Source organism: Bradyrhizobium sp. 23AC (assembly GCF_054863025.1).
Genome location: NZ_JAVAYN010000017.1, coordinates 1 through 54,148 on the forward strand (window position 1 = coordinate 1; position 54,148 = coordinate 54,148).

At 65.1% G+C, this 54,148-nt stretch carries 61 protein-coding genes and 2 tRNA genes (1 of these 63 cut by a window edge); 27 read left to right on the plus strand and 36 right to left on the minus strand.

Annotated features, from left to right (window positions below; all coding sequences use genetic code 11):
• A partial coding sequence (locus RAD10_RS30230; RefSeq protein WP_461620357.1) for a TCP-1/cpn60 chaperonin family protein occupies positions 1–333 on the plus strand: 333 nt, incomplete at its 5' end.
• Positions 334–463: 130 nt separating this feature from the next.
• Here the strand turns inward: RAD10_RS30230 and lepB are convergent.
• From lepB to RAD10_RS30255, 5 genes are all read right to left on the minus strand, one after another.
• Entirely contained in the window at positions 464–1,213 is a 750-nt protein-coding gene (gene lepB / locus RAD10_RS30235) for a signal peptidase I (protein ID WP_461620358.1), read from the minus strand.
• Between the two features lie 157 nt (positions 1,214–1,370).
• Positions 1,371–2,534 (minus strand): slipin family protein, encoded by a 1,164-nt coding sequence (locus RAD10_RS30240; protein WP_461620359.1) that lies wholly within the window; start codon positions 2,532–2,534, stop codon positions 1,371–1,373.
• A 333-nt stretch (positions 2,535–2,867) separates the two neighbouring features.
• Positions 2,868–2,934 (minus strand) — tRNA-OTHER (locus tag RAD10_RS30245).
• 7 nt (positions 2,935–2,941) lie between these two features.
• Positions 2,942–3,013, minus strand: a tRNA-Leu gene (locus RAD10_RS30250).
• 188 nt (positions 3,014–3,201) lie between these two features.
• Positions 3,202–4,041 carry a LysR family transcriptional regulator gene (locus tag RAD10_RS30255; RefSeq protein ID WP_461620503.1) on the minus strand — a complete coding sequence of 280 codons (840 nt, stop codon included), beginning with the start codon at positions 4,039–4,041 and terminating at the stop codon, positions 3,202–3,204.
• Between the two features lie 130 nt (positions 4,042–4,171).
• Between RAD10_RS30255 and RAD10_RS30260 the strand changes: the two genes are divergently transcribed.
• The 3 genes from RAD10_RS30260 (at position 4,172) to RAD10_RS30270 (ending at position 6,867) form a co-directional block, all read left to right on the plus strand.
• Positions 4,172–4,765, plus strand: a complete 594-nt coding sequence (locus tag RAD10_RS30260; RefSeq protein ID WP_461620360.1) for a cysteine hydrolase family protein — start codon at positions 4,172–4,174, stop codon at positions 4,763–4,765.
• 11 nt (positions 4,766–4,776) lie between these two features.
• The gene (locus RAD10_RS30265) at positions 4,777–5,406 is read left to right on the plus strand and encodes a glutathione binding-like protein (protein WP_461620361.1); all 630 of its coding nucleotides are present in this window, start codon (positions 4,777–4,779) and stop codon (positions 5,404–5,406) included.
• Positions 5,407–5,517: 111 nt separating this feature from the next.
• Positions 5,518–6,867: a caspase family protein gene (locus RAD10_RS30270; RefSeq protein WP_461620362.1), complete on the plus strand. Its 1,350-nt coding sequence runs from the start codon at positions 5,518–5,520 to the stop codon at positions 6,865–6,867.
• Positions 6,868–6,898: 31 nt separating this feature from the next.
• Here the strand turns inward: RAD10_RS30270 and RAD10_RS30275 are convergent, their stop codons facing one another.
• On the minus strand, positions 6,899–7,990 hold the full coding sequence (locus RAD10_RS30275) for a DUF2778 domain-containing protein (protein ID WP_461620363.1): 1,092 nt from the start codon (positions 7,988–7,990) through the stop codon (positions 6,899–6,901).
• A gap of 660 nt (positions 7,991–8,650) precedes the next feature.
• Between RAD10_RS30275 and RAD10_RS30280 the strand changes: the two genes are divergently transcribed.
• Positions 8,651–9,169 (plus strand): FecR domain-containing protein, encoded by a 519-nt coding sequence (locus RAD10_RS30280; RefSeq protein WP_461620364.1) that lies wholly within the window; start codon positions 8,651–8,653, stop codon positions 9,167–9,169.
• A 62-nt stretch (positions 9,170–9,231) separates the two neighbouring features.
• Positions 9,232–11,118, plus strand: a complete 1,887-nt coding sequence (locus RAD10_RS30285; protein ID WP_461620365.1) for a CHASE2 domain-containing protein — start codon at positions 9,232–9,234, stop codon at positions 11,116–11,118.
• Positions 11,119–11,274: 156 nt separating this feature from the next.
• On the opposite strand, the gene RAD10_RS30290 is transcribed toward RAD10_RS30285, so the two are convergent.
• From RAD10_RS30290 to RAD10_RS30305, 4 genes are all read right to left on the minus strand, one after another.
• Entirely contained in the window at positions 11,275–12,777 is a 1,503-nt protein-coding gene (locus tag RAD10_RS30290; RefSeq protein WP_461620366.1) for a glycosyltransferase family 39 protein, read from the minus strand.
• A 6-nt stretch (positions 12,778–12,783) separates the two neighbouring features.
• Positions 12,784–13,917 (minus strand): glycosyltransferase family 2 protein, encoded by a 1,134-nt coding sequence (locus RAD10_RS30295; RefSeq protein WP_461620367.1) that lies wholly within the window; start codon positions 13,915–13,917, stop codon positions 12,784–12,786.
• A gap of 271 nt (positions 13,918–14,188) precedes the next feature.
• Entirely contained in the window at positions 14,189–14,392 is a 204-nt protein-coding gene (locus RAD10_RS30300; protein WP_028142922.1) for a hypothetical protein, read from the minus strand.
• A gap of 135 nt (positions 14,393–14,527) precedes the next feature.
• Positions 14,528–14,908: a hypothetical protein gene (locus RAD10_RS30305; RefSeq protein WP_092259166.1), complete on the minus strand. Its 381-nt coding sequence runs from the start codon at positions 14,906–14,908 to the stop codon at positions 14,528–14,530.
• Between RAD10_RS30305 and RAD10_RS30310 the strand changes: the two genes are divergently transcribed.
• The 3 genes from RAD10_RS30310 to RAD10_RS30320 are packed head-to-tail and all read left to right on the plus strand — an operon-like array spanning position 14,856 to position 16,318.
• Positions 14,856–14,987: a hypothetical protein gene (locus RAD10_RS30310; RefSeq protein ID WP_256375077.1), complete on the plus strand. Its 132-nt coding sequence runs from the start codon at positions 14,856–14,858 to the stop codon at positions 14,985–14,987. The two genes, RAD10_RS30305 and RAD10_RS30310, sit on opposite strands and share 53 nt — an antisense overlap.
• Positions 14,988–15,011: 24 nt before the next feature.
• On the plus strand, positions 15,012–15,848 hold the full coding sequence (locus tag RAD10_RS30315; protein ID WP_461620368.1) for a DUF72 domain-containing protein: 837 nt from the start codon (positions 15,012–15,014) through the stop codon (positions 15,846–15,848).
• 8 nt (positions 15,849–15,856) lie between these two features.
• Complete coding sequence (locus RAD10_RS30320) at positions 15,857–16,318, plus strand: DUF488 domain-containing protein (protein ID WP_461620369.1); 462 nt, start codon at positions 15,857–15,859, stop codon at positions 16,316–16,318.
• A 42-nt stretch (positions 16,319–16,360) separates the two neighbouring features.
• Here the strand turns inward: RAD10_RS30320 and RAD10_RS30325 are convergent, their stop codons facing one another.
• The 6 genes from RAD10_RS30325 to RAD10_RS30350 all read right to left on the minus strand — a co-directional run bounded on the left by RAD10_RS30325 (position 16,361) and on the right by RAD10_RS30350 (position 22,354).
• Positions 16,361–17,275: a PhzF family phenazine biosynthesis protein gene (locus tag RAD10_RS30325; RefSeq protein ID WP_461620370.1), complete on the minus strand. Its 915-nt coding sequence runs from the start codon at positions 17,273–17,275 to the stop codon at positions 16,361–16,363.
• A 183-nt stretch (positions 17,276–17,458) separates the two neighbouring features.
• The gene (locus tag RAD10_RS30330) at positions 17,459–18,766 is read right to left on the minus strand and encodes an adenylate/guanylate cyclase domain-containing protein (RefSeq protein WP_461620371.1); all 1,308 of its coding nucleotides are present in this window, start codon (positions 18,764–18,766) and stop codon (positions 17,459–17,461) included.
• A gap of 30 nt (positions 18,767–18,796) precedes the next feature.
• Positions 18,797–19,960 carry an ABC transporter permease gene (locus RAD10_RS30335; RefSeq protein WP_461620372.1) on the minus strand — a complete coding sequence of 388 codons (1,164 nt, stop codon included), beginning with the start codon at positions 19,958–19,960 and terminating at the stop codon, positions 18,797–18,799.
• Complete coding sequence (locus RAD10_RS30340; protein WP_461620373.1) at positions 19,957–20,889, minus strand: ABC transporter ATP-binding protein; 933 nt, start codon at positions 20,887–20,889, stop codon at positions 19,957–19,959. Before RAD10_RS30340 ends, RAD10_RS30335 begins: the two co-directional genes overlap by 4 nt.
• The gene (locus RAD10_RS30345; RefSeq protein WP_461620374.1) at positions 20,886–21,674 is read right to left on the minus strand and encodes an HlyD family secretion protein; all 789 of its coding nucleotides are present in this window, start codon (positions 21,672–21,674) and stop codon (positions 20,886–20,888) included. Before RAD10_RS30345 ends, RAD10_RS30340 begins: the two co-directional genes overlap by 4 nt.
• Positions 21,671–22,354: a TetR/AcrR family transcriptional regulator gene (locus RAD10_RS30350; RefSeq protein ID WP_461620375.1), complete on the minus strand. Its 684-nt coding sequence runs from the start codon at positions 22,352–22,354 to the stop codon at positions 21,671–21,673. The genes RAD10_RS30345 and RAD10_RS30350 overlap by 4 nt, the downstream gene beginning before the upstream one ends.
• 108 nt (positions 22,355–22,462) lie before the next feature.
• On the opposite strand from RAD10_RS30350, the gene RAD10_RS30355 reads away from it, so the two are divergent.
• Genes RAD10_RS30355 through RAD10_RS30365 form a run of 3 tightly spaced genes read left to right on the plus strand, consistent with a single transcriptional unit; the run spans position 22,463 to position 23,694 of the window.
• Positions 22,463–22,798 (plus strand): ArsR/SmtB family transcription factor, encoded by a 336-nt coding sequence (locus RAD10_RS30355; protein WP_461620376.1) that lies wholly within the window; start codon positions 22,463–22,465, stop codon positions 22,796–22,798.
• Positions 22,795–23,268, plus strand: coding sequence for an SRPBCC family protein (locus tag RAD10_RS30360; RefSeq protein ID WP_461620377.1), 474 nt, complete (start codon positions 22,795–22,797; stop codon positions 23,266–23,268). The genes RAD10_RS30355 and RAD10_RS30360 overlap by 4 nt, the downstream gene beginning before the upstream one ends.
• Before the next feature lie 12 nt (positions 23,269–23,280).
• Entirely contained in the window at positions 23,281–23,694 is a 414-nt protein-coding gene (locus RAD10_RS30365; protein ID WP_461620378.1) for a GFA family protein, read from the plus strand.
• Positions 23,695–23,698: 4 nt separating this feature from the next.
• On the opposite strand, the gene adhP is transcribed toward RAD10_RS30365, so the two are convergent.
• The 11 genes from adhP to RAD10_RS30420 all read right to left on the minus strand — a co-directional run bounded on the left by adhP (position 23,699) and on the right by RAD10_RS30420 (position 32,806).
• Entirely contained in the window at positions 23,699–24,724 is a 1,026-nt protein-coding gene (adhP, locus tag RAD10_RS30370) for an alcohol dehydrogenase AdhP (protein WP_028142909.1), read from the minus strand.
• A gap of 136 nt (positions 24,725–24,860) precedes the next feature.
• Positions 24,861–25,271 carry a DUF2000 family protein gene (locus tag RAD10_RS30375; protein WP_461620379.1) on the minus strand — a complete coding sequence of 137 codons (411 nt, stop codon included), beginning with the start codon at positions 25,269–25,271 and terminating at the stop codon, positions 24,861–24,863.
• A 71-nt stretch (positions 25,272–25,342) separates the two neighbouring features.
• Entirely contained in the window at positions 25,343–25,732 is a 390-nt protein-coding gene (locus RAD10_RS30380; protein WP_461620380.1) for a DUF4189 domain-containing protein, read from the minus strand.
• Between the two features lie 198 nt (positions 25,733–25,930).
• Positions 25,931–27,535, minus strand: a complete 1,605-nt coding sequence (locus tag RAD10_RS30385) for an NTP transferase domain-containing protein (protein ID WP_461620381.1) — start codon at positions 27,533–27,535, stop codon at positions 25,931–25,933.
• A complete protein-coding gene (locus tag RAD10_RS30390; RefSeq protein WP_461620382.1) occupies positions 27,532–28,233 on the minus strand; it encodes an XdhC family protein in 702 nt (233 codons plus the stop codon). The genes RAD10_RS30385 and RAD10_RS30390 overlap by 4 nt, the downstream gene beginning before the upstream one ends.
• Before the next feature lie 2 nt (positions 28,234–28,235).
• Positions 28,236–28,559, minus strand: a complete 324-nt coding sequence (locus tag RAD10_RS30395) for an XdhC family protein (protein WP_007602422.1) — start codon at positions 28,557–28,559, stop codon at positions 28,236–28,238.
• A 10-nt stretch (positions 28,560–28,569) separates the two neighbouring features.
• Positions 28,570–29,772 (minus strand): vWA domain-containing protein, encoded by a 1,203-nt coding sequence (locus RAD10_RS30400; RefSeq protein ID WP_461620383.1) that lies wholly within the window; start codon positions 29,770–29,772, stop codon positions 28,570–28,572.
• A 147-nt stretch (positions 29,773–29,919) separates the two neighbouring features.
• Complete coding sequence (locus tag RAD10_RS30405) at positions 29,920–30,843, minus strand: AAA family ATPase (RefSeq protein WP_461620384.1); 924 nt, start codon at positions 30,841–30,843, stop codon at positions 29,920–29,922.
• 62 nt (positions 30,844–30,905) lie between these two features.
• A complete protein-coding gene (locus tag RAD10_RS30410) occupies positions 30,906–31,712 on the minus strand; it encodes an FAD binding domain-containing protein (protein ID WP_028142902.1) in 807 nt (268 codons plus the stop codon).
• A 27-nt stretch (positions 31,713–31,739) separates the two neighbouring features.
• Complete coding sequence (locus tag RAD10_RS30415) at positions 31,740–32,225, minus strand: (2Fe-2S)-binding protein (RefSeq protein ID WP_026201687.1); 486 nt, start codon at positions 32,223–32,225, stop codon at positions 31,740–31,742.
• 134 nt (positions 32,226–32,359) lie between these two features.
• Positions 32,360–32,806 (minus strand): SRPBCC family protein, encoded by a 447-nt coding sequence (locus tag RAD10_RS30420; RefSeq protein WP_461620385.1) that lies wholly within the window; start codon positions 32,804–32,806, stop codon positions 32,360–32,362.
• 171 nt (positions 32,807–32,977) lie between these two features.
• Between RAD10_RS30420 and RAD10_RS30425 the strand changes: the two genes are divergently transcribed.
• From RAD10_RS30425 to RAD10_RS30435, 3 genes are all read left to right on the plus strand, one after another.
• On the plus strand, positions 32,978–34,333 hold the full coding sequence (locus tag RAD10_RS30425) for a 3-carboxy-cis,cis-muconate cycloisomerase (RefSeq protein WP_461620386.1): 1,356 nt from the start codon (positions 32,978–32,980) through the stop codon (positions 34,331–34,333).
• A gap of 28 nt (positions 34,334–34,361) precedes the next feature.
• Positions 34,362–35,144, plus strand: a complete 783-nt coding sequence (pcaD, locus tag RAD10_RS30430; RefSeq protein WP_461620387.1) for a 3-oxoadipate enol-lactonase — start codon at positions 34,362–34,364, stop codon at positions 35,142–35,144.
• Positions 35,145–35,253: 109 nt separating this feature from the next.
• Positions 35,254–35,646 carry a carboxymuconolactone decarboxylase family protein gene (locus RAD10_RS30435; protein ID WP_028142897.1) on the plus strand — a complete coding sequence of 131 codons (393 nt, stop codon included), beginning with the start codon at positions 35,254–35,256 and terminating at the stop codon, positions 35,644–35,646.
• Here RAD10_RS30435 and RAD10_RS30440 read toward each other — a convergent pair.
• Both RAD10_RS30440 and RAD10_RS30445 read right to left on the minus strand, forming a co-directional pair.
• Positions 35,608–36,144 carry a hypothetical protein gene (locus RAD10_RS30440; protein ID WP_026201688.1) on the minus strand — a complete coding sequence of 179 codons (537 nt, stop codon included), beginning with the start codon at positions 36,142–36,144 and terminating at the stop codon, positions 35,608–35,610. The two genes, RAD10_RS30435 and RAD10_RS30440, sit on opposite strands and share 39 nt — an antisense overlap.
• Positions 36,145–36,441: 297 nt before the next feature.
• Positions 36,442–36,621, minus strand: coding sequence for a hypothetical protein (locus RAD10_RS30445; protein ID WP_461620388.1), 180 nt, complete (start codon positions 36,619–36,621; stop codon positions 36,442–36,444).
• Positions 36,622–36,896: 275 nt separating this feature from the next.
• On the opposite strand from RAD10_RS30445, the gene RAD10_RS30450 reads away from it, so the two are divergent.
• The 5 genes from RAD10_RS30450 to RAD10_RS30470 all read left to right on the plus strand — a co-directional run bounded on the left by RAD10_RS30450 (position 36,897) and on the right by RAD10_RS30470 (position 41,996).
• The gene (locus tag RAD10_RS30450) at positions 36,897–37,814 is read left to right on the plus strand and encodes an ABC transporter permease subunit (RefSeq protein WP_028142895.1); all 918 of its coding nucleotides are present in this window, start codon (positions 36,897–36,899) and stop codon (positions 37,812–37,814) included.
• 11 nt (positions 37,815–37,825) lie between these two features.
• Positions 37,826–39,145: a high-affinity branched-chain amino acid ABC transporter permease LivM gene (livM, locus tag RAD10_RS30455; protein ID WP_461620389.1), complete on the plus strand. Its 1,320-nt coding sequence runs from the start codon at positions 37,826–37,828 to the stop codon at positions 39,143–39,145.
• Entirely contained in the window at positions 39,142–39,975 is an 834-nt protein-coding gene (locus RAD10_RS30460; RefSeq protein ID WP_461620390.1) for an ABC transporter ATP-binding protein, read from the plus strand. Before livM ends, RAD10_RS30460 begins: the two co-directional genes overlap by 4 nt.
• The gene (locus RAD10_RS30465; RefSeq protein ID WP_026201689.1) at positions 39,972–40,715 is read left to right on the plus strand and encodes an ABC transporter ATP-binding protein; all 744 of its coding nucleotides are present in this window, start codon (positions 39,972–39,974) and stop codon (positions 40,713–40,715) included. The genes RAD10_RS30460 and RAD10_RS30465 overlap by 4 nt, the downstream gene beginning before the upstream one ends.
• Before the next feature lie 162 nt (positions 40,716–40,877).
• Entirely contained in the window at positions 40,878–41,996 is a 1,119-nt protein-coding gene (locus RAD10_RS30470) for a branched-chain amino acid ABC transporter substrate-binding protein (RefSeq protein ID WP_461620391.1), read from the plus strand.
• Between the two features lie 81 nt (positions 41,997–42,077).
• Here RAD10_RS30470 and RAD10_RS30475 read toward each other — a convergent pair whose 3' ends face one another.
• Positions 42,078–42,464: a response regulator gene (locus RAD10_RS30475; protein ID WP_461620392.1), complete on the minus strand. Its 387-nt coding sequence runs from the start codon at positions 42,462–42,464 to the stop codon at positions 42,078–42,080.
• 244 nt (positions 42,465–42,708) lie between these two features.
• Here RAD10_RS30475 and RAD10_RS30480 point away from each other — a divergent pair, with 244 nt between their 5' ends.
• Genes RAD10_RS30480 through RAD10_RS30490 form a run of 3 tightly spaced genes read left to right on the plus strand, consistent with a single transcriptional unit; the run spans position 42,709 to position 46,833 of the window.
• Positions 42,709–45,516: a PAS domain S-box protein gene (locus RAD10_RS30480; protein ID WP_461620393.1), complete on the plus strand. Its 2,808-nt coding sequence runs from the start codon at positions 42,709–42,711 to the stop codon at positions 45,514–45,516.
• 58 nt (positions 45,517–45,574) lie between these two features.
• Positions 45,575–46,570, plus strand: a complete 996-nt coding sequence (locus tag RAD10_RS30485) for a P1 family peptidase (RefSeq protein ID WP_461620394.1) — start codon at positions 45,575–45,577, stop codon at positions 46,568–46,570.
• 50 nt (positions 46,571–46,620) lie between these two features.
• Positions 46,621–46,833: a KTSC domain-containing protein gene (locus RAD10_RS30490; protein WP_461620395.1), complete on the plus strand. Its 213-nt coding sequence runs from the start codon at positions 46,621–46,623 to the stop codon at positions 46,831–46,833.
• Between the two features lie 13 nt (positions 46,834–46,846).
• Here the strand turns inward: RAD10_RS30490 and RAD10_RS30495 are convergent, their stop codons facing one another.
• Positions 46,847–47,638 carry an EF-hand domain-containing protein gene (locus tag RAD10_RS30495; protein ID WP_461620396.1) on the minus strand — a complete coding sequence of 264 codons (792 nt, stop codon included), beginning with the start codon at positions 47,636–47,638 and terminating at the stop codon, positions 46,847–46,849.
• A 255-nt stretch (positions 47,639–47,893) separates the two neighbouring features.
• Here RAD10_RS30495 and rpe point away from each other — a divergent pair, with 255 nt between their 5' ends.
• The 3 genes from rpe (at position 47,894) to RAD10_RS30510 (ending at position 49,301) form a co-directional block, all read left to right on the plus strand.
• Positions 47,894–48,595 carry a ribulose-phosphate 3-epimerase gene (gene rpe / locus RAD10_RS30500; RefSeq protein ID WP_461620397.1) on the plus strand — a complete coding sequence of 234 codons (702 nt, stop codon included), beginning with the start codon at positions 47,894–47,896 and terminating at the stop codon, positions 48,593–48,595.
• Positions 48,596–48,760: 165 nt separating this feature from the next.
• Positions 48,761–48,901, plus strand: coding sequence for a hypothetical protein (locus tag RAD10_RS30505; protein WP_162832251.1), 141 nt, complete (start codon positions 48,761–48,763; stop codon positions 48,899–48,901).
• A gap of 43 nt (positions 48,902–48,944) precedes the next feature.
• Entirely contained in the window at positions 48,945–49,301 is a 357-nt protein-coding gene (locus RAD10_RS30510) for a hypothetical protein (RefSeq protein WP_461620398.1), read from the plus strand.
• 7 nt (positions 49,302–49,308) lie between these two features.
• Here the strand turns inward: RAD10_RS30510 and RAD10_RS30515 are convergent, their stop codons facing one another.
• From RAD10_RS30515 to RAD10_RS30535, 5 genes are all read right to left on the minus strand, one after another.
• Positions 49,309–50,763, minus strand: coding sequence for a serine/threonine protein kinase (locus RAD10_RS30515; protein ID WP_461620399.1), 1,455 nt, complete (start codon positions 50,761–50,763; stop codon positions 49,309–49,311).
• A 5-nt stretch (positions 50,764–50,768) separates the two neighbouring features.
• Positions 50,769–51,509 (minus strand): metallophosphoesterase family protein, encoded by a 741-nt coding sequence (locus RAD10_RS30520; RefSeq protein WP_461620400.1) that lies wholly within the window; start codon positions 51,507–51,509, stop codon positions 50,769–50,771.
• Between the two features lie 131 nt (positions 51,510–51,640).
• Positions 51,641–52,246 (minus strand): hypothetical protein, encoded by a 606-nt coding sequence (locus RAD10_RS30525; protein ID WP_461620401.1) that lies wholly within the window; start codon positions 52,244–52,246, stop codon positions 51,641–51,643.
• On the minus strand, positions 52,239–52,925 hold the full coding sequence (locus tag RAD10_RS30530; RefSeq protein ID WP_461620402.1) for a hypothetical protein: 687 nt from the start codon (positions 52,923–52,925) through the stop codon (positions 52,239–52,241). Before RAD10_RS30530 ends, RAD10_RS30525 begins: the two co-directional genes overlap by 8 nt.
• Positions 52,922–53,719: a MotA/TolQ/ExbB proton channel family protein gene (locus RAD10_RS30535; protein ID WP_091965918.1), complete on the minus strand. Its 798-nt coding sequence runs from the start codon at positions 53,717–53,719 to the stop codon at positions 52,922–52,924. The genes RAD10_RS30530 and RAD10_RS30535 overlap by 4 nt, the downstream gene beginning before the upstream one ends.
• A gap of 199 nt (positions 53,720–53,918) precedes the next feature.
• On the opposite strand from RAD10_RS30535, the gene RAD10_RS30540 reads away from it, so the two are divergent.
• Positions 53,919–54,148, plus strand: partial view of a sensor histidine kinase gene (locus tag RAD10_RS30540; RefSeq protein ID WP_461620403.1) — the 5' portion only. The gene runs 1,141 nt beyond the window's last position; the window shows 230 of its 1,371 coding nt (coding positions 1–230); its start codon is at positions 53,919–53,921; the stop codon falls past the right edge of the window.

Sequence of the window (54,148 nt, forward strand, 5' to 3'; positions counted from 1 at the left end):
AAGACCGGCGTCGAGATCGTGCGCAAGGCGCTGTCGGCTCCCGCTCGCCAGATCGCGATCAACGCCGGTGAAGACGGCTCGGTGATCGTCGGCAAGATCCTGGAGAACAAGACCTACAATTACGGCTTCGACTCCCAGACCGGCGAATATGCCGACCTCGTCAAGAAGGGCATCATCGACCCGACCAAGGTGGTCCGTACCGCGATCCAGAACGCTGCCTCGGTGGCCGCGCTCCTGATCACCACGGAAGCCATGGTCGCCGAGCTGCCCAAGAAGGGCGGCGCCGGTCCCGCGATGCCCCCGGGCGGCGGCATGGGCGGCATGGACTTCTAAAGTCCAACCACCTCAAGAACTACGAAACCCCGGCAGCGATGCCGGGGTTTTTGTTTTTGGGAGCAACTCTCTCCCCTCGTCATTCCGGGGCGCGCCCTCTTGGGCGCGAGCCCGGAATGACGGGCACGCCTCACTCCACCTTGCCCAGCCGCTCGATGTGCGGCTCGCCATCTTCGTCGAGCGACCAGAAGATGCGCGTCACCTTGCCGACGAGATTGTCCATCGGCACGAAACCGAACGTCGACATCATGCGGCTGTCGGTGGAATTGTCGCGGTTGTCGCCGAGCACGAAGAAATGGCCCGGCGGCACCGTGAAGACGTTGGTGTTGTCCAGGAAACCGTTGTCGAGGCAGTCGTTGGTGACATAGGACGCGCCGCTGGGCAGCGTCTCGCGCCAACGCTTGACCCTGACGCCGCCATCCCCACCGCAGGCGTTGTCGGCGAGCCCGTCCTCGAGCGCGACGCGCGTCACCGGCCGGTCGTTGAGGATGAGCTGGCCCTGCCGCACCTGGATGCGGTCGCCGGGCAGCCCGACCACGCGTTTGACGTAGTCGACCGAGCTGTCCTTTGCCGTCCGGAACACGACGATGTCGCCGTATTCCGGGTCGGCAGCAAAGACGCGGCCCGAGATCCAGGACGACGCGAACGGCAATGAATACCGGCCGTAGCCATAGGCATATTTCGCGGCGAAGACGTAGTCACCGACCATCAGCGTCGGCGCCATCGAATTGGAGGGGATGCTGAACGGCTGATAGAGGACGAAGCGAAACAGGATCAGCGGGGACCACAGCACCGGGACCAGCAGGATCAGGATGACGATCACCTTCCATTCCCGCGATTGCGCTCGCGACGGCCGAATCGTTTCCGAAACAGTGGTCATGCACTTGCCCTGATCAAGACTCGTCGCGAGATTACGCAACCTTTGCGCGCGTGCAATCCCGGGCTCCGTGATTTTGGTCGCACAAGCACTGTCGCACGTTCACGGCAACGCGGCGACAACGGACATGTGAAGGGCCGCCCGTGGGCGGCCCTTCGTTTCATGCGCTCTCGGGCGCCTTCAGGCGCACGAGCCGGGTCAGAAGGGCATCGAGACCCTCGCCGTTCCCGGCGTGGAGGTCGATGCGGCCGACCTTCTCGACCAGCCGCTCCAGCGACTCCAGCTCCTTGAGCCGCAGCAGCAGGGGGTTCTCCTCCATCAGGCGGGCGGTGTTCAGAAGCGAACGCGTCGCCGCGGTCTCCTCCTGCCGGCGGATCAGGTTCGCCTTGGCGACCCGCTCCGCCTCCACCACCTTGTTCACCAGCTCCCGGATCTCGCCGGGCAGGATCACGTCCTTGACGCCGAGCTCGGTGACCTCGACACCGGACTCCGCGACGCGTGCGCGCACATAGTCGCGCAGCTCCGCATCCAGCGCCGCCTTCGCAGACAGCACCTCGTCCAGCGTCCGGCCCGCAACCGCCTCCCGGATCGCGAACTGCACCAGGCGGTACAGCCACGCATCCACGTCGGGCACGGTCGCAACCGTCCGCTCGGGATCGACCACCTTACGGAACGCCGTCAGCGTCACCCGCAGCGCGATGCGGTCCTTGGTCAGCATCTCCTGCGCGGTGATCTCGACCGCCTGGGGCCGCAGGTCGAGGCGCTTCACCTCGATCTTGCGGCCGACGGTCCAGAAGGCGTGCCGACCGGGCATGAGCCGCTCGACGAGCCGGCCCTCGACATAGAGCAGGCCCGCCTCGTGGTTCTCGACCACCGTCTCTGACGTCACGGCCGAGCGGTTACGCTCGATCATGGCCAGATGCCGCGCGCCGACCCTGACATCGCTGGACACATCGATGCGCTCGACATCGACGCTCGTTGCGACCTTCCAGTAGACGCGCACCTGCCAGGGCGTCATCAGATGCACGGGCCGGCCGTCGAGGCTGACGATGGCGATCTCGTCCGCCTTGGTCTCGACCGCCTCGAACAGCTCGGCGGCCAGATCAGGCCGTGCGGCCTTCAGCACCGCATAGCGATCCGCAGAGAACTCGCTGCGGACCACGTCGAGCACCTCGGCCTTCAGCTCGTGCAGGGGATCGAACAGCCGGTGCCTGCCGGGCGCGAGCACGCGCACGAGCTGCCCGTTGCGCGTGAGCAGCGCACGCTCGCCATCCTTGACCGTCACGTTCAGCATCAGCAAATGCCAGCTCTTGTTCGAAGTCATGGCACGCCTCCATCGGTTTGCGTCCGGCCGGATGCCGGACAACAGGTTTCGTTTGCAAAGGATTTGAGGACGCGGACGACGCTTCCTGAGAGATCAACGGACCGAGGCTTGAGCTCGCATGACGACGGGCGCACGCGCGCGATCGCGCGACGGGTGTCGCGCGGCCGAGCGGAGCCACCCGGCATCAACGCAAGCGGTATCTACCCGCGGCGCAAAGCCGGTCTCACAGTGTCTAGGTTCGGACGGAAAGCCTTGCGGCAAAACGGCCGGACTGCGACTGAAGCGCGCGTCCGGTCCTCGTCAGAGGTGTCAGCTTTTCAGGCTGCCCCGTAGCGCTGGAGCGGGATTCGAACCCGCGACCCGATGATTAACGTCACCTGCTCTACCCAACTGAGCTATCCTTTGGTTGGTACAAGAAATCGGAATCGAACCGATGCCTCCAGATTTTACTCCGGCGCTCTCCATGAGCTACATCCTGCGTCTTCATTCGGCGGAACACGAGACCGGAGACCGGATCGCGCCAGCCGGGATCTCAGAGAGCCCGGACACATGGCCTAGCGAAGGAGCGGGCTAATAGACGAAGCACGTTCGGGTTGCAAGGGGGAGCTCGAAATTTTTTCGACACAGCTTGCGCAGTGTGACGCGATGATCACAGCGTCATATGACGTCAAGCGCGCGAAGTTTCCTGGAAACACGCCCTCACCCAGTCGATCGTCACGCGTGTCGCGGGATCGCGCTTGAGGTGGTTCTGCACCAAGAGCCAGACGTCGCGCCGCCTCGGCAGCAGCGTCGCGCGCAGGCTGCGGTCGGCGAACAGGCCTTCGCAGCTGTGCTCGGGCAGCACGCCGACGGCCTGATGCGACCGGATCATGGTCCTGATGATGCGGACGTTGTCGGTGATGCAGCGAACGTTCGTCAGCCGCTTCGCGCGCAAGAACTGCTGTTCGGGAATGGTGTCGAGCTCATCGGGATAGATGCAGGCGACCGGCTCGCCGCCGGTGCGGTCGGCGGGCTCGAAGAAATACAGCCTGACATCGCCGAGCCTGGAGATGGTGAAGTCACCCTTCTCCGGCTTGCGCAGGCGAATGGCGAGGTCGGCCTGCCAGCGCGAGAATTTGACGTTGCCGCTGGACGTTAGGAATTGCAGGGTCAGGCCGGGATGATCGCGCAGGAAGCTGCTCGCGTGCGGCGCCAACAGCTCTTCGGCGACCGCGTTGGTCGAGGCGATGCGCAGGCGGCCGACCGGGCCGGGCTGGCTCTCCTTGATGCGGTCGATCGCCGCGACATGGCCGGCCATCGCGCCGACATGCTCGAGCACCGCCTCGCAATGGCGCGTCGGACGGCGCTGGCCGTCCACGGCATCGAACAGCAGCACGCCGAGATCGCGCTGAATGCGTGCGAGCCGGCGGCCGACGGTGGTCTCGTCGATGCGCAGCCGCGCGCTGGCGCCGGCATAGGTGCCCTCGTCCCTCACCGCGGCAATGATGCGCAGATCGTCCCAGTTCATCCGGGCGAGCCTAGCAGGCGATGCCGTGTCCTGCAAATCTGCAGCCATAAGCTGCAATAGTCCTGCACAATGGCAGGCCCATGCTGCGCTAGTGTGAGGCCATCCGATCTCCCTGGAAGGCCTGACCAGCATGACCGCTCCCAAGACCCTGCTCGAACTCGCCGGCGCCGATCTCGATCCGCCGAAGCTCAACGAGGCCTGCCTCGTGCTGATCGACATCCAGAACGAATATTGCGCCGGCCCGTTGGCCCTTCCCGATGCACAGCCGGCGATCGCCGCGGCGGCGCGCCTGCTGGCGCGGGCACGGGAGAGCGGCGCTGCGATCATCCATGTCGCGCACAAGGGCCGCGCCGGCGGCCTGTTCGACCGCGAGGCGGCGCGCGGCGCGATCGTTGATCGCCTGACGCCGCAAGCAGGCGAGCCCGTGATCGAGAAAGCGCTGCCGAACTCATTCGCCGGCACCGATCTGCAAGCCCGGCTTGCCGCGACCGGATGCAAGAACATCGTGCTGGCCGGCTTCATGACCCACATGTGCATCTCCTCGACCGCCCGCGCCGCGCTCGACCTCGGCCTGCGGACGACGATCGCGGCCGATGCCTGCGCCACCCGTGACCTGCCGGATGGCCGCGGCGGCACACTGGATGCCCGGACGATTCACGCGGTCGCGCTGGCCGAGCTCTCGGACCGCTTCGCGATCATCGCGCGCAGCGATGCGCTGATTTGACGGAGCATCCGATGCTGCAACTCTATTTCTTTCCGATGGCCTGCTCGCTCTCGAGTCGCATCGCGCTGATGGAGGCCGGTATCGAGGCGCAGTATCACCTCGCCCATATCTGGACCAAGCAGGTCGTGGACGACGGCAGCGATTTCCTCGGCGTGTCGCCGAAGGGCGCGGTGCCGGTCCTGGTGCTGGAGAACGGCGAACGGCTGACCGAGAGCGCGGCGGTGCTGCAATACATCGCAGACGTGAAGCCGAAGGCTGGCCTTGCGCCGGCGTTCGGCGATCCCGATCGCTATCGCCTGCAGGAATGGCTGAGCTTCATCGGCGCCGAGATCCACAAGGCGTTTCTGTTTCCGACCTTCTGGTACAAGGACGATGGCTCGCTCGCCAAGCCACGCGCCAGAATCACGCAGACATTGTCGGTGCCGTCGGCGCATCTGGCGGAGCGCGAATTCCTCGTCGGCGACAGCTTCACCGTCGCGGATGCCCACCTCACCTGGGCCTTGCTGCTGCTCCGTCCCACAGGCGTCGACATCGCGCAATGGCCGCCCCTGTCAGCCTATCTCGGGCGCATGCAGGCGCGGCCGGCCGTGCGGGAAGCGATTGCGACCGAGATGGCCCTGCGCAAGACGATGGCAGCGTGACCGGACGTCACGGTCGCGAAATCTGAGCGTTTTCCCGGCGAAGGCATTGAAGTCGGCGCGGCATGCGCTAATCTGGAGGGATATTTTTCGATATTTTCTTGGAAGGCATTCATGCGTGCTCTTTCCAGATTGTGCTCATCTTTATTTTGCCTGGCCCTCCTCGCCGGCTGGCTGTCTCCCGACACTGCATCTGCGGATACGCGGGTGGCACTGGTGATCGGCAACGGCGCTTATGCCTCGACGGCGCAACTTCCCAACCCGTCACACGATGCCGAGGACGTCGCAGCCTCGCTGAGGCGCAGCGGCTTCGAGGTGATCCAGGGCATCGACCTGCGCCAAGCCGACATGCAGGATCTGACCATCCGCTTCGCGCGCGCCGCGAGCAGAGCTGACGTCGCCATATTCTATTACAGCGGCCATGCGATGCAGTACAACGGCGTGAACTATCTGATGCCTGTCGACGCCACGCTGACCGATGAGGCCGACCTCAAACGTTTCGTGCGGGTCGACGACATCGTGAACGACCTGCAGCAAGCCAAGAACCTGCGCATCCTGGTGCTCGATTCCTGTCGCGACAATCCGCTGGCGGAAACTCTCAAACGCTCCGCGACGCGGGCCGCCTCGATCGGGCGCGGCCTGTCGAAGGTCGAAGCGCCGCGCGGCACGATCGTGTCGTTCTCGACGCAATCGGGGCAGACCGCGGCGGACGGCGTCGGCCGCAACAGCCCCTATACGGCCGCGTTCCTCAAGCACATCGAAGAGCCGCAGGAGATCGGCGATGTGTTTCGCGACATCAGCAGCGACGTCTATGATGCCAGCGGCAAGACGCAGCTCCCGGAGTTGTCGCTGTCGATCATCGGCAAGTTCTACCTGAATGGGCCGGTGTCGGTCACGATCGCACCCGGGGCTCCGCAAATCGCGCCGCGGGCCGACCCTTGCGCATCCGCAGAGGCGCACTGGAAGGCTGCCGATACCATCGGCACCGCCAGCGCCTTCGAGGACCATCTGACGCGATTTTCCAGCTGCAGCTTCGCCAGTCTCGCCAAGGCGCGGATCGAGGGCCTGAAGCAGAAGGTGGCGCTGGCGCCTGCGACCAACACCCGCGCCGGCGGCAGCAAGGACTTCGACGGCACTTGGGACGTGACGCTGAACTGCCCGGCTTCGGGCAAGGCGCAGGGCTTCACCAGGCCCTTGGCGGGCACCGTGACCAACGGCGTGTTTCACGCCGAGGCTCAGAGCAAGGATGGCGTCAACCGCCTGGAGATCGACGGCCAGATCCCGGCCGACGGCAAGACGACGTTGAGCGCGCGCGGCACAACGGGGGCAAGCGCGTACACCCTCAACAACCTTGCGCCCGGCTCGCCTTACGCCTTTACGGTCGACGCGCAGTTCGATCGCACCCGCGGGAGCGGCAAGCGCAACGAGGCGCGCGCCTGCAACCTGGTTTTCGTCAAACGCTGATTGTGCAGAAAGCGGTGAGGCGCGTTGCGCCTCAATCCACCCGCGCCAGCACCGCAAGCTTGCGGATGCCCTTGTTGCGGTAGGCGTCGAGGAACGCGTAATAGTCCTTGAACGACACGCAGCCGTTGGAATCGCCGTTCGGCCCGAGCATGAAGGTGTGGGCAAGCAGGCCGTCACGGCCGTAGATCGCGCTCTCGCCGCCGATCGGGGTCAGGCGCAACGCGGGCACGCCGTGGAACAGCGCTTCGCGCGGCTTCAGCGTGTAGATGTGCGGCGGCGTCACGCCGCGCATGCGCGTGCGCTGGGAGCGCGGATCGTCGAGATTGGAGCCGAGGCCGGAATGCGCTTCGAGCTTGGTGCCGTCGGGCAGATACACCGTCTTGGCAGTGATGTCGTAGACCGCGGTGTCCCGCTCATAGGGCGGCGCACCGCCCAACATCGGGTTCTGCTCCTTCGGCGCGATGGACGCGGTCACGCTGGCATCGGCCGAGGCATAGGCCAGCAGCCCGCCGGACGGCTCGCGCTTGCCCCAGAGTTTTTCGACCATCGACTGCCGCGGACCGGTGATCGACATCACCGCGGCCTTGGCACGATCGGCGAACGACTTCTTCGCTTCCGGTGCCGGCACGATCTGGGCCGGATCGGCCGAGGCGAGCTGCATCTGGGCATCCGGAGCGCGCTTGGCCTTGTCACCGGTCTTGTCAGCGGCCTTCTCAGCAATTTTGGCCGGGGCCGACGGCTTCAGTGCTTCCGCGACCTTCGCGATCACGCTCTGCTTCGGCGCGTCCTTGGCCACCGCAACCTGGGTCGCTGGCGCCGCGCTGGCCGCGTTCGATGCCACGCCTTGGGTCGCAGCGGCAGCAAAGCGCTCGTTGAACATCTCACGCGAGATCGGGGCGGCGACCTGCAACCGGTCAGGCAGGAGCGCAAAAGCTTCCTTGATGGCGTCGCCGGCCTCGCGCAGCGCGACCTTGGGCGCACGCTTGATCACCGGCTCGTCGTAGCCAATGCCGCCGACGGCCGGATAGACACTCGCGCCGAAGACGTTGCTGTAGATAGTCCAGCCGGCACCCATCACGACGCAGCCGATGGCCGCGGCGCCAAGCCAATTGGTCGTGGTCATTTTCCGGGAAGACTTCCGAAGAGAATTCTTGGACTTCCGTGCCGCGTTACTCTGCGCAGCGATACTCGTACTCATTCGCCTTGCGTCCAGGACGGTGTCACTCAGTCCCCCTTCGAAGTGCCGCTGGTCACGATCCGGAAACAGCATCTCGCAGAGGGTCGGAGCGTCATTAAGGCGACTTTTAGTTAAATGCGGATTAAGTTCGGGCAGATGTGCGGCAGCTCGTGAACGTCGTCCCATTTCGAGAAAAAAGTCCGCAGAACTACGGACTTAGCCGCGTCTGTTAACTATAATTCTCGGCAGGATCGGCGCATTCAGAGGTCGTCTCCGGCCGCCTTTCTTGGGCCACCCAACCAAGTCGTTTTCGTGGCCTTCGATACCCGGAAGATAGCGGGGAAGCGTTGCGCGAGGCTGGTGCACTGACCTTCCCGCCGGCGCGCGGGTGACACGAGAACGGCGGGCAAGATCACGCACGTCACACAGCGCGCTCGGACCGCTCACGGCGACCGTGCCCTGACCGAAAGTTGATCGCACCGCTCTGGAAAAGGCCTGGGCAAGAAAATAGCTCGTAAAGCGGCACTTTTCAGCAGCCTCTGCGTGTGATACGGTACCGTATCAACATCGCCTTGAATTGTGCCGGGCATGCAAACGGAGGCTGGCATGAGAAGGTTCGCGCGCGCCGGATATCTTGCTCTGGCGTCGTCGTTGTTGATGGGATACGCGGCCGCGCAGCCTGCCAATGCAGCTTGCACATCGTCGGCCTCGGCCGCAGGCACGCAGACCTGGCGCTGCGACAACGGCATCACCATCGTTGCGGAAAGTGGCGCCAGATTTGAACTAAAGGACGCCAACCGCGACGGACATATTGACTCCGTCGAGTTGAGCAGCAAAGCCCTACTGGTCGAAGTGCCCAGGAAGCCGGGCGGCAATCCCTTCAAGGTGCTGACGCCGCAGGCGATTGCCGCGGTGCGCGGCACCAGATGGGCCGTCGATGTCGCTGAGGCCAAGACCTCCGTCTTCGTCGCCGACGGCCGTGTCGGCGTCAGCCGCAGGGCTCGTGGGCGCGGCGTCGTGCTGGGCCCCGGCGAAGGCGTCGACGTGGAAGCGACCGGACCTTTGACGGTGAAGCAGTGGGGCCAGCCGCGCATCGACGCTCTCATGGCAAGACTTGGTCAATAAGACCTGGTCAATAGACCTCGGCCCGCAGGTCCCGTAGAAAAAGAAGATTGCAGTACGACGTAATGACCAGACGCGTTCAGATCCTGGTGGCACTCGCCCTCACCGCGCTGTGGGGCGCGGGCATCTTTGCCGCGCACGCGGGCGGCCATCTGCGCTTTCTCGACCGCCTCGAAGCAACGCTGACCGATTGGCGAACCCAGGTCCGCGGGGTGCAGCGTCCGCCCGATCTCGTCACCATCGTCGCGATCGACGATACCGTGGTGAAGCGCGGCGGCAGCTATCCGCTGCCGCGCGCCGATCTCGCCCGCGTCGTCGACACCATCGTGCAGTTCAAGCCGAAGGTCGTCGCGATCGATCTCCTGCTGGTCGACCGCAGCGCTGCGATCGGCGACGCCACGCTGGCAAACACGCTCGCCAGCGGGCCCATGGTGCTCGCCGCCGCGGCGATCTTCCCCTCCGCCAGCGAAAACGTGGCGTCCGGCAGCGCAGGTCCCCTCGCCGTGCTGCCGCAAGCTGAACGTTTCCTGCTGCCGCTGCCTGCGTTCGCCGACCACGCCGAGGTCGGCATCGTCAATGTCGCGACCGGACAATCGGGATCGCCGCTCTCGGTGCCGATGCTGTTCCGGACCCGCGACAAGGTCGAGCTGTCGTTCCCGTTGCGCGTCGCGACGCGCGCGCTCGACAAGCCGCTGACGATCGCGCCCGATCATCTCATGCTCGGCGATCGCGCAGTGCCGACCGATACCGACTTCGCGCTGCCGATCACCTATTACGGTCCGCGTCGCACCATCCGCACCGTGAGCGCGCAGAGCATTTTCGACGGCACGCTCAATCGCGCCGCGATCGAGAACCGGATCGTCGTGATCGGCGCCTCGGTCGCCGGCGGCGGCGACTTCTATCCGACACCGTTCGATTCCCTGATGCCCGGCGTCGAGGTGGTCTCAACTGCGATCACCCATCTCGTTGCCGGCGACGGCATCGTGCGCGACCACAGGGTCCATATCGCCGACGCGCTCGCTGCGATCCTGCTGCCGATGCTGCTGGTCGGCTTGCTGGCCTGGCGGCGCAGCGCGCTCGGCATCATGGCGGCGGCCGCGGTGATGATCGCCTGGGCCGGCCTCAATGCCTTCGCGTTCACGCATGGCGTCTGGCTGAATGCGGCAACCACGCTCGCCGCCGCGGTGCCGCCGGTTGCGATCTTTGCCGGTGTGCAGCTGTGGGCCGGAGGCCGCCGCACGCAATATCTCGCCGCCAAGAGCAGGTCTCTCGCACAATTCCAGGCACCGGCCGTGCAGGAATGGCTGGCGCGCGATCCGAATTTCCTGTCCAAGCCGGTCCGGCAAGACGCCGCAATCGTCTTCATCGATCTCTCCGGTTTCACTCCCTTGAGCGAACGGATCGATCCGGACGCGCTTCAGGAGATCCTGCAGGCGTTTCACGCGCGGATCGACAAGGCCGCGGTCGATTGCGGCGGCATGATCACCGGCTTTCTCGGCGACGGCGCCATGATCCTGTTCGGTCTGCCGGCCGCGATGCCCGATGACGCCGCGCGCGCGCTCAAATGCGCGATCGACCTGCATCGCGGCGTCGAACACTGGATCGCCTCGCTGCCCTCAGCGATCGGCAGTCAGCTCGGATTCAAGATCGGCGCGCATTTCGGCGAGATCGTCGCCTCCCGCCTCGGCGAAAGTCACCAGCACATTACGGCGACAGGCGACACGGTCAACGTTGCGAGCCGGCTGATGGAAGTCGCCGTCCAGAACGATGCACGACTCGCCCTGAGCAATACGCTGCTGGATACGGCCGACTTCCACGGGGCTCCCGACGGCGTCCTGTCGGGGCCCCTGCTGGCCCAGGTCCGTGGCCGCTCCGGCGTCGTGACCGTGTGGTTCTGGCGCGATCACGGCGGCCCGGGCCAGGCTGCGGCCAGGGCCGAGATGATCGACTGAGGCGTCGGCCCCACAAAACACTCCGCTGTCGTCCCGGCGAACGCCGGAGAAGTTTGGCGAAGACTGTTAGTGGGAGCTTTTTGCGCGGTACAAGCACCTGCGCTCATCGATAGATCACGCGGTATGGATCCCCGCGTTCGCGGGGATGACAAACAGCTACCTTGCTTCCGGCGGCGGTGAGCGGTCCAGCACGTCGCCCTTGGCGTCCTCCAGCAGATCGACGCTGTAGGTCTCGACCACGAGCGGGCCGCGCTTGCGCTGCAATTGCGCGACCTGCGTCACCTTCGCAAAGAGGTCGTTGAGGACGGGATGACCGTCCGGGCGCAGCTCGTCGACATAGAGCAGCTTGCCCGCCAGCAGCTTTGGATCTGGCTCGCCCATGTTGACCCAGCGGATGCGCTGGTTCTGCTGCACCACGCAGGTGCCACGGGGCAAGTAAAAGGCCAGCCAGCCCGTGGTGCCGTAGTCCTGCGCGAGCGCGCAGGTCGCGCCATGGCGCGCGCGCACGGCTTCGATTTCGGCAGCCAGCTCGCGCCAGCCGACGCCGACGCTGCGCACGGTGGCATCGCGGCGATAACCGGACAGCCAGCCGGTGTTGGCTTGCACGATGAGCGCTGCAAACATCACGATGCCGACAGGCGCGGCCCAGCGCAGGCAGAAATCCACCAGGCGGCGCTGGTGCGGCTTCCATTGCACGAGGTTGGCGGCAGCGGCCGCGGCGATGACGAAGGGCGGATAGACCGGCGCGAACCAGTTGGCCTCGACGCGGGCATGCAGCGAATGCCAGACGAAATAGGCGACGATGGTCCAGAACATCGCCTCGATCAGCACGCGCGAGGCCAGTGCGCCGGCCCGGCGCCAGGTCAGCGCATGCAGACCCATCGCGCCAAGGATGAAGACCAGCGGGGTTGCGAACGCGATCTGGGTCGGGATCAGCTCGGCGATGAAGACGGGTCGGAAGTCCTCGATCTTCGCGCGCCCAAGCTGCTTTGCGAACGAGACCCATTGATGGTCCGCGTTCCAGAGGATCACCGGCGAGAACAGCGCCAGCGCAACGAGACCACCGAGATAGGGCCAGGGCGAGAGGAACCAGCGCCGCAGCTTCGGCACGCAAGCGAGCCAGATCAGGATCCCGGCGCCAAAGAACATCGCCGTGTATTTCGACAGCAGTGCCGCACCGACGGCCGCGCCGACCGCAAGCCACCAGACGCCGCGGCCGGTCTCCAGTACTTTTGCGAGGAAGAACAGCACGAAGCTGGATGCGACCAGGAGCGGCGCATCCGGCGTCACGATCAGCGTGCCGACGGAGGCCATCATGGTTACGTTGAGCAGGATGGCGCTGGTCGCCGCCACGCGCGCGCCGCCGAATAGGATCGCAGCGGAGCGGTAGATCGCATAGCTCATCGGCAGTGCGAGCAGGATCGAGACGAGGCGGACGCCGAGCTCGGTATCGCCGGCGATCATGGTGCCGGCGCGGATGACATAGGCGACCATCGGCGGATGGTCGTAATAGCCCCCGGCGAGGTTGTTCGACCACATCCAGTAATAGGCTTCGTCGAAGGTGATCGGCGTGAACGCGGCCGCGACGAGCCGCAGGGCCACCAGCGCCAGAATCAGCAGCACGGTATTGCGGACGATCCGCGCGTCAGCCCCGCCCATCGTGGGTTATTTCTTGCGCCAGACGAATAGGCCTGACATCGCGTAGTTCCACACCACGCCCATCAGCGCACCGGCCATGCCGGCCAGCCACCAGATCGGCTCCTGGTCATACACCGAGAAGGCGACGCCGACATTGGCGAGCAGGCCCACACTGCACACGATGTAGAAGGCGATCAGGCCGCGCAGCAGGGCAAAGCCCTTCAGCCGCTGGTCGCGATAGGTGAGGAAGTTGTTGAGGACGAAATTGCTGGTCATGGCGACGATGGCGCCGGCGGCCTGCGCCTCCGCGAACGGCGCCTTGAACAGCTGAAGTCCAATGAACAACGTGGTGAGATGCACCACGAGGCCGATGCCGCCGACCATGGCGAACAGGATGAAGCGCAGCGAGACGATGTCGTTGCTCAGCTTGGCCAGCACGAGGCCAAGGAAATCGAGCGCGACCATGGAATCGAGCTTGCTCTCGCCGTGCTGACGGGCGCCGAAAGTGTAGGGAATCTCGACCGCCCGCAAGCCGCCGTGCGCGGTCGCGACGACGTCGAGCAGGATCTTGAAGCCGTGCACGGAAAGCTTCGGCGCGAGCTGCTCGAAACGATCGCGGCGGATCATGAAGAAGCCGCTCATGGGATCGGCGATCTCGACCCGCAGCATCTTCCTGGCGAACTCGGTCGCCAGCGCGCTGGCGCCGGCGCGCTGCTTGTTGAAGCCCTCGCTCTTGTAGCCCTCGATGTAGCGGCTGCCGACCACGAGGTCGGCCTCGTCGCTTGCGAGCAAGAGCAGCATTTTCGGCAGTTGCGTCTCGTCGTGCTGGAGGTCGGCGTCGATCACGGCCACATAGGGCGCGCTGGACGCCAGGATGCCCTCGATGCAGGCGCCCGAAAGGCCGCGGCGGCCGATGCGGCGGATACAGCGCACGCGGCTGTCCTGCTGCGCCAGCGCGCGCACGACGTCCCAGGTGCCATCAGGCGAATTGTCGTCGACGAACACGACCTCCCAGGCGACGTTGGCGAGCACCGCCTCCAGCCGCCGGTACAGCACCGTGACATTGTCGCGCTCATTGAAGGTCGGGACGATGACCGACAGTTCCGGCCCTTCGAGAGCCTGCAGCGGATTATCGGAGCTCGGTCTGATCGCTTCATTCATGACGGCAGCGTATATCCGCCGCGTCCTGCGCTGCCAAGTTCTGCGCTGCCAGGTTTTATGCTGCGAAGCCGGGGGTGTCCGGGCAAGGGCCCAAAAGGGGCCCTAAAATGCCAACGACCCCGGAACGGCGGGCCGCGCGTACATCCGGCGCGAGCCCAAGCTATTCCAAGGTCGTCCCAACGCCGGAGTTTTTCGCTCAACGGCGCCGTTAAAGCCTAGATAGGAATGACAAGACGGCGTCGCAAGGGGCGAAAACCACGATTTTCGTGTCTTATTGGTTGGGCACTTCCCGGATGATCGGCCCGCGCGGCGCCGGCGCGGCCGGGGCTGCGGGTGCCGCAGCCGGGGCCGGCTCGACTTTCGCCGGCTTGGGTGGCTTGCCGTACTGGCCAATCGGCCCGAACACGACGGCGACTGCAAGCACGATCGCGGCAGCGATCACGCCCAAAATGCCCCCTACCGACTCAGACGCCATGGAAACCCACCCCTGTTCCAGATACGCCCCGTGATATCACGGATGCGCGCGGAGCCGGAAGGGCCCGGGGCGATGGCGAGAAGCGAATGGCGTCCCGGACTTCCGCACGACCAGCTATTCGCCACTCCCCATTGCCTACTTCGCCGGCGGCCTCTGCTTGACGAAGGCCGTCACGATGTCCTTCTGCGCGGCCTCCACTGCCCTGTTCGCGGTAGCGAGATGGGCGCCGGCATCGATGTTCGGATATTGCGTGGTGAGATAGTCGAGCAGCGCCACCCGGTAATATTGCCGCTCCGACGGACAGGCACCCGCGACCGAACGGCCAAAATCCTGTTCCGTCATTCCCCGATTGCTGTCGCGCGAATATTCCCGCGCCAGGCAATGCCAGTAATCGTCGCGGCCCTGCATGGCGAGCTTCTGCGCACCCTTCGCATCGTCGTCATCCGCCATGACCGGAGATATCATGGCAGCAGATGTCATCATGACGAGCGCCGCTCCCACCATCAGCATCCGCATCTTTTTCTCCTTTTTCGCAGATCCCGCCGCGACCTTAGACGGGACGCAGCAACTGGCCAATCACAACTGGTTTGATTAGGATGACGGCATCCCCTCCACGTCGATGCGAGATCCTGCCGTGGCCAAAGCAAAAACTGCGTCCAAAAAGTCAGGCAACATCTTCATCGGCATCGGCGGCTGGACCTTCGAGCCCTGGCGCGGCGTGTTCTATCCGGAGAAGCTGACGCAGGCGAAGGAGCTGTCCTACGCGGCCTCGAAGCTGACCTCGATCGAGATCAACGGCACCTATTACGGCTCGCAGAAGCCGGAGAGCTTTCGCAAATGGGCGAGCGAGGTGCCCGACGGTTTCGTGTTCTCAGTGAAGGGACCGCGATTCGCCACCAACCGCCGGGTGCTGGCGGAAGCGGGCGATTCCATCAAGCGGTTCTATGATTCCGGCGTGCTGGAACTCGGCGACCGTCTCGGGCCGGTGCTGTGGCAGTTCGCGCCGACCAAGAAATTCGACGGCGCCGATTTCGGCAAGTTCCTCGAACTGTTGCCGCGCAAGCTCGAGGGACGCGCGCTGCGCCACGTGGTCGAGGTCCGCCACGACAGCTTCTGCACGCCGGACTTCGTGGCGCTGATCCGCGAGTTCGAGACGCCCGTTGTGTTCGCCGAGCACGGCAAATATCCAGCCATCGCCGACGTCGCCGGTGATTTCGTTTATGCCCGGCTGCAGAAGGGCAATGACGAGATCAAGACCTGCTACCCGCCCAAGCAGCTCGATGCCTGGGCCGAGCGCTTTGAAGCCTGGGCTTCGGGCGGTGAACCGGACGACCTGCCCAAAGTTGACAAGGCCAAGCCAAAGAAGGAGCCGCGTGACGTGTTCGCCTACGTCATCCACGAGGGCAAGGTGCGCGCACCCGCCGGCGCCATGGAGCTGATCGCAAGGGTGAGCTGAGGTGATCCATGGCAAAGGCGAAGAAGCTGTTCACCATCGGCTATGAGCAGACGCCGCCCAAGGCGGTGCTGGATGAGCTGGCAGAGGCTGGCGTCAAGCTCGTGGTTGACGTGCGCGCGGTGACATCCTCGCGCCGGCCGGGCTTTTCCAAGAAGCAGCTGTCGGCAGGGCTCGACGAACGTGGCATCGCCTATGTCCACCTCGCCGCGCTCGGCACGCCGAAAGAGGGTCGGCTCGCCGCGCGCAGCGGTCAGTACGACGTGCTCGAGAGGATTTTCTCAAAGCACCTAAAGGCGCCCGAGGCCAGGGAAGCGATGGACGAGCTCTCGGCGCTGGTGAAGAAGGCCGGTCCCGTGTGCCTGCTCTGCTACGAAAGGGATCACACCCATTGCCACCGCCAGATGATCGCGGAGATCATCGAGGAGCGCGATGGGGTTGCGGTGCGGAATTTGGTTGGGAGGCAGGTCTGAACGCCTTTCTCCGTCATGGCCGGGCATGACGATGGATTGAGTTCAGCCCTCCCCCGCCAGCTTGAAAGTCCCCTCCATCATCTGCACACAGCTGCCGCCGACATGGGCGGAGACGATCTTGCCGTCCTGCTTGCGCACGCGCGTTGAGAGGATGCTCGGCCGGCCCATATCAAAACCCTGGCCGACCGTGAGCTTGAGCTCGCCATCGCGTATCGGATCGAGGTCAGCGAACAGTGCGGCCGCGGCAACCGTGGCGCTGCCGGTGGCGGGATCCTCGGAGAAGCCGCCGGCGCCCCGCATGAACATCCGCGCCTGGATCTCGCTGGGCGCCTCCGCCGCGGGCACATCGCGCGTATAGAACCACACCGAGACTGCACCATCTCGCGGCAGGAGCCTGCCGAAGGCCGCCGCGTCGGACCTGGCCCGCTTCAGCGCATCGCGCGAACGCACTTCCACCACCACGAAGGGCGTTCCGACGCCGACGACCTGCGGCGCATGGCGATCGGTCCTGATGTCATCGGCAGTCAGGGAGATGCAGGCCGCGACATCCGCGGCCGAAAGCTGCGCAAGCCGCGACAGCGGCTGCGGCGCGGTCAGCTCGGTGCTGATCACCTTTCCCTGCTCCCGGAAAATCTCGACCGGCACGAGCCCCGCTATCTCCTCGAACAGCAGGCGCGGCTTCGGCTCCTTCGCAAGGCTCGCCAGCACGAAGGAGGTGCCGATATTGGGATGGCCCGCAAACGGCATCTCCCGGACCGGCGTGAAGATACGCACCTCGGCGTCATGAGCCTTGTCGCGCGGCGGCAGCACGAAGGTGGTCTCGGAATAGTTGAACTCGGTCGCGATCGTCTGCATCTGCGCGGTCGTGAGCCCGCCGGCGTCGAGCACCACGGCGAGCTGGTTGCCGCCGAAGGCGCGGTCGGTGAACACGTCGACGGTGATGTAGCGGCGCTGCATCTTCGATCCCTTATGCAAGTTGCGGCCGCAACGGGCCGCATCGCCGGCAGTCTATAGGCCGGCGATATCGCTCGTCATGCCCCAAAATTCGGAGCAATCGGAGCAATCGCGGAAGAGATTTTAGAAGCCTTCAACGAACCGCGGCTCGCTTCAACGAAACGCGACTCACATTTGAAGGTCCCTTCAGCCGAGCTGAAACACCGCCACCTTCCGCTCGTAGCCGCGCACCTCGACCTCGCCAAGCGCAACGGCGTCGTCACCGTCGTTGCCCAGCGCCTCGCGCACGGTCGCGGAAATCAGGAGCTGCGAGCCGAACTCCTTGTTCAGTGCCTCCAGCCGCGAGGCGAAATTCACGGTGTCGCCGATGACGGTGTATTCCTTGCGCCGGGGCGAGCCGATATTGCCGGCGACGACCTCGCCGAAATGGATGCCGATGCCGATGCGCAACGGCCAGCTCGTCTGTGCGTTGATGCGGTCCATCGCACTCAGCATCTCGCGGCCTGCGGCAACCGCGCGATGCGCGGCATCTGAGGCTTCTAGCGGCGCGCCGAACAGCGCGAGAAAGCCATCGCCGAGAAACTTGTTCACGATGCCGCCCTGACGATCGAGGATGTCGACCAGCACCGCAAAGGCGCCATCGAGCCGGTCGACCACCTCCTGTGGGGTACGCGACTGCGCGCCCGCCGTGAAGCCGCGGAAATCGACGAACATCACCGCGACGCGGCGGACGTCACCGCCACCGCTGGTTCCCGCCGCCATCAGCCGCTCCACCACCTGCGGAGAGACGTGCTGGCCGAACAGGTTCGTCACCCGGTCACGCGCGGTCGCAGCCGCGATGCTCGCGGCGAACTGGCGGCGCAGCTGGGCGCCGACCGCGCCCGCCAGCGCGCCACAGATCAGGATGACGATGCTGCGCACAGCGTGGAAATAGATCAGGGGTTCGCCGGCCTCGTCGGCCGCGTTGTAGAGCAGCGCGACGGACAGGAGCCCGGCTGCCGCGACGAAGCCTGTGAACGCAGAGAGCCAGAAGTCGAGCCGCAAGGTCGAGAGGATGACGAAGATGAAGTACATCAGCGGCACGGCGAAACCGAGAGCCTGGCTCGCGCCCATGGTTCGGGTTTGCAGGATCAGGATCACCGTGGGCAGCGAAGTCTCGATTAGCGTGCCGATATAGCGCCGGATCACCGGCAGGTCGCGATCGAGGCGGAGGTTCTTCCTGATCTGGGTGTGGACCCAAACCTCGAACAGGATGAAGCCGCCGAGCAGGCCGTAGACCTCGACAAGCCCTTCCGTTCCGCGCCACACCCGGTTCACCACACTGGGGTCGATCAAATAGATCGCGGTGAGCAGCACCATCATGACGCAGCCTGTCATGATCAGCGCCCGCACCCGGAGCAGCTCGGTGCGCAGCACTTCGCGTGTCAGCTCGCGCTCGAAATCCTCCGATAGCACGGCGTGCTGCCGTGTGCTCCTACTGGCAAATCTGACCATTCCCGCCCCTCGATTCCGGGGCATTGTGCCTCAATCCAGCGTGCGGCGGAAGCGCGTCACGGCGATGGTCATGGCGAGCGCCATCAGGATCGCCAGTGCCAGGGCGTCGAAATGCAGATTCTGCATGGTCGCGCCCTTCAACATGATGGCGCGGACGATGCGAAGGTAATGCGTCAGCGGCAGGCATTCGCCGAGATATTGCGCCCAGGTCGGCATGCCCGCGAAGGGAAACATGAATCCGGACAGAAGAATGCTCGGCAGGAAGAACATCATCGACATCTGCATGGCCTGGAGCTGGTTCTGCACCACCGTCGAGATCGTGTAACCGATCGACAAATTGGTGGTGATGAACAGCGTCGAGAGCAGCGCCAGCAGGAACAGATTGCCGAGCACGGGGACGCCGAACAGGCCAACCCCGATTCCGATGATGAGGAACGCCTGCACGAAGCCGACCAGCACGTAGGGCACGATCTTGCCGAACATCACCTCGACCGGCTTGATCGGCATCGACAGCAGGCTCTCCATGGTGCCGCGCTCGACCTCGCGCGTGACCGACAGCGCGGTGAAGATCAGCATGGTCATGGTGAGGATGGTGCCGACCAGGCCCGGCACGATGTTGAGGCTGGAGGCCGCGGCCGGATTATAGCGGGCATGCGCACGGATCTCGAACGGCATCTCCGGGGGATCGCCGATGTAGAGATCGTGCTTAAGCGCGGTCTGCACCACCATGCCGAGCGAGCCGATCGCCGCGCTCGCCGCCACGGGGTCGGTGGCATCGGCCGCAACCAGCAGCGCCGGCCTGTCGCCGCGCCGCACCGCACGCTCGAAGCCGCGCGGGATCTCGACGCCGAACAGCACCTTGCCGGATTTCAGCAGATTGTCGAAATCCTCGACATCGTGCACCTCGTAGAGGAAGCGGAAATAGGCGGTGTTCTCCAGAGCTTTCAGGATCGAGCGGGCGAGATCGGAGTCCTCCTGGAGCAGCACCGCGCTCGGCAGATGGTGCGGCGTGGTGTTGATGGCATAGCCGAACAGCATGAGCTGCATCACCGGCAGCATCACGATCATCGCGAACGACACGCGGTCGCGCCTCAGCTGGATGAACTCCTTGATCAGCATCGCATAGGAGCGCCGCAGGAAGCCGAAGCGCTCGCGGGTTTCGTGCTGTGGTGCGGGATGATCGACGGCACTCATTGGAAATTGTCCTTGGAGCGCCCCATCAATTCGATGAACACGTCTTCCAGTGAGGGATGCGACTTCTGCCAGTGCAAACCGCTTCGCTCGCGCCACGGCGCAATACTGGCTTCGAGCGCGGCAACATCCCGCCCCGAAACGTGCAGCGAGGTGCCGAACGGCGCCACCATATCCACGCCGGGCTTGCCGGTGAGCTCGGCCGCGAGCTCGTTCAGGTCTTCGCCCGTCACAGTGTAGGTCGAGAGCGCGGATTTCGCGATCACCTCCTCCACGGTGCCGTGCACCAGCAGATGGCCGTAGGCGATATAGGCGATCTCGTGGCAGCGCTCAGCCTCATCCATGTAATGGGTCGAGACCAGTACGGTGAGGCCCTCGGCGGCAAGCGCGTGGATCTCGTTCCAGAAATCGCGCCGCGCCTTGGGATCGACGCCGGCGGTGGGCTCGTCCAGCAGCAACAGCTTCGGACTGGGCAGCGTGCAGGCACCCAGCGCCAGCCGCTGCTTCCAGCCGCCGGAAAGCTCGCCCGCAAGCTGCTCCTCGCGCCCCGAGAGCCCGAGCCGCTTGATCATGTCGCGTGCTGCCCCGCGCGCGTCAGTAAGGCCATAGAGCCGCGCGACGAATTCGAGGTTCTCGCGCACCGAGAGATCCTGATAAAGGCTGAAGCGCTGGGTCATATAGCCGACCTGGCGCTTGATCTTTTCGGCATCGCGGCGGATGTCGTAGCCGAGACAGGTGCCCTCGCCGCTATCCGGGGTGAGGAGACCGCAGAGGATACGGATGGTCGTGGTCTTGCCCGAGCCGTTGGGACCAAGGAAGCCGTAGATCGAGCCGCGCTTCACCTGCATCGACAGATCGTGCACGACCTCGCGGCCACCGAACGATTTGGTCAGGCCCTTGACGTCGATCGCGATGCCGTTGCCGCCATTCATCGCTTGTCCGCCACCGGTGTCTTCGGATTGAGATAGACGTCGATCGGCTGTCCGACCCGCAGCGCGTCGGGGCGCGACGGCCGCGCCTGGATCAAATAGACCAGCTTGTTGCGCTCATCGAGGCTGTAGATGACAGGCGGGGTGTATTCGGCCGAGGTCGCAATGAAGTAAATCTTTGCGGTGAGATCGGCCGCGCAATTGTCGCAGCCGATCCGCACCGTGTCGCCGATCGCAAGCTTCGGCAGCGCGGTCTCCGGCACGAAGAAGCGCAGCTTCATGTTGCCGGGCGGCATGATCGACAGCACCGGGCGCTGCGCCGCCACCATCTCCCCCTCGCGGAAATAGATCTGCTGGATGGTGCCGGCAACCGGCGCAAAGCCCTTGCGCCGCGCCATCCGCGTCTCCGACGTCGCCACCCGCGCTTCCGCGACGCGCAAGGCAGACACGGCCGAATCGAGATTGGCCTGCGTGCCTGAGCCGGTCTTGCTCAGCGAGGCCGCGCGGTCATAGGTCTGCTGCGCGTTGGCGAGCGTCGCCTTTTGCTGGTTGAGATCGGCAAGCTGGAGATCGTCATCGACGGAATAGAGGTGATCGCCGACCTTGACCTCGTCGCCTTCGCGGACATTGAGCTTCGTCACCCGCCCCGCTTCGTCCGGGCTGACGAAGATCATGTCGGCCTCGACCCAGCCCTGGAAGCCGGGATCGCGCTTCTCCTGGCATCCGGCGAGACCGGTTACGAGGACGATGGCCAATGCAAATGAAGGAAGTACGCGTGACGACGTCATGTCGTCCTCCGTTCGCCAAAAATCAAATCGAGATGAACGCGCAGCATGTCCTGCGCGTCGAGCGGCGCGTGCCGCGCAAACAGGCTTTGCCAGATCACCGCAATCATCGCCGGCGCGATCAGTATCTGCGGATAGCGCGCGAGGTCCTTCTCCCGGATCTCGCCGCGGGCGATGCCGAGCTCGATCAGCGCGCGCATGGCGGCGATCCCGCGCGAGACGACCTCGCGGTAGTAGAAGTCGGCGACGGCCGGAAAACGCGGCCCCTCCGCCACGATCAGCCGCACCAGATCGCCGCGCCTGGTGCCGATGACCTCTTTCAGGAAGTTGCCGGCAAAGGCCTCGATGAGGTCGCGCACCGAGCCCGTCGGCGGCGGCAGCGCGGTCAGCCGTGCCACGACAGGCACGATCACGATGCGCACCAGCTCCTCGAACATCGATTCCTTGTCCTTGAAGTGCAGGTAGATCGTGCCCTTGGCGACGCCGGCGCGTTTGGCAATGTCGTCGAGTCGCGTTGCGGCAAAACCGCGGGCGATGAACTCCTCCATCGCGGCGTCCACGATCGCCGTGCGCCGCTCCCGCGCGCGCGCAGCACGGTTCGATCCAGGCACCTCTCCGCGGGCTGACGCAGGCTCCGCGCTCTGTGCCGACTTGTTGGCGAGCTTGGTCGACTTCTTTATCATCAGATTTATATGACTGACTAGTCAGTCATTGTCAACCTAAAGGGCGAGCAGGATAGAGTCGAACAAATTAGTCTTGACTAATTAATTAGTGCAGGCTAATTGAATGACATGATCGAAACCGCTTCAAACCCCGTCACCACCGTGATGCGCGCCCTCGCCGACCCGACGCGCCGGGCGGTGTTCGAGCGTGTGTTCGAGTGCAAGGAGATCACCGTCGCCGAGCTGACGCGCGGCAGCGGCGTGACCCAGGGCGCCATCTCACAGCACCTGAAGTCGCTGAAACGGGCGGGCCTCGTCGCCGAGCGCGCAGAGGGCCGCAACGTCTATTACCGCGCCGCGCCGCAGGGGCTCGAACCGCTGGTCACCTGGATGGACCATTACGGTGTGTTCTGGCGCGAGCGTTTCCAGAACCTGCGTGACCTGTTGAAGGAGATCGATCCGTGAGTGCTGCTTCCAAAGCTCAAGCCCAACACCAGACCCAGGACATCGTCATCGACGAGGTCTTCCCTCACGCCGCCGCGACGATCTGGAAGGCGCTGACCAGCGCCCAGCTGATTGCGCGCTGGCTGATGCCGCCCACCGGTTTCGAGGCCGTCGAAGGCAATACCTTCACGTTCAAGACCAATCCGGCCGGCGCGTGGGATGGCACGATCCATTGCCGCGTTCTGGAAGTCGTTCCTTGCAGGCGCTTCGCCTTCGCCTGGAAGGGCGGCGACGCCAGCAATACCGGCTACGGCTCGGCCCTCGACACCGTCGTCACCTGGTCCCTCACGCCGGTCGAAGCAGGGACGCGCGTGCGCGTGGTGCATTCGGGCTTCGTGACGCCGACGAACGACACCGCTTATCGCAACATGAGCGACGGCTGGGTCAAGGTGCTGCAGCGGCTGGATGCCATTGCCGGCGAAGACAAGTAAGGAAGCATCACGATGGATAAGCCCTATACCGGCGGCTGCGCCTGCGGCGCGATCCGCTATTCGATTGCCGGCGAGCCTCTGTTCAGCAATCATTGTCAGTGCCGGGACTGCCAGCGGGAAAGCGGCAGTGCGCATGGCTCATACGCGACGTTCGCGCGTGCCGGCGTCACGCTAACCGGCGAGGCGAAGCATTGGGATATGGTCGCCGACAGCGGCAACGTGAAGACGCGCGGCTTCTGCACGCAGTGCGGCGTGCCTGTGTACATGACCTTCGCGGCACAGCCCGATGTTTTCACAATCCGCGCTGCGAGCCTCGACCAGCCTGCCCGCTACAAGCCGCAGGCGGTCACTTTCGCCGCGCGCGGCCATGACTGGGATCGCCTCGATCCCAGCCTGGTAAAGTTCGAAGGCATGCCGCCTGGATGAGGCGCTAGCCGAAATCCAGCACCATGCGGCCGTCGATCTTGCCGGCCTTCATCCGCTCGAAGACGTCGTTGATCTGCGCGAGCGGCACCTTCGTCACCTCGGCCTTCACCTTGCCATCCGTGGCGAATGCGACGGCTTCGTCGAGGTCGCGCCTCGTGCCGACGATGGAGCCGCGCACCGTGATGCGCTTAAGCACGACGTCGAAGATCGGCGTCGGGAATTCGCCCGGCGGCAGGCCGACGAGGCTGACGGTGCCCTTCCGGCGCACCATCTTGAGCGCCTGGGCGAACGCGGCGGTCGAGACCGCCGTCACCAGCACGCCGTGGGCCCCGCCGCCGGTTGCCGCAAGAACCTGGTCGACCGCACCAGCAGTAAGGGCATTGACCGCGAGATCGGCGCCGGTTTCGCGCGCCAGCTCCAGCTTGTCCTCGGCGATGTCGACGGCGGCGACCTTGAGCCCCATCGCCTTGGCGTACTGGATCGCGACATGGCCGAGCCCGCCGACGCCTGAGATCACCACCCACTCGCCGGGCCTGGCCTCCGTCTCCTTCAGTCCCTTGTAGGTGGTGACGCCGGCGCACAGGATCGGCGCGATGGCGGCGAAATCGACCGTCGCCGGCAGCTTTGCGGCGAAGGCGGCCGAGGCGATGACATATTCGGCGAAGCCGCCGTTCACGCTGTAGCCGGTGTTGTGCTGGTGCTCGCACAGGGTCTCCCAGCCGGTCTCGCAATATTCGCACGACATGCAGGCATCGTGCAGCCAGGCGACGCCGACAGCATCTCCCACTTTCAGATTCTTCACGCCGGGCCCGAGCGCGGCGACGGTACCGGCGGCCTCGTGGCCGGGAATGAAGGGCGGTACCGGCTTCACCGGCCAGTCGCCGGAGGCCGCATGCAGATCGGTGTGACAGACGCCGCAGGCCTTCACCTTGACCAGAATCTCGCCGGGACCGGGCTGCGGCACCGGCACGTCCTCGATCACCAGCGGCTTGCCGAATTGCTTGACGACTGCGGCTTTCATGGTCGGCATCGGTCTGCTCCTGTGCACTTTGGAGCAGAATAACGACGCCGCGCGGCGCTCCTTTGATGGGCGTCAAACAGCACAAAGTTTGCGCAGGGCCCGCCCCATCATGACACCACGATGACGCCGCGCCGATGTCGGCGTGTCAGCTATGGAACTTCAGGCCGTCGACGATCTTGTCGATCACCTTGCGCTCGGCGCGCATGGCGATGCCAACGAGATTGAGATCGTTGCGCGCCACGGCCCTCACTGTCTCGCGGTTGGCAGCATCGTGCGTGGTGCTGAACATGTCCTCGGTATAGACCGCCGGCTTGACGTTGCGCGCGAGCGCACGGTCCAGCGCGCGCGATAGTGCCGGCCCGTCGGCGCCGTAGATCAGGATCGGCTGGCCAATCAGTGCGTGATAGTTCGTGCCTGAGGCGTCTTCATAGGCATCGCCAATGCATTCCGGAAAAGCCGCGGCAATGCCGCTGGTGAGGAAGGACGCAACGTTGAGCTTCTGCCAAGCCTGAAGATCGGTGCGGATCACGACCGCGATCTTGGTGTCGAACTGCATCTGTTCCTTCCACTATCATTCCTGAGTTGCGGGTGATGCTATGCATCGCCCCGGAATGACGGCAAGAGGAATCAACCCTTGGCGTCGCAGGCCCAGGCGCGGATCACGCATTCCTTGCCGCCGTATTTGTAGCATTCGCGCGTGGCGGCGTTGAGCGAGGCCGAGATCTTCGGCTTGATGGCATAGCCATACGCACCGCAGGGGTTGGCGAGATCGACCGACATCGCAGCGCAGGCGCGCTTCATCGTCACGGTCGTGCAATCGCCCTTGCACTGCTTCTGCGCCGCGGCACGCGCCTCGTGCTCGTGGCCGTAATCAAAGGCCTGGCCATAAGCGCCGCATTTGCCGACTGCAATCGCGCCGGCGGCATGGGCTTCGGTGATGTAGCGGGCGCCCGTGACGGCAACTGACAAGACAAAGCAAAACATCGCGCAACGGCGCGCGACGACGTTCGAAGCCATGGAAAATCCCCTCCCCCCAAGGCAGGTGGAGGCGACTCTAAGCGGCGGTTGTTTCCAGATGGTGAACGGGTGGTTGAAATCGAACCGAATAGGAGGTGCCGTAGGGTGGGCAAAGCGAAGCGTGCCCACGATTTGTAGATTGCGGGGGGAGACATCGTGGGCACGGCGCTATGCGCCTTTGCCCACCCTACGGCACCTTTATCCCCGCCTTGCCGCTTCCAAGGCCTGCGGCGTGTCGATATCGAGGAAGGCGCTCTCGCCATCGACCGGTACTTCGGCAACTGCCTCGGTGTGCTTGGCGATCAGATGCCGCGCGCCGACGTCGCCGTCGAGCGTCATCAACTCCCTGAAGAAGCGGCGCGACCACAGCACGGGATTGCCGCGGCGGCCCTCGCTCACGGGCACGACGATGAGATTGCCGCGGTCCGGCGCGAAGCCGTCGATGAGACGATCGATCAGGCCGGCATCGATCAGCGGCATGTCGCCCAGGCACACCACGGCGCCGTCGCACGTTTCGGGGACGGCAGCGATGCCGGCCTTGACCGAACTGGCGATCCCGCCGGCAAAATCCGGATTCCTGACGAACCGCACTTTCAGGCCCTGCAGCGCCTGCTCGACCAGCTCGGTCTGGTGGCCGGTGACCACTATCACCTCGGATGCTTTTGAGGCCAGCGCCTGTTCGGTCGCGATTCGCACCAGCTTCTTGCCGTCGAGTTCGGCGAGCAGCTTGTTTGGCCCTCCCATCCGGGTCGAACGGCCCGCAGCGAGCACGATGGCGGCGACCTGGCTGTTGCCTTCGGTCTCGGGCTGTGCGCGCGGCTGCGGCCGCGTCACGATCTCCATCAGGAGGCCCCCGACGCCCATGCCCATCAGCTCGGAGCGCGTCACCTTGATGCCGGCGAGGAGCCGCATCAAGACCCAGTCAAAACCGTTCTCGACCGGCGAGCGCGCACAGCCCGGTGCGCCCAGCACCGGAACGTCGCCGGCCCGCGCGATCAGCAAGAGATTGCCGGGATCGACCGGCATGCCGAAATGCTCGATCTCGCCGCCGATCCCCGTGACGGCCGCCGGGATCACATCGCGGCGATCGGCGATCGCGGAGGCCCCGAACACGATGACGAGCTCAGCACCGAGCCCGAGCAATTCCTTGATCGCCGCCGACAGCGCGGCTTCGTCGTGCTGGACGCGCCGCTCGGCGATGATGCTGGCACCGGCCGGTGCGAGCCGCTCCGCCGTGACGCGCAGCGTCTTGTCGATCACCTTGGATGACAGGCCCGGCAGCAGCGTCGAGACCACGCCGACGCGCTGGATCACGTAAGGTGCGATCTTCAGCACGTCCTTGCCGGCGGCCTTCACCGCGGCATCGCGCAAACTGCCTTCGACGCCGAACGGGATGATTTTGACGGTGCCGACCATTTCGCCCTCGACCACCGGCTTGTAGGCCGAGAGCGTCGCAAAGGTGATGGCTTCGTCGATGTTGTTGATGCGGTCGACCGCGGCGCGGTCGATCACCAACACACCTGGACGTGCGGCGAACAGATTGGCGCGGCCGGTGAAGGCGCGCTCGACATGAATGCCCTCACCGCCGATGGCCAGCGCGATGCCGGCGGCCGCAACGTCCTCGGAGACGTCGCCCGCCTCCATGCGCACCACGACGATGTCCTTGATGCCGGCGCGCGTGAGCTGCTCGACCTCGGCAGGCCCGATCGTCGTGCCCTTCTTCAGCACCAGCGGTCCCTGCCGCAGGGTGTGGACGGTCACCCCGCCGATTGCATCCTTGGGGCTCGCCGGGCCGAACTTCATGCCGCTTCTTCTTTTTCTTTGGGTGGCAGGCGGAGCACCGCGGTGATCTCCGCCATGATCGACACCGCGATCTCGGACGGGGAGACCGCGCCGATCGCGAGGCCAATGGGCGCGTGAATGCGCGCGATGTCGCTTTCCTTGGCGCCCTGCGCCCGCAGCCGGTCGCCGCGCTTGGCGTGCGTCTTCCGCGAGCCGAGCGCGCCGATATAGAAGCAGCCGCGCTCGAAGGCGTGCAGCAGCGCAGGGTCGTCGATCTTGGGGTCGTGGGTCACCGCGACGAAGGCGGTGTAGGCATCGACATTGAGCGGCGGCAGCGCGGTCTCCGGCCATTCGGCCACCAGCGGAACGTCGGGAAAGCGCTCGGGGCTGGCGAACGCCGTGCGCGGATCCACGACGGTCACGTCATAGCCGAGCGAGCGCGCCAGCGGCGCCAAGGCCTGGCTGATATGGACCGCGCCGACGATGACGAGTTTTGCTGTCGGTGCGTAGACGTTGAGGAACAGCTTCTTGCCGCCGGCCTCGACATTGGCGCTCTTGCCCATGCGGAGTTGCTTGTCGAGTTCGGCGCGCAAGGAATCTTTTGCAAAATCCTTCGCCTTCACCAGGCGCTGCTCGCCGCTCTCGGTGTCGGTCACCAGGATCACCGGCCGGCGCGCGGCGCGCTCGGCATTGAGTTCGTGCAGGATTGCGAGCTTCACGGCTAACCGACCTTCTCGACGAAGACGCGGATGGTGCCGCCGCAGGACAGCCCGACATTCCAGGCGGTCTCGTCGGCGACGCCGAACTCCAGCATCCTCGGCTTGCCGCTCTGGATCACGTCCATGGCCTCGGTGACCACGGCGCCCTCGACGCAGCCGCCGGAGACCGAACCCAGGAACGTGCCTTCGTCGTTGATGACGAGGCTAGAGCCCGCCGGGCGCGGCGCCGAGCCCCAGGTCTCCACCACGGTGGCGAGCGCGACGCCACGGCCGGCCTTCTGCCAGTCCTCCGCCGCCTTCAGAATATCCTCGTCGCGATCGAGCATGGGGTGCCTCTCAAGCTGCGGAGCGGATCAGGCTGCGGTGATGCGGCGGCAGCGGCCGGGAGAGCGTCGTGATCAGCTCCTGGATCGAACTCAAATTATGTACCGGGCGGAATTCGTCAACGTGCGGGAGCATCATTTTGATGCCCTGGGCCTTGGCCTCGAAGCCGCCGAACCGCAGCAGCGGGTTGAGCCAGATCAGGCGCCGGCACGAGCGGTGCAGCCGGTCCATCTCGAAGGCGAGCCTGGAATCCGCTTCCCGCTCCAGCCCGTCCGAGATCAGCAGCACGATGGCGCCCTGGCTCAGCACCCGCCGCGCCCACAATTTGTTGAAGTTGTGCAGCGAGGCCGAGATCCGCGTACCGCCAGCCCAGTCCTCGACCGAGGCCGAGCAGCTCGCCAGCGCCTCGTCCGGATCGCGCTGGCGCAGCGCACGGGTGACGTTGGTCAACCGGGTGCCGAACAGGAACACCGAGACGCGCTTACGCGCATCGCCGATGGCATGGAGGAAATGCAGGAACAGGCGGGTGTACTCGCTCATCGAGCCCGAGATATCGAGCAGCGCCACGATCGGCGCCGGCTTCTCGATCCGCCCGAGACGATGGATGTCGATGATGTCGCCGCCGGTGCGCAAGGAGGCGCGCAGCGTGCGGCGGAGGTCAAGGCGAAGCCCGCGCGCATCAGGCCGGTGCCGGCGCGTCAGAAGCTCGGCCTGCGGCAGATGCATCCGCTCGACCGCACGCAGCGCCTCGCTGATCTCGGCGGCGCTCATCTGCGCAAAATCCTTCTTCTGAAGAATCTCCCTGTCGGACACCGACAGGCGCAGATCCTGCTCCTGGTGCTGCGGCGTCTCGGTCATGCGCGGCTGCGACATCGCCTCCTGCACGCGGCGGGAGCCGGCCTGCGGCTTCTTCTTGGCCTCGTCCGGCAGCGGCACCGAATCCAGCATGTGCTTCCATTCTTCCGAGGCGCGGAAGAACAGGTTGAAGGCCTGCTTGAAGATCAGCGCGTGCTCATGACGCTTGACGAAGATCGCCTCCAGCGTGGTGAAGACATCGGCGCGGTTGCCGATGTCGATCACCTGGAGCGCGCTCATGGCGTCGATGACAGCGCCCGGCCCGACCGGCATGCCCGCAGAGCGCAGCGCGCGGGCGAAGCCGACGATGTTGTCGGCGAATTGCTCGGTCTGCTCGGGCGCTAGGTGGTTGATGGCCATGGTCTATCCTCGCTCCGTCATTCCGGGGCGTCGCGCAGCGACGAATCCGGAATCCAGAGATTGCAGCGCGAGATTCTCAGGTGCGCGACTGCGCACCGGAGTTGGCGCTGACGCGCGCCCCGGAATGACGAACTCAAGTGACGCGCGTCAATTCTCGCTCGTCGCTTCCTTCAGCACCTTCTGCAGGGTGTCGCCCTGCATCCGGGTAATGTCGTCCTGGTACTTGAGCAGCGCGCCCAGCGTATCGCCGACCACTTGCGGGGTCAGCGAGCGGGCATCTAACTCCGACAGCGCGGTGGCCCAGTCGATGGTCTCGGCGACGCCGGGCGATTTGTAGAAATCCTGGTTGCGCAGTGCCTGGACGAAGCGCACGACCTGCTGCGACAGCTTTGCGGAAATGCCCGGCACGCGCGACTTGACGATCGCGAGCTCGCGCTCGGCGGCGGGATAATCGACCCAGTGATAGAGACAGCGCCGCTTCAGCGCGTCGTGGATCTCGCGGGTCCGGTTGGAGGTGATGATGACGATCGGCGGGCTTGGCGCCTTGACGGTGCCGAACTCCGGGATCGTCACCTGGAAGTCGCTGAGGATTTCGAGCAGGTAGGCCTCGAACGCCTCGTCGGCGCGATCGAGTTCGTCGATCAGCAGAACCGGTGGTCCCGCAACGTCGGGCTCCAGCGCCTGGAGCAGCGGCCGCTTGATCATGTAACGGTCGGCGAAGATGTCGCTCGAGAGCTGGTCGCGATCGGTGTCGCCGGCGGCTTCCGCCATCCGGATCGCGATCATCTGCGCGGCGCTATTCCACTCATAGACCGCGGAGGAGACGTCGAGGCCTTCGTAGCACTGCAGGCGGATCAGCTTCCGCCCGAGCGCAGCGGACAGGACCTTGGCGATCTCGGTCTTGCCGACGCCGGCCTCGCCTTCCAGGAACAGCGGCCGGCCCATGCGCAGCGAGAGGTACGTCACCGTCGCCAGCGACCGCTCCGCGAGGTAGCCGCGCGACGTCAGGAGTTCGAGCATCGCATCGACCGATGCCGGCAAGGCCCCGGAAGTATTGGCCGCTGAAGTCATGAAAAAGCCAGTCTCGCTACGCCCTCACCGGGGACAAGTTTGGGCCGAGGCGTGAGGTCACCTCACTCCTTGGCGTTGGCGGCGTCGACGGCGCGCCGCGTCAGCACGCCGATGAGGTGCGCGCGGTATTCGGCGCTGCCGTGGATATCGCTGTTGAGGCCCTCGGCCGGCACCTCGATGCCGTCAAGCGCCTTCGCGGCGAAGCGCTTCTTGAGGGCTTCCTCGAACGCAGTGACGCGGAACACGCCTTCGGAGCCGGCGCCGGTGACGGCAACCCGCACGTCGGACGGACGCCGCGCGACGAACACGCCAACCAGCGCATAGCGCGAGGCCTGGTTGCGGAACTTGACGTAGGCCGCCTTCTTCGGCAGCGGGAACATCACCTTGGTGATGATCTCGTCGGCTTCCAGCGCGGTCGAGAACAGGCCCTGGAAATACTCTTCGGCCTTGAGGCGACGCTTGTTGGTGACGATGGTCGCGCCCAGCGCGAGCACGGCGGCCGGATAGTCCGCGGTCGGGTCGTTGTTGGCGAGCGAGCCGCCGATCGTGCCCTTGTGACGTACGGCGGGATCGCCGATTCCGCCGGCAAGATTCGCGAGCGCCGGGATCGCCTCTCCGACGATGGCGGACGTCGCGACCTCGGCGTGCTTGGCGGTGGCGCCGATCACCAGCGAACGGCCCTTCATCTCGATCGTATTGAGCCCCTCGATGTGGGAGAGGTCGACCAGATGCGGGGGGCTGGCGAGGCGCTGCTTCATGACGGGAATCAGCGTGTGGCCGCCGGCGATCACCTTGGCGTCTTCGTTCTTCACCAGGAGGTTGGCGGCCTGCCGCACGGTCCCGGGGCGATGATATTTGAATTCGTACATCTGAATGTCCTGATCGCGGGATGCGCGTTACGCGAGGTCGGATTTCGCCATCGCCTTGGCGCCGGCGGAGATCGAGGCGACAATGTTCTGGTAGCCGGTGCAGCGGCAGAGATTGCCTTCTAGTTCTTCCCGGATCGTATGATCGTCGAGCTCGTTGCCCTTGCGGTGCACGATGTCTATCGCGGTCATGATCATGCCCGGCGTGCAGAAGCCGCACTGCAGGCCGTGGTGCTCGCGGAAGGCCTCCTGCATCGGATGCAGCGGCGCGCCGTCTGCGGCCAGCCCCTCGATCGTCTTGACCTCGTGGCCGTCGGCCATCACTGCCAGCGTGGTGCAGGATTTCACGGCCTTGCCGTCGACATGCACGACACAGGCGCCGCACTGCGAGGTGTCGCAGCCGACATGGGTGCCGGTCAGGCGCAGATTCTCGCGCAAAAACTGCACCAGGAGGGTGCGGGGATCGACGTTGGCGGTGACTGGATTGCCGTTCACGATGAGGGAGATTTTTGCCATAAGCACTCTCTATCAGCGCCCCGACGGGTCCCGTCGAAGCGGTTCTTATAATTATTCCAACCCATCATATGGGCCATTATGCTCCGGGGCAACATCGCCCGGGACGCAAGGTGCCATGCCGAAGGCGATGACCTTCAGCCCTGTACCGCCTTGGCGAAGTTCGCGAAAAATTCGTCAGCGAGTTTCTTGGCGGCGCCGTTGATGAGGCGCTGGCCGAGCTGCGCCAACTTGCCGCCGATCTGCGCCTCGACATCGTAGGACAGCAGCGTGCCGCCGTCCTTCTCCGCCAGCTTGACCACCGCGCCACCCTTGGCGAAACCGGCGACCCCGCCCTCGCCCTCACCCGATATCTTATAGCCGTTCGGCGGGTCGAGATCGGAGAGCGTGACCTTGCCCTTGAAGCGTGCCGACACCGGGCCGACCTTCATTTTCGCCGTTGCGCGAAAGCCGCCGTCGTCGGTCTTCTCCAGCTCCTCGCAGCCGGGGATGCAGGCCTTCAGCACCTCGGGATCGTTGAGCTTGGCCCACACGGCCTCACGGGACGCCGCAAGCTGGACTTCGCCGTTCATCGTCATGGCCATGAGGTGCCTCCCGGATCGCGTAACTATTGTGCTGATCAAGTAACGCAGGGACGCGGCAAAGGAAAGGGCGGTGCCCGGTGGCGTGCAATGCATATTCGCAACTGCAAAAAGACGTGTGCGGGCGGTTGGGGATTGGCACAGCCGGGCCATGATGATTAGGTCGCGCGCAATATGAGCACTTCCCTCTCCCCCCTGCTCGCACCGATGCTGTCGAGCGCCGCCATGCGCGCGGTCTGCGATGACCGCTCGACCCTGCAGAACATGCTCGATTTCGAGGCAGCCCTGGCACGCGCGGAGGCCGCCACGGATGTGATTCCGGCCTTTGCGGTGGGCTCGATCGAGGCCGCGTGCAAGGCCGATTCCTTCGACATGGCGGCGCTGGCAGAGGCCGCGACGCGATCGGGCAATCTGGCGATTCCCCTGGTCAAGATGCTGACCGCCAATGTCGGCAGGGCCGACACCGAGGCCGCGCGCTACGTGCATTGGGGCGCAACGAGCCAGGATGTCATCGACACCGCGACCATGCTCACGCTTCGCGCCGGCCTCGATGCGCTGGACGCCGATCTCAGCCGCGCCATCAAGGGTTTTGCCGCGCTGGCACGCAGCCATCGCAACACTGCGATGGTGGCTCGGACCTGGCTGCAGCACGCGCTGCCGATGCCGTTCGGGCTCAAGGCGGCCGAATATGCCGCAGGCCTCGCCCGCGCCCGCTGCCGCCTGCGGCGGCTCTCCCGCGAGGGCCTCGCGCTGCAATTCGGCGGCGCCGCCGGCACACTGGCGGCCCTCGGCGACAAGGGGCTGGCAGTGGCCGAGCGGCTGGCGCAGGAGCTGAACCTGCCGCTACCGGAAGCGCCCTGGCACACCCATCGCGACCGCATCGCGGAGGCCGCTTCGGCTTTCGCTATTCTGGCTGGAACCTGCGGCAAGATCGCCCGCGACGTTTCGCTGATGATGCAGACCGACGTCGCGGAGGCCTTCGAGCCCGCCGGCGAAGGCCGCGGCGGCTCCTCGACGATGCCGCACAAGCGCAACCCGGTCGCCGCCGCAAGCGCGCTGGGCGCCGCCACAATGGCTCCGCAGCTTGCCGCGACGATATTTGCGGCCCAAGTGCAGGATCATGAGCGCAGCGCGGGCCCCTGGCACGCGGAATGGCCGACCTTGCCGCAATTGATGCTGGTCACATCGGGCGCGCTGGCCGCCATCGTCGACATCGCCGAGGGCCTCGACGTCGACGCTGCGCGCATGCGCAGCAATCTCGATGCGACGCACGGCCTGATCATGGCGGAAGCTGTCACCTTCGCGCTGGCCGACAAGATCGGCAAGAGCGATGCGCATCATCTCATCGAGACCGCCAGCAAGCGCGCGGTCGCCGAGAAGCAACATCTGCGCGAGGTGCTGACGGCCGATTCGCAGGTCACTGCGCATCTTTCGCCGGAAAAAATTGCGGCATTGTTCGAGCCGATGGCCTATCAAGGGGCTTCCCAAGCCTTGATCGACCGGCTGCTCGACAGCCTCGACCAAGAATAAGAACCGCAGAATACGACGGAGACGCCGCATGCCCATGATCGATGCCGACGGTTGCCTGCTCAACGTCTCCGTCGAGGGCCGCGACGGCGGGCCGACGCTGATGCTCTCCAACTCGCTCGGCTGCACGCTGCAGATGTGGGAGCCTCAGATGAAGGTGCTGACGCAGGTGTTCCGCGTCATCCGCTACGACCGCCGCGGCCACGGCAAGTCCAACGTTCCGCCCGGCCCCTACACGATGGAGCGGTTCGGCCGCGACGTGCTCGCAATCCTCGACGACCTCAACATCGAGAAGGTGCATTGGTGCGGCCTGTCGATGGGCGGCATGGTCGGGCAATGGCTCGGCGCCAACGCGCCGGAGCGCTTCGGCAAGCTCATTCTCGCCAACACCTCCTGCTACTATGCCGAGCCGACCAAATGGCTGGAGCGCATCGACGCCGTGAAGAAGGGCGGCATCGCGGCGGTCGCCGACGCCGTGATCGCGGGATGGCTGACGGCCGACTTCCGCGAGCGCGAGCCGGCGATCACCGCCAAGATGAAGTCGATGCTGCTGGCCTCGCCCGTGGAAGGCTACCTCGCCTGCTGCGAGGCGCTGTCGACGCTCGACCAGCGCGCGCTGCTGCCTGACATCAAGAGCCCAACGCTGGTAATCGCCGGCCGTCACGACATGGCGACGCCGATCTCGGCGGGCGAGTTGATCCGCTCGAATATTCCGGGCGCAAGCATGACCATCATCGACGCCGCGCATATTTCCAACGTCGAGCAGCCGCACGCGTTCACCGACGCGGTGGTGGGGTTTTTGACGCAGCGCTAACCACGGCCGTCATTGCGAGGAGCATAGCGACGAAGCAATCCAGACTGTCTCCGCAGACACATTTCTGGATTGCTTCGCTACGCTCGCAATGACGAAAGAGGAGGACACCATGGACGACCAGAAGCGCCGCGATGCCGGCATGAACGTGCGCCGAAAGGTGCTGGGCAATGCCTGGGTCGACAAGTCGATCGCGAACCGCAATGCGTTCAACACCGACTTCCAGGACATGATCACCCGCTACGCCTGGGGCGAAATCTGGACGCGGCCGCATTTCGACGAGCGCACGCGCCGCGTGCTGGTGATCGGCACCATGGTCGCACTCGGGCAATGGGACGAGTTTCGCCTGCATGTGCGTGCGGCGCTCGCGGAGGGGGGCTTCACCCCCGACGACATCAAGGAAATCCTGCTGCAGCAGGCGATCTATTGCGGCGTGCCGGCGGCGAACCACGCCGTCAAGGAAGCCTCAGCGATTGTGCAGGAGCTCGGCCTGCTCAAGACCTAGCGACGCAGGGATCTCGGCAGGGGTCTCGACGATCTGTGGAGCAGCATCGGGCCGCTCGATCAGGATCACGATGGCAGCACCGAGCAGCAGCAGCAGTTCGGTGGCGTGCAGCCGGAGTGCGGCCATCTCGCCGACCTTCGAAGCCATCACCATGCTGGCAAACGAGATCAGGCTGCCGATCGCCAGCGCGATCCCGAGCGCCTCGTCGCTGCCGCCGGACTTGCGGATTCGGGGGACGCAGAGCAGAGCGAGATAGATCGCAAAGAACGCCACTACGGTGAGCCGGCCCAGCGCAAGCAGCCAGGCCGCGCGCACCGTGCTCATCCCTGCCATCTGGAGATGGTCGCTGAGGAACAGCGCGACGGCGACGCTCGGCCGCTCGTAGAGGCCATGCACCGGTGCGACGATGATGTTGAAGGCGACGATGGTCCAGGCCGGAATGAAATAGGCCGCCAGCAGCGCCCCGTTGACTGAGCCGATCCGCCAATTCCTGAACATGCCGCTTCCCGCTTCATCGACCACGCGCCTTCGCTGGGAAGGCTTTGCCGGGAGCTAACTCGCATCGGACTGTGGCGGCAATTTAAACCCTTTGTTTACCTTAACTGCCCTGCCCCGTCATTCCGGGGCAATGCGCAGCATTGAGCTGGTGCGCAATTGCGCACCTGAGAATCTCGAGATTCCGGGCTTGGTGCCAACACGCCATCCCGGAATGACGCGGCAAGCAACTGCCCCAAAAAAAGAACCCCGCCTTGCGGCGGGGCCCTCCTCACTACCCTTCGTTCTCGGGCTCCCAAATTACTTGTCCTGCTGGCCGCCCTGCTGCTGGCCGGGGCGATCGCCCTGGCGCATCGGATCGTTCTGCTGCTGCTGTCCGGGTTTCTGACCGCCGCCCTGCTGCTGGCCCGGCTGCTGACCTGGGCGCTGGCCGGGGTTCTGACTCTGCTGACCCGGATTCTGATTCTGCTGCTTCGTCATTCGGGGAACTCCCTTGTTGGACGTCAGAGGCGAGATAACGGCCGGCATCCGCTTTGGTTGCCCGAGGAACCCGGTTCCTCGCAGTTGCGGAACCGCCGCCAAATGAGCTCTGTACAAGACCTTTTGCCGGAGCGTGAGCTGTTGCAGCCGCCAGTTCCCTCCTGTTACAAATCCGGAAGAATGCTTAGGGGCTGCCGGGGCCCAAGAAACGGCCCAAGAAACCCACTCTCCTAAGAGCTCCCTTTGAGCCCGCGTCAGGTTTGGTACGGCAGCCCATGGATTACTTCGCCCAGCAGCTCATCAACGGCCTCGTTCTGGGCTCGATCTACGGCCTGATCGCCATCGGCTACACGATGGTCTACGGCATCGTCGGCATGATCAACTTCGCCCATGGCGACGTCTTCATGATCGGCGGCTTCATCGCCCTGATCACCTTCCTGATCCTGATCTCGTTCGGACTGACCGCGATCCCGCTGATCCTGCTGGTCGTGCTGCTGGTCTCGATGGCGATCACCGCGCTCTATGGCTGGACCATCGAGCGCATCGCCTACCGGCCGCTTCGCCACTCCTTCCGCCTCGCCCCGATGCTGTCGGCAATCGGCATGTCCTTCGTGCTGACCAACTATTCGCAAGTCGCGCAAGGCGCGCGCGTCAAGCCGATCCCGCCCTTCATCACCGGTGGCTACACCCTGCATGAGAGCACAGACGGCTTCGTGATCCAGCTCTCCAACATCCAGATCATGGTGGTGATCACCACTATCGTGCTGCTGGCGATCTTCACCTGGCTGGTATCGCGCACCCGGCTCGGACGCGACATGCGCGCCTGCGAGCAGGACCAGACCATGGCGGCGCTGCTCGGCGTCGACGTCGACCGCACCATCTCCATGACCTTCGTGATCGGTGCCGCGCTCGCCGCGGTCGCGGGCCTGATGTATCTGCTCTATTACGGCCTCGTCGATTTCTTCATGGGCTTCGTCGCCGGCATCAAGGCGTTCACCGCTGCCGTGCTCGGCGGCATCGGCTCGCTGCCGGGGGCCATGCTCGGCGGTCTCGCGATCGGCCTGATCGAGACGTTCTGGTCGGCCTATTTCTCGGTCGAGTACAAGGACGTCGCAGCGTTCTCGATCCTGATCGTGGTGCTGATCTTCATGCCGACCGGCCTGCTCGGCCGTCCCGAAGTCGAAAAAGTCTGACGGTCGCGCGCGTGACAGCTCCCTCGACCAACACGGCCAAACCTGCAACTGGCATCCCCGCTCTCCTGAAGACGGCTTTCGTCAATGCGCTGATCGCGTTGGTGCTGTTCTCGCTGATGATCGGCATCCGCACCGAGGCGGGCTCCTCCGGCCAGCTCACCTATTGGACCCGCTTCGGCGATCTCGCGTCCATCGTCGCCGCCGTGTTCGGCGGCTCGATCGTGATCGAGCTGCTTCGGCAATGGATCGGCCCGACCGGCGCCGAGAAGCTGGTGCCGCCGGCGGTGCAGAGCGGCATATCGTTCATCGGCCGCTACCTCGCGCCGGCGCTCCTGATCTTCACGCTGCTGGTGCCGGTGATCTTCTATAACCAGCGCTACATCCTCGACCTCGCGATCCTGGTGCTCACCTATGTCATGCTGGGCTGGGGATTGAACGTCGTGGTCGGGCTCGCCGGCCTGCTCGATCTCGGCTATGTCGCCTTCTATGCGGTCGGCGCCTATTCCTACGGACTGCTCGCCACCAATTTCGGCTGGTCGTTCTGGATCTGCCTGCCGCTCGCCGGCATCCTCGCCGCCTTCTGGGGCGTGCTGCTCGGCTTCCCCGTGCTGCGCCTGCGCGGCGACTATCTCGCCATCGTGACTCTCGCCTTCGGCGAGATCATCCGCTTGGTCATCATCAACTGGCAGGATCTCACCGGCGGCCCCAACGGCGTCTCCGGCATTCCCCGCCCCACCTTCTTCGGCATCCCGCTCGACAACAGCGACGACGGGCTCGCCGCCAGGCTCGGCATCGAATATTCGCCGACGCACCGCATCGTCTTCCTGTTCTACCTGATCCTGGCGCTGGCGCTGCTCACCAACTGGGCGACGATCCGCCTGCGCCGGCTGCCGATCGGGCGGGCCTGGGAAGCCTTGCGCGAGGACGAGGTCGCCTGCCGCGCGCTCGGCATCAACACCACGACCACCAAGCTCACGGCGTTCGCGACGGGTGCGATGTTCGGCGGCTTTGCCGGCGCGTTCTTCGCCACCCGGCAGGGCTTCATCAGCCCGGAATCCTTCACCTTCCAGGAATCAGCGCTGGTGCTCGCCATCGTCGTCCTCGGCGGCATGGGTTCGCAGCTCGGCGTCGCGCTGTCCGCGCTCGCCATGATCGGCGGCTTCGAGCTGTTCCGGAGCCTCGAGGGCTATCGCATGCTGGTGTTCGGCATGGCCATGGTGCTGATCATGATCTGGCGGCCGCGCGGCCTGATCGGCCATCGCGCACCGACCGTGTATCTGACCAAGGCGAAAGCGATCTCCTCCGACCTCGTCAAGGAAGGGCACGGATGAGCGGCGACAAGATTCTCAGCGTCGACCGGCTCGCCATGCGTTTCGGCGGCATCGTTGCCGTGCAGGACCTTTCTTTCGCCGCCGAGCGGAAGAAGATCACCGCACTGATCGGGCCGAACGGCGCCGGCAAGACCACCGTCTTCAACTGCATCACCGGGTTCTACAAACCGAGCGGCGGCGCCATTCGCCTCAGCCATGACAGCGGCAGGACGATCGCGCTGGAGCGGCTGAACGATTTCCGCATCGCCAAGCAAGCCAAGGTGGCCCGCACCTTCCAGAACATCCGGCTGTTTCCCGGCATGACCGCGCTGGAAAACCTGATGGTGGCGCAGCACAACGCACTGATGCGCGCCTCCGGCTTCACCTTCCTCGGCCTGATCGGCGCTCCCGGCTATCGCGACGCCGAAAAGCGCGCGATTGATCTCGCCACGGACTGGCTCAAGCGGGTCAATCTGCTCGACCGCGCCGACGATGCCGCAGGCAATTTCGCCTATGGCGACCAGCGCCGGCTCGAAATCGCGCGCGCAATGTGCACCGAGCCCGCGCTTCTGTGCCTGGACGAGCCCGCCGCCGGCCTCAATGCGCGCGAGAGCGCGGCCTTGAGCGAGCTCCTGCTCTCGATCCGCGACGAGCTCGGCACCTCGATCCTCCTGATCGAGCATGACATGTCGGTGGTGATGGAGATCTCCGACCACATCGTGGTGATGGACCATGGCGTCAAGATCGCCGAAGGCACGCCGCGCGAGGTCCGCGACGATCCCAAGGTGATCGCCGCCTATCTCGGCGCCGACGAGGAAGAGGCGGCAGCCGTGATGGAGGGCGGGTCGTGACCGCGGCGCCCTCTCCTCTGCTCGCGATTCGGGGCTTGCGCGCCGCCTACGGCAAGATCGAGGCGCTGAAGGGCGTCGACGTCGAGATCAATGCCGGCGAGATCGTGGCGCTGATCGGCGCCAACGGCGCCGGCAAGTCGACGCTGATGATGACGATCTTCGGCAAGCCGCGCGCCCGCGCCGGCCAGATCCTGTATGAAGGCCGCGACATCACCGACGTCCCCACCCACGAGATCGCGCATTTGCGTATCGCGCAATCGCCGGAGGGCCGCCGCGTCTTCCCGCGCATGAGCGTGGCGGAAAACCTCCAGATGGGGGCGGATGCCACCGAATGCACGGAGGGCGAACGCGAGGCGACGCTGCAACGCGTCTTCACGCTGTTTCCGCGCCTGAAGGAACGCTACGCCCAGCGCGGCGGAACGCTGTCCGGCGGCGAGCAGCAGATGCTGGCGATCGGCCGCGCCTTGATGAGCCGTCCCCGCCTTCTCCTGCTCGACGAGCCCTCGCTTGGCCTTGCGCCGCTGATCGCGCGCCAGATCTTCGATGCGATCCGCACCCTGAACCGGCAGGACGGCCTGACCGTCCTGATCGTCGAGCAGAACGCCAACCACGCCCTCAAGCTCGCCCATCGCGGCTATGTCATGGTCAATGGCCTGATCACGCTGGCCGGTACCGGCGCCGAATTGTTGCAGCGCCCCGAGATTCGCGCTGCCTACCTGGAAGGCGGCCGGCACGGCTGACCGGCCGGCAAGCCCGACCCGCGTGCGGCCCCATGTGGCGAGATATCTCTGCCGATGCCCGTATTTTGCCGGTGACTTCTCGGTAAATTCATTCGAGAATGGCGCCGGTTTGGACCGGGCACGCCCGGCAACTTCCACAGGCGACCACCCGCGAGGTATCTCATGAAGTCACTGAAGCTCATCGGTCTGGCATTCGGCGCGTCGATCGCGCTGTCGAGCGCGGCGTTCGCGCAGGATGTCACCGTCGCAGTCGCAGGCCCGATGACCGGCGGCGAGTCCGCCTTCGGCCGCCAGATGAAGAACGGCGCCGAAATGGCCGTGGCCGATATCAATGCCGCAGGCGGCGTCAACGGCAAGAAGCTCGCGCTTTCCGTCGAGGACGATGCCTGCGACCCGAAGCAGGCGCGCTCGATTGCCGAAAAGATCGCCGGCGCGAAAATCCCGTTCGTGGCCGGGCACTATTGCTCGTCATCGTCGATCCCGGCTTCGGAAGCCTACGCCGACGGCAACGTGCTGCAGATCACGCCGGCCTCGACCAACCCGCTGTTCACCGAGCGCAAGCTCTGGAACGTGGCGCGCGTCTGCGGCCGTGACGATCAGCAGGGCCTGATCGCGGCGCAGTACATCGCCAAGAACTACAAGGGCAAGAACATCGCGATCCTCAACGACAAGACCACCTACGGCAAGGGTCTTGCCGACGAGACCAAGAAGGCGCTCAACAAGGCCGGCGTCACCGAGAAGATGTACGAGTCCTACAACAAGGGCGACAAGGACTTCAACGCGATCGTCTCGCGCTTGAAGCGCGACAACATCGACCTCGTCTATGTCGGCGGGTACCATCAGGAGAGCGGCCTGATCCTGCGTCAGATGCGCGACCAGGGCCTCAAGACCGTGCTGATGGCCGGCGACGCGCTCGCCGACAAGGAGTACGCCTCCATCACCGGCCCGGCCGGCGAAGGCACGCTGTTCACCTTCGGCCCCGATCCGCGCAACAAGCCGACCGCGAAGAAGATCGTCGAGGCTTTCAAGGCCAAGAATATCGACCCGGAGGGCTACACCCTCTACACCTACGCGGCGATGCAGGTGTGGTCGCAGGCGGCCAAGAAGGCTGGCACCACCGACGCCAAGAAGGTCATGGAGGCGATGAAGGCCGGCAAGTGGGACACCGTGATCGGTCCGGTCGAGTATGACGCCAAGGGCGACATCAAGCAGATCGACTACGTCGTCTACAAATGGGACGCCAAGGGCAACTATGCCGAGATCAAGGGCAACGGCACCTAAGCCCGCTTGCCGCGCCCTCGGGCCGCTATACGATCGTCACCACGCCCCGGCTTGCCCGGGGCGTTTCTTTTCGCAGCGGGTTCAGACGGCTGCAGGCAGCTCGCCGCTGGCCGCGGCCTGGGCTTTCCGAAGCGCTTGCAGGAGATCGTTCGGCCGAAACGGTTTCTGCAGGCAGACCACGTTGGCCAGGTGGGACGACTGCTCCATGAAATCCAGCGCCGTCATTCCGGACACTGCAACGACGGGAAGCCCCGGCGCCTGCTCGCGCAGGGTCGCGATGACGTCGACACCGCTGACGTCGCCAAGGAAAATATCGACAATCGCCGCGTCAAAGGAGCCTTCCGCGAAGGTTTTCAGCCCGGCCGCACCGCTGTCGGCCTCGGCAACCTCGTAACGGTTGACCCGAAGCACGATCGCGACCATCGCGCGCACTTCCTTCTGGTCGTCGATGATGAGAATACGAGGCATGGGAACAACCCCCACGATTGATCCAAATCGTATGATTCAAGCCTGGAACCCGCCGCGGCGGCAGGGCATTATGACACCGCCCAGTAAAGCGCATCTTACCCATCCCTATTCCGCGCTCCCACCAAAATTAAGTAAGCTGTAACCTTCGGTTGAGTCGTCGCTGCAACAGTTCACGACACGCGCCCGGAACGGGCTACCGTGGGGGGCCGTGGAATCAAGACTGCCGTATCCTGGAACTGCGGAGATGCTCAAAACGGGTCTGCATGAGATGAACGTGCCTGCGATCGACCGAAGCACATTTCTTTCAACTCTGCCGGCCGCATCGGCCGACCGGACCGCGGCAATGTGGATCGTCGGCGTCTCTTCGATCCTGTTCGCACTGGCCGTGCCGTTCGCAGGTATCCAGCTGCCGCCGGTCCCGGCCTTTGTCGCGAGCTACCAATCTGCCCTGGCGGTGAGCGACATCATCACGGCAGTGCTGCTGCTGTCGCAGTTTTCGGTGCTGCGGACCCGCGCCCTGTTGTGGCTTTCGACCGGCTACCTGTTCACCGCCGCGGCAGCGCTGGTCCATGCCCTCACCTTCCCCGGCCTGTTCGCGCCGACCGGGCTGTTTGGCGCCGGCAGTCAGACCACGGTCTGGCTCTACATGGTCTGGCACGGCGCCTTCCCGCTGTTCGTGCTGGGCTATGCCTGGCTGAAGGAAAAGGACGGCGGCCCCACGGTCCGGGGCAGGACAAGCAACGTGATCTACGCCATCGTGCTCGGCGTCGTCGTGGCCATGGCTGCCTTCACCTGGATCGTCACCGCCCAGCACGATCTGTTGCCGGTCCTGCTCCGCGACAGCCGATACACACCGACCATGATCGGGGTCGTGTCTTTTGTTTGGTCACTGAGCTTCGCCGCGCTCGTTTCACTGTGGTTCCGGCGCCCACATTCGGTGATCGACATATGGCTCATGGTCGTGATGTGCGCATGGCTGTTCGACATCGCGCTGTCTGCGATCGTCAACGTCGTGCGCTTCGATCTCGGTTTCTACGCCGGCCGTCTCTATGGCCTCTGCGCGTCGAGCTTCGTGCTGGCGGTGTTGCTGATCGAGAACGTTCGCCTTCAGGCCCGGACGGTGGGTCTTGTCGGCAGGCTGCGCGAGCAATCGGCATCGGATCGCGACTTCTATGGCAAGCGCCTCGCGCTGTATGGCGCCGTCGTCGAATCCTCCAACGACGCCATCATCACCCAGTCGCTCAACGGCGCCATCACCGGCTGGAACCGTGCCGCCGAGCACCTGTTCGGCTATTCCGCCGCAGAGGCCGTCGGCAAGCCGATCGACATCATCGTGCCTGAGGATCGCAAGCCTGAAGTCAGGAGCATTCTCAATCGCATCAGCAGCAACGAGTCGATTGCCCAGCACGAGACGGTCCGTCTCAGGAAGGATGGTCGCGCGCTCGACGTCGTCCTCAACGTCTCGCCACTTCGGGCGGAGAGCGGCGAGATCATCGGCGCCTCCAAGATCGCCCACGACATCACCGAGGAGAAGCAATCCAGGGAAAAGCTTCGCCGCGAGATCGAGGAGCGCCAGCGCATCTTCGAGACCTCGCAGGACCTGATCTTGGTCACCGACGGTTTCGGCAATTTCATCCAGGTCAGCCCCAGCGTGAAGGACATCCTCGGCTTCAGCCCGGAAGATCTGATCGGGCACAGCGCCACCGAGTTCATTCACCCCGACGACCTCGATAGGACCCGGGAGGAGATGCGTGCGGCGCGGCGCGGCGCGGTCAAGCGCAGCTTCGAGGCGCGCTACTATCACTACGACGGTCATGAGGTCACGCTGAACTGGATGGGCACCTGGTCCGAGCCGGTGAAGCGTCACTTCTTCATCGGCCGGGATCTCACGGAAAAGCAGGCCGCCGAAGCCCAGTTCCGGCAGGTCCAGAAAATGGATTCCATCGGTCAGCTGACCGGCGGCGTCGCCCACGACTTCAACAACGTGCTGACGGTCATCACCGGCACGATCGGCATCTTGTCGGACGCGGTCGCCGACCGGCCCGAGCTGGCTGCGATCACCAAGCTGATCGACGACGCCGCCGAGCGCGGCGCGCAGCTGACCAAGCATCTGCTAGCCTTCGCCCGCAAGCAGCCGCTCCAGCCCCGCGAGATCGACGTCAATGCGCTGGCGCTCGAAGCCGCCAAGCTGTTGCACCCCACCCTGGGCGAGCAAATCACCATCATGCCGCAGCTCACCGAGGATGCATGGCCGGCTCTGGTCGACCCCGGCCAGCTTTCCACGGCGATCCTCAATCTCGCGCTGAACGCACGTGACGCGATGCCCGATGGCGGCACCCTGGTGCTGGAGACCCGCAACGTCTTCCTCGACGACGGCTATGCCAGCATGAATGCTGACATGGTCGCCGGCAGTTACGTGATGATCGCGGTCAGTGACACCGGCTCCGGAATTCCGCCGGAGTTGATCGACCGGGTGTTCGACCCCTTCTTCACCACCAAGGAGGTTGGCAAGGGCACCGGGCTCGGGCTCAGCATGGTGTTCGGCTTCGTCAAGCAGTCCGGCGGCCACGTCAAGATCTACAGCGAGGAAGGCCACGGCACGAGCGTCAAGATCTACCTGCCGCGCTCGAGCGGCGTGCAGGAGACCGAGACTGAAGTGCTCCAGAACGCGCCCATCACCGGCGGCGATGAGAAGATCCTGATCGTCGAGGACGACGCACTGGTGCGGCAATATGTGGTGACCCAGGTCAAGAGCCTCGGCTACACCGCGCTCGAGGCCGCCAACGGCGCGGAGGCCCTGACCATCATCGACAACGACAAGACCATCGACCTGCTCTTCACCGACATCATCATGCCGGGCAACATGAACGGTCGCCAGCTTGCCGATGAAGCCGCCCGCCGCCGTCCCGACCTGAAGACACTGTTCACCTCGGGCTATACCGAGAACGCCATCGTCCACCACGGCCGGCTCGATTCCGGCGTGCTGCTGCTGGCAAAGCCCTACCGCAAGTCCGAGCTTGCCAAGATGCTCCGGACGGCACTCGCCAGTTGAGCCTTCGTGCTCTCTGCGCTATCGCAGATCGCGAACTGCACTCAACGATGAGGCCGCCTTGAAAAATCTGCTCACCGATATTGCCGGCGTCCGCGTCGGCCATGCCGAGGATGCCAAAGTTGCCTCTGGCACGACCGCGATCATCTTCGACCAGCCGGCGGTCGCGGCGATCGACGTCCGCGGCGGAGGACCCGGCACGCGCGAGGACGCGCTGCTGGATCTCGCCAACACCGTCGAGCGCGTCGACGCGATCGCACTGTCAGGCGGTTCCGCGTTTGGCCTCGATACCGGCGGCGGGGTGCAGGCCTGGCTCGCCGAGCAGGGCCGCGGCCACCGGGTTCGGGAAGCGCTGATCCCGATCGTGCCGGGCGCGATCCTGTTCGATCTGCTCAATGGGGGCGACAAGGCCTGGGGACGGTTCTCGCCCTATCGCGACCTCGGCTACGCCGCGGCGGCCGCCGCCGGCACTGACTTCGCGATCGGCAGCGCCGGCGCCGGCCTCGGTGCCACCACCGCAACCTTCAAGGGCGGGCTCGGCTCGGCCTCGGCGGTGACGCCTGATGGCGTCAAGGTCGCCGCGATCGTCGCCGTCAACGCGGTGGGAAGCGTCACCGTCGGCAACGGACCCTGGTTCTGGGCGGCGCCGTTCGAGGTGAACGGCGAGTTCGGCGGACGCGGCCTGCCGGACAAATTCACCGACGACATGCTCCGCATGCGCATCAAGGGCGGCCCTGCCGCGAGCGCGCGCGAGAACACCACCATTGGCGCCGTCGTCACTGACGCGGTGCTGACCAAGCCCCAGGCCAAGCGGCTCGCGATGATCGCACACACCGGCTTTGCCCGCGCAATCTATCCGGTGCATGCACCGACCGACGGCGACGTGTTGTTTGCGGCCGCCACCGGTGAGAAGCCGATCGATCCGCTGGTCGGCCTCACCGAACTCGGCACCGTCGCAGCCAACGTGGTCGCGCGCGCAATCGCCCGCGGCGTCTATAGCGCAGCCGCGCTACCGTTCCCGGGAGCGCTGCCGGCCTGGACGGACCGGTTCGGCTAGAAACGAAACGGCGGATACGGCGTTATCATGGCGGGCCAAGGTGTACCGCCATGCCGTCTTCCGTGATCCGCTTCTTCCGCTATGCGCCGGATACGCGCGAGCTGAAGGTGACTTTCGTCAGCGGACGGCTCTATGTCTACGAGGATGTTCCGCCCGAGGTCGCCGCCGCGTTCAGGGAAACGCGCTCAAAGGGGGCGTTCTTCAACCACGAAATCCGCGACCGGTATGCCTATCGTGACATCACGCACGAATATGCCGGCTAATCTCGGATGCCGCTCACACGCTCATCGACATCGACGAACCGGCAGCCGCCGAAGAGCCCTGCCCGCCTTGCTGCTGCATCAACTGCGCGAACAGATCGTAAGCCGAGTTGCGGGGGCTGGAGGCGCCCGGCACCGTCGTCGACATCTTGAAGCCATCGGCATAGGTGACGGTCGTCGTGGTCGAGCCGTCGGCAGCGGTCGTCGTGGTCGAGGTCGATCCGCCGCCGGACTTCGACGAGGAATCCGATCCAGCGCCCGCGCCGCCGGCGCCTTGCGCGTGATGCTGCCCGTGGCCGCTCTTCAGCGCCTTCGACATCTCGTCAAGGCTGACGTTGCCGTCGGCGTTCGCATCCAGCTTCGAGAAGACATCGTCGGCCTGCGCGAGGTTGGTGCCGCCGGCGCCCAGCGCGTCCTCGAACTCGGACTTGGTAATGCTGCCGTCGCCGTCCGCATCGATCTGAGAGAACAGATCCTTGAGCGCAGTCTCCCGGCCCTTCGACATCGAGGACGACGAACTCGACGAGGTCGAGCTCGCCGAACTGCTCGCGCCGTCGGTCGACTGGCTCTGCGCGGCGAGCAGCGCGTTCATGGTCTCCGGCGCGATCTGTGGAGGACTGCCTGAGCCGACCAATGAGGTCGTCATGCTGCCAGCGCTGCTGTCGATCGCGAACGGGTTGGTTGCGCCCTGCGAAGATCCGGCCTTCTGCGCCGACCCGGCCTTCTGCGTCGACGAGGACGACTTCGAGTTCGTCAGCGACTGGATCGCGTCGAGCGCGCTGGACACGGCGCCAAGGGCTAACAGCATTGCACAACTCCAACCGACGCGGCATGCCGCGGCCAATGTTCTGTCGGGTAACGTCAGCAAGCGTCGTGCCAGCGCAAAAAGTTCAATGAAATCCGCCGCCACCGCACCTTCGATGGCCCGGGAACACCGGCAAATCATGCCGGTCGCGGCAGAAATTTCCGCCCACAGGAAGCACGCCTGCCCTGCATTGCCGACCGCGGAGGCCCATGTTAGGCGAGGCCCAATCCTCTTTCGGCCGCCACGGGAAACCGCGCCATGACCCAAGCCTTCGCCCCCCGCCCCCTGGCAATCGCGCCCTCGATCCTGGCCTCGGACTTCTCCAGGCTCGGCGAGGAGGTGCGCAGCGTCGACGCCGCCGGCGCGGACTGGATCCATCTCGACGTGATGGACGGTCACTTCGTTCCCAACATCTCCTACGGCCCCGACGTCATCAAGGCGATGCGCCCGCACACGAAGAAGGTGTTCGACGCGCACCTGATGATCTCGCCCTGTGACCCCTATCTCGAGGCCTTTGCGAAAGCCGGCTGCGACCACATCACCGTGCATGCGGAGGCCGGTCCGCATTTGCACCGCTCGCTCCAGGCGATCCGCGCGCGCGGCAAGAAGGCCGGCGTCTCGCTCAATCCCGGCACACCGATCAGCACGCTCGAATATGTCCTCGACCTCGTCGACCTCGTGCTGGTGATGTCGGTCAATCCCGGCTTCGGCGGCCAGGCCTTCATCCCTTCCGCGATCGGCAAGATCCGCGACATCCGCGCGATGACGGCCGGACGCCCGATCGACATCGAGGTTGATGGCGGCGTCGGCCCCGAAGTTGCGGGCGCGCTCGCCGCGGCTGGCGCCAACGCCTTCGTCGCCGGCACATCCGTGTTCAGGGGCGGCACGCAGGAAGCCTACAAGACCAACATCGCCGCGATCCGCAATGCCGCGCTGGGAGCTCGCGGCGAAGCGATTTGAGCTGGATCAAACGACGCAGGCGGACGGCGGAAAATCCCGCGGCTTTTACGGGTGTTGCGACGCGTATTGCCTAAAATTGCACTCTTGATCCGTACTCATCCGGACTTCACTGATTCGCGCAAATCACCGCAAGTGACTCCTGCCTGCTTTTGACGGGAGCACATCATGACGACGACCCTGGTTTGGACTGGCGTAGCGTTGTGGTTCGGGTTCAACGCGGCGATTGCAACTCGCAGCCTCTTTGTCGCACGACCGGTGAAGGCCGCGGCTTCCGCCCGCATCATCCACCTTCGTCGTCGGGGCTGAGCGCCATGCAGATCGCACTCGTGAAGCGCCAGCCGAAGCGCAGGTGCCGGATCGCGCCGCCCGCATCCGGGCCTCGACTATTTCTTCGGCCGCCTCGAGCGTGCCGATGGCGCACTCGGCGACGATGCCGGGCTCGACAATTCGGACCTCGATCATTCGTTTCCGTCGCGGCGCCGACACTGAGACACTCTTTTCCGGACCACCTCCCATGAAACCGCACTGCCCGAACTGCCTCAAGGAAATGACCAAGGCATCCGCGTCGCGTAACCTGTTCAATTGCGAGCCGTGCCGCGAGATCATCCAGTATTTCGGCGGCAGTCCGGATCACGGCGAGCCCGGCCCGCAATTCTGTTGGCCGATCCGCCGCAAGCGCATCGCTCACTCCGCCCACGCGGCCTGATCCACCCTCAAACGGCAGGCGGCCTATCCGGCACTTCGCCGGCATTGGGCTCGCCGGCTTCCCCCGCCATCCGCGGCGGCCGTACCACGGTGACCGTGCAGGCCGCTTCCGAAGCCACCTTGGCCGAGACGCTGCCGAGCAGCGTGCGCCGGAATGAGCCCTGCCGCGCGCCGATGATGACGTGGTCGACCTGGTTGACCTCGGCGAACTCCAGGATCGCGGCGGCGGGATCGACCGCCTCCAGCACATGAGCCGACAGCCGGCTCTCATCCAGCTTGAGCGGCGTCGCCCAATGCCTGAGCGCGACCAGGCGGTCGATATGCTTGTTGGACCCCTGCTCGTCCAGGGTACGGTCGATCGCGATCCGGTTCAGCTTGAGCACATTGACACAGGCAAGCCGTGCTGACGGCAAGGTGGCAAGGATGCGCTCGGTGGTCACGCGCAGCGCCTCATTCAGCTCCGGTGCCCCTTCCACGGTGTCGAGCGCGACGGCGAGGATGGGGCTCGATGCGATCTGGGCGGCGACATCCGATTTCGCGCGCGGCGCCATGACGCCCTGGTTGAAGCGGCGACGCCATGCGACCCCGATTGGGTCGCGTTTCACCCGCTCCGAGCGCGCGGTGAGCTTGACCTGGTCCGGATGGGCGAGATCGAAGGCAAGCTGCGACGCCGTCGGATAGCGCCACACCGGCTCGATCTCGAGACACCGCAACACTATTTCCTGAAGCCAGGGCGGGTAGTCGGCGCGCAAGCTTCGCGGCGGATGCGGATCGCGCCACAGCCGGCGCCGCATCGCGCGCATCGTCTCGCCCTCGCCGAAGGGCCGCTCGCCAGTCGTGAAGAAATAGAGCAGCACGCCGAGCGAAAACAGATCGCTGCGCGGATCGTCGCGCACCCCTGACAGCCGCTCGGGTGCCATGTAGGGCGCGGTGCCGTAAGGCAGGCGGAACTCCTCCTGCAGGAGATCCGGCAGGTGGTTGTGATGCGACAGGCCGTAGTCGATCAGCACCGCCTCGCCGCTATCGCGGAACATGATGCTGCTCGGCTTGATGTCGTGATGGATCACGTTCTGGCGGTGCAGATCGGCAAGCGCGGTTGCGATCTTGGCGACGAGCTGCCGCGCCTCATCGTAAGGCAACGGCAGGTCGGGCAGCCGCTTGTAGAGCGTGGTCCCGCCGATTCGCTCGATCACGACATAGGCCTGGTGCGCGAAATCGCCGGTGCCGAAACAGGCCGGGACGTGCGGACCCGCCAGCCGCGGCAAGATCATCATCTCCATCTCGAAGGAGACGATCGCGGCAGGATCCTCGCCCTCCGACACCCGCGGGATCTTCATCAGCAAGGGCACGTCGATGCCGGGATGAGTGACCGTCCACAGCGTCGCCATGCCGCCGGCATGAACGCATTCACCGATGGTGTAACCATCGATCAACGCGCCGGATTTGACCAGGGGCTTCGGCATCGCCCTCAGCGCCCCTGCGAGAGCCGATCGGCGAGCCAGTGCGGCAAGCCGTTGTCGCGAATCCTGTCCGCCGCGGTCCCGATGTCATAGGGCGCGCGGCAGTAGGTGATCCGGCACGATTCGGTGTCGAACAATACGAAGGCCGCAGACGGATCGCCGTCGCGGGGCTGGCCGACCGAGCCGAGCACGGCGAGCCATTGCCGGCCGCGCAGAAGCTGCACCGGAACGTCGGTCTTCGGCACGAAGCTCGTCATCTTCGCCGTCACCGACATCGAATAGAGCGCGGGACGATGGATGTGGCCGCAGAACGTGACATGGGCGGGCGTTGCAATCAGGCTCTTGGCGGCGTCCACCGTCGAGCGGACGTAGTGCCAGCGCTGCGGGCTGGAGGCTTCCGAATGCACGAAGAGACGATCGCTATCCTCCACCAGCATCGGCAGTTCGGTCAGGAACCGCCGCTGCGCGGTATCAAGCCGGCCGCGGGTCCATTCGATCGCGATTTGCGCCTCGGCGTTCATGGTCTCAGTCGAGGAATTGACCGCCTGGTCGTGATTGCCGCGCACGGCGATCGCACCCTGGGCAACGAGCTCCATCGCGGTATCCACCACCCATTCCGGATCGGCGCCATAGCCGACGAAATCGCCGAGCAGGACGAACCGCTCCGCGCCCCTCGCGCGGGCAGCCTTCAGGCAGGCCTCGAAGGCCTGCCTGTTGCCATGGATATCCGAAAAGATAGCTAGGAGCACGCACCCTCCACCCTCCAATTCTTATTGAAGGCCGGTAAGGCCAAATTGAGGGAGGTCAAAACCATGCGCCAGCGCCGCGCCGATTACCAGCGCCGCCTTGCGGTGATGATCTTGCGGTGATGATGAAGAGCCTATTGCTCGTCCTTTGGCGGCATTCGAGGCGGCGGCAGCGGGGTGAAGCTCACGCCTTGCGCGCCGGCCGGCGGGGCGATGAATTCGCCGGTCGAGGAATCGCCGCCGGTCGTCTCCATGATCGTCTTGGGCGTCACGTATTCCCGGACCATGTCGATGAGGCTGCCATCACCGCCGCCGAAATCCGCGGCGCGGCCACCTTGCGGATGTCCCAACGCGATCTCGTTCTCCGCGGCATGGGTCTTGTCGGCGAGCCTGTCGTCGTAGGGTACACGGAAGGCACGCGGGATGCCGCTCGGGCGATTGTCCTCGTCCAGCTGCTCGACCCACAGATAAATCGAGCCGGGATCACCCTGAAGCGAATGCGGCTCGACGATGCGGGACTTCAGCAGCTTGAAGGTCGTCGGAAGCCGGTCGGTGCTGGCCCAACCGAGCAACCCGCGCATCTCGCTGAAGCTGACGATGTAGAACGCGCTGGTAACCACCACCGCGACCGCCTTGAACGACCAGTGCAGCCGCCCATAGACCAGCACGATCAGCAGCAGCGCGCCGATCACGGCATAGGCAACCGACAGCGTGAGGATGACCGTTTGCAGATTAGTCACGGCGTATCCTCTTGGCGTTACTGCTCACACCGGTCCTCGGGTCGAGATCGGCCCCGTTGCGCCAGCTGCTGCGGAACGTCTCCATCAGCGATTTCGGCCGCTGGCTCACGTCGATGACCTTACCCTCGGCATCGAGCCGGAACCGCACGGCGGTCTTCTCGTCGCCGGTGTGGTCGAGCGTGAACTTGTTGTCGAAGACCACCTGCGCGGTCGGATTGAGCTTCTGCACCTTCACATTGGCCGTGACGGGTTCGCTGGTCGTCGCCACGAAATGCGAGACGTTGACGGTGTATTCGCCGGCGACGATGCCGCGCACCGTGACGATCTCCTCGCGGATCGGCGAGGCGATCTTCTTGCCGGCGACCATGATAAAGTCGTTGGCCCCGCCGCGGTCGTCGCGATCGAGGGTCAGGAAGCCGGCCTCACGATGGCGATACCAGGCGATGTTGCCGGCGGGGTCCTGCACGAACAGATCGAGATCGTCGGGGTGGCTGTCCGGCCAGTCCAGCGTGATCATGAACTCAGCCTTGGAATCGATCTTGCCCTCCTTGGCATCAGGAGAGACCGCGAGCAGCGCAAGAAAGAATAGGAACGCGATCACCTGGAGCGCCTTGAACAGCATCACGCCCAGCGGATCGAACGGCTCCTCGCGCGGATAGAGGCCGAAATCATCCATCATGACGGGATTCCGGCGCCCTTGATTCCAGCCCCCTTTTCAGACCCCTTGCGCTCCAGCACGGGGGTCACATAGGTCTCGGTCAGCACGACCGCATCCGAGAACACACGCTGGGTCGCGGCATCCAGCATGTAATACTGGATGCGGACCAGGATCGAGCCGACGAGGCCGGCGAGCGTCGTGTACATCGCGACCGCCATGCCGTCGCTCATCAGCCCCATCGAAGAGCGCATCGCGACCTTGTCGGCGGCATCCAGCCCCGCGATCGGCGCCAGCATGATGATGAAGCCGACGATGGTGCCGAGCAGGCCGAGCTTCATCAGCGTATCCGAGACGAAGGCGCCGAACCCATTGGAGCCGCGCAGCCGGTCCGCGAGCGTCCGCAGCAGCAGCGTCTGGTCGACCGGGCGGTAGCCCTGCGCGGCCGCTTTCGTCAGCAGGCTCTGGATGTGGTCGCGCACCAGCCCGCGCGGCAGCGCCGCCGCGCTCGCATCGAGCACCTTGCCGCCGTCAGGCGCCGCGAGCGCCTCGCGGCAGCGCCGCGCCGCTGCGCCTTCACGCGCGATCGCCCGCGTGCGCAGGAAGCAGTGGCCGCAGGTCAGGACATAGAGCACCGCGATGACGCTCGAAATGTAGGTCCGGTCCGAGGTCAGCATCAGATGGATCAGGCCGAACCGCCACAGCAGCACGACGGCGAAGATCGAGAGCCCCGTGAAGATCATCCAGAACAGGAGCGCACTGCGCTCGGATGGGTCGGTCGCGGTTCCCGCGATCGGTCCAATCGTGATCGAACTCATGCTGCACTGCTCCCGGCCCGCAACGATTGGCCTGCAAAGATTTCCAGTCGATTAGATCAAAGTCGCCGTATCAGGTCCAAAGACCCATGCCCAATCCGGCTTGGGAAATTTGCCCGAGCTGCAATCCCGCCACACCCCGCAATTGGCAAGGCGCGGCGGCGTTGTTAGGTTGAGCTTATCAAACGTCGGGGATGATCGCATGCGCCTCGTGCTTCAGCTTGTCGCCCGTCTGCTGCTTATCGTGGCCCTGTGCCTTGGCGCGGCAACCATATGGGCCACATTCGACGCCTATCGCAGCGTCGACCGGTCGACTGCGGCCTCGGCGCAGCGGGTCGCGCAGGCGCTTCAGGCGCTGTATTGGCGCGAGCTTTTGTTGCGCAGCAGCAGAGCGCGCGAGCATCTCCTGCCCGTTCCGGACTGGCGCACCCT

Excerpts from the sequence above, each read along its gene's own strand:
- RAD10_RS30310 (WP_256375077.1), top strand. The coding sequence starts at position 14,856 with ATGGCAGCAGATGTCATCATGACGAGCGCCGCTCCCACCATCAGCATC.
- RAD10_RS30295 (WP_461620367.1), bottom strand. The coding sequence starts at position 13,917 with ATGAATGAAGCGATCAGACCGAGCTCCGATAATCCGCTGCAGGCTCTC.
- RAD10_RS30380 (WP_461620380.1), bottom strand. The coding sequence starts at position 25,732 with ATGGCTTCGAACGTCGTCGCGCGCCGTTGCGCGATGTTTTGCTTTGTC.
- RAD10_RS30240 (WP_461620359.1), bottom strand. The coding sequence starts at position 2,534 with ATGACTTCGAACAAGAGCTGGCATTTGCTGATGCTGAACGTGACGGTC.
- RAD10_RS30425 (WP_461620386.1), top strand. The coding sequence starts at position 32,978 with ATGAGCACTTCCCTCTCCCCCCTGCTCGCACCGATGCTGTCGAGCGCC.
- RAD10_RS30265 (WP_461620361.1), top strand. The coding sequence starts at position 4,777 with ATGCTGCAACTCTATTTCTTTCCGATGGCCTGCTCGCTCTCGAGTCGC.
- RAD10_RS30320 (WP_461620369.1), top strand. The coding sequence starts at position 15,857 with ATGGCAAAGGCGAAGAAGCTGTTCACCATCGGCTATGAGCAGACGCCG.
- RAD10_RS30475 (WP_461620392.1), bottom strand. The coding sequence starts at position 42,464 with ATGCCTCGTATTCTCATCATCGACGACCAGAAGGAAGTGCGCGCGATG.
- RAD10_RS30280 (WP_461620364.1), top strand. The coding sequence starts at position 8,651 with ATGAGAAGGTTCGCGCGCGCCGGATATCTTGCTCTGGCGTCGTCGTTG.
- RAD10_RS30415 (WP_026201687.1), bottom strand. The coding sequence starts at position 32,225 with ATGGCAAAAATCTCCCTCATCGTGAACGGCAATCCAGTCACCGCCAAC.
- RAD10_RS30270 (WP_461620362.1), top strand. The coding sequence starts at position 5,518 with ATGCGTGCTCTTTCCAGATTGTGCTCATCTTTATTTTGCCTGGCCCTC.
- RAD10_RS30420 (WP_461620385.1), bottom strand. The coding sequence starts at position 32,806 with ATGGCCATGACGATGAACGGCGAAGTCCAGCTTGCGGCGTCCCGTGAG.
- rpe (WP_461620397.1), top strand. The coding sequence starts at position 47,894 with ATGACCCAAGCCTTCGCCCCCCGCCCCCTGGCAATCGCGCCCTCGATC.
- RAD10_RS30260 (WP_461620360.1), top strand. The coding sequence starts at position 4,172 with ATGACCGCTCCCAAGACCCTGCTCGAACTCGCCGGCGCCGATCTCGAT.
- pcaD (WP_461620387.1), top strand. The coding sequence starts at position 34,362 with ATGCCCATGATCGATGCCGACGGTTGCCTGCTCAACGTCTCCGTCGAG.
- RAD10_RS30460 (WP_461620390.1), top strand. The coding sequence starts at position 39,142 with ATGAGCGGCGACAAGATTCTCAGCGTCGACCGGCTCGCCATGCGTTTC.
- RAD10_RS30350 (WP_461620375.1), bottom strand. The coding sequence starts at position 22,354 with ATGATAAAGAAGTCGACCAAGCTCGCCAACAAGTCGGCACAGAGCGCG.
- RAD10_RS30410 (WP_028142902.1), bottom strand. The coding sequence starts at position 31,712 with ATGTACGAATTCAAATATCATCGCCCCGGGACCGTGCGGCAGGCCGCC.
- RAD10_RS30395 (WP_007602422.1), bottom strand. The coding sequence starts at position 28,559 with ATGCTCGATCGCGACGAGGATATTCTGAAGGCGGCGGAGGACTGGCAG.
- lepB (WP_461620358.1), bottom strand. The coding sequence starts at position 1,213 with ATGACCACTGTTTCGGAAACGATTCGGCCGTCGCGAGCGCAATCGCGG.
- RAD10_RS30255 (WP_461620503.1), bottom strand. The coding sequence starts at position 4,041 with ATGAACTGGGACGATCTGCGCATCATTGCCGCGGTGAGGGACGAGGGC.
- RAD10_RS30505 (WP_162832251.1), top strand. The coding sequence starts at position 48,761 with ATGACGACGACCCTGGTTTGGACTGGCGTAGCGTTGTGGTTCGGGTTC.
- RAD10_RS30480 (WP_461620393.1), top strand. The coding sequence starts at position 42,709 with ATGCTCAAAACGGGTCTGCATGAGATGAACGTGCCTGCGATCGACCGA.
- RAD10_RS30275 (WP_461620363.1), bottom strand. The coding sequence starts at position 7,990 with ATGACCACGACCAATTGGCTTGGCGCCGCGGCCATCGGCTGCGTCGTG.
- RAD10_RS30375 (WP_461620379.1), bottom strand. The coding sequence starts at position 25,271 with ATGCAGTTCGACACCAAGATCGCGGTCGTGATCCGCACCGATCTTCAG.
- RAD10_RS30385 (WP_461620381.1), bottom strand. The coding sequence starts at position 27,535 with ATGAAGTTCGGCCCGGCGAGCCCCAAGGATGCAATCGGCGGGGTGACC.
- RAD10_RS30445 (WP_461620388.1), bottom strand. The coding sequence starts at position 36,621 with ATGACGAAGCAGCAGAATCAGAATCCGGGTCAGCAGAGTCAGAACCCC.
- RAD10_RS30365 (WP_461620378.1), top strand. The coding sequence starts at position 23,281 with ATGGATAAGCCCTATACCGGCGGCTGCGCCTGCGGCGCGATCCGCTAT.
- RAD10_RS30355 (WP_461620376.1), top strand. The coding sequence starts at position 22,463 with ATGATCGAAACCGCTTCAAACCCCGTCACCACCGTGATGCGCGCCCTC.
- RAD10_RS30335 (WP_461620372.1), bottom strand. The coding sequence starts at position 19,960 with ATGAGTGCCGTCGATCATCCCGCACCACAGCACGAAACCCGCGAGCGC.
- RAD10_RS30300 (WP_028142922.1), bottom strand. The coding sequence starts at position 14,392 with ATGGCGTCTGAGTCGGTAGGGGGCATTTTGGGCGTGATCGCTGCCGCG.
- adhP (WP_028142909.1), bottom strand. The coding sequence starts at position 24,724 with ATGCCGACCATGAAAGCCGCAGTCGTCAAGCAATTCGGCAAGCCGCTG.
- RAD10_RS30330 (WP_461620371.1), bottom strand. The coding sequence starts at position 18,766 with ATGGTCAGATTTGCCAGTAGGAGCACACGGCAGCACGCCGTGCTATCG.
- RAD10_RS30440 (WP_026201688.1), bottom strand. The coding sequence starts at position 36,144 with ATGTTCAGGAATTGGCGGATCGGCTCAGTCAACGGGGCGCTGCTGGCG.
- RAD10_RS30340 (WP_461620373.1), bottom strand. The coding sequence starts at position 20,889 with ATGAATGGCGGCAACGGCATCGCGATCGACGTCAAGGGCCTGACCAAA.
- RAD10_RS30435 (WP_028142897.1), top strand. The coding sequence starts at position 35,254 with ATGGACGACCAGAAGCGCCGCGATGCCGGCATGAACGTGCGCCGAAAG.
- RAD10_RS30315 (WP_461620368.1), top strand. The coding sequence starts at position 15,012 with ATGCGAGATCCTGCCGTGGCCAAAGCAAAAACTGCGTCCAAAAAGTCA.
- RAD10_RS30285 (WP_461620365.1), top strand. The coding sequence starts at position 9,232 with ATGACCAGACGCGTTCAGATCCTGGTGGCACTCGCCCTCACCGCGCTG.
- RAD10_RS30470 (WP_461620391.1), top strand. The coding sequence starts at position 40,878 with ATGAAGTCACTGAAGCTCATCGGTCTGGCATTCGGCGCGTCGATCGCG.
- RAD10_RS30290 (WP_461620366.1), bottom strand. The coding sequence starts at position 12,777 with ATGGGCGGGGCTGACGCGCGGATCGTCCGCAATACCGTGCTGCTGATT.
- RAD10_RS30515 (WP_461620399.1), bottom strand. The coding sequence starts at position 50,763 with ATGCCGAAGCCCCTGGTCAAATCCGGCGCGTTGATCGATGGTTACACC.
- RAD10_RS30495 (WP_461620396.1), bottom strand. The coding sequence starts at position 47,638 with ATGCTGTTAGCCCTTGGCGCCGTGTCCAGCGCGCTCGACGCGATCCAG.
- RAD10_RS30490 (WP_461620395.1), top strand. The coding sequence starts at position 46,621 with ATGCCGTCTTCCGTGATCCGCTTCTTCCGCTATGCGCCGGATACGCGC.
- RAD10_RS30345 (WP_461620374.1), bottom strand. The coding sequence starts at position 21,674 with ATGACGTCGTCACGCGTACTTCCTTCATTTGCATTGGCCATCGTCCTC.
- RAD10_RS30400 (WP_461620383.1), bottom strand. The coding sequence starts at position 29,772 with ATGGCCATCAACCACCTAGCGCCCGAGCAGACCGAGCAATTCGCCGAC.
- RAD10_RS30305 (WP_092259166.1), bottom strand. The coding sequence starts at position 14,908 with ATGCGGATGCTGATGGTGGGAGCGGCGCTCGTCATGATGACATCTGCT.
- RAD10_RS30530 (WP_461620402.1), bottom strand. The coding sequence starts at position 52,925 with ATGATGGATGATTTCGGCCTCTATCCGCGCGAGGAGCCGTTCGATCCG.
- RAD10_RS30325 (WP_461620370.1), bottom strand. The coding sequence starts at position 17,275 with ATGCAGCGCCGCTACATCACCGTCGACGTGTTCACCGACCGCGCCTTC.
- RAD10_RS30535 (WP_091965918.1), bottom strand. The coding sequence starts at position 53,719 with ATGAGTTCGATCACGATTGGACCGATCGCGGGAACCGCGACCGACCCA.
- RAD10_RS30405 (WP_461620384.1), bottom strand. The coding sequence starts at position 30,843 with ATGACTTCAGCGGCCAATACTTCCGGGGCCTTGCCGGCATCGGTCGAT.
- RAD10_RS30450 (WP_028142895.1), top strand. The coding sequence starts at position 36,897 with ATGGATTACTTCGCCCAGCAGCTCATCAACGGCCTCGTTCTGGGCTCG.